Raw genomic sequence first — 46,147 nt, 5'->3', positions numbered from 1 at the left:
ATTCGCGCCGAGACGCTGGAGCGCTTCACGGAGGCCTTTGCCCCCTGGGGCTTCCGGCGCGAGGCCTTCTACCCGTGCTACGGGCTGGCGGAGGCGACGCTCATCGTCTCCGGCGGAGAGAAGGGCGGGCCGCCGCGGCTGCGCCAGGTGGATGCCGGCGCGCTGGAGAAGGGGAGCGCGGAATCGCCGCGCGAGACGGTGCGCACGCTGGTGGGGTGCGGAGGCTCGCTGCCGGGACAGCGCATCGTGGTGGTGGAGCCCGAGTCGCTGCGGGTGTGCGCGCCGGGCGAGGTGGGTGAAATCTGGGTGGGCGGCCCCAGCGTGGCCAGCGGGTACTGGCAGCGGCAGTACGAGTCGCAGAGCGTCTTCGCGGCGCACACGGACCTCGGCGATGGCCCCTTCCTGCGCACGGGGGACCTGGGCTTCCTCGAGGGTGGCGAGCTGTACGTGACGGGGCGGCGCAAGGAGGTGCTCATCCTGCGGGGCCGCAACCTCTACCCGCACGACCTGGAGCTGACGGTGGAGGGCAGCCACCCGGCGCTGCGGCCCGGGTGCGGCGCCGCCTTCAGCGTCGAGGTGGAGCGCGAGGAGCGGCTGGTGGTGGTGCAGGAGGTGGACACGCGCAAGGTGACCACCAGCCTGGAGGAGGTCGCGGGAGCGATTCGCCAGCGGCTGGCGGAAGGGCACGAGGTGATGCCGTACGCGCTCGTGCTCATCCAGCCGGGCAGCCTGCCGAAGACGTCCAGCGGGAAGATCCAGCGCTATGCCTGCCGCGCGTCCTTCCTCATCGGGGAGCTGCGCGAGGTGTACGCCTGGCGCGCCTCGGCTCCGGTCGAGCCCACCGCGAAGACCGGGCTCACCGCCACGACCGCCGAGCCCGAGGCGTCCATCGCCGCGGCGATGGCGGAGTACGCGGAGCGCACGGGCGCGGAGTCGAACGAGGAGCCCCAAGCGGCGCTGACCGGACCGGACGAGAAGCCGCGAGCGGCCCATGCGGAGCATCCGGCGCCGGGCGTCGGTGCTTCCGTTTCCGCGACAGCGCAGGCGGAGCTGGAAGCGCGCGTGCTGGCGCGCGTGGCGGCCCGGCTGGGTGCGCGTGTGGAGACGCTGGATGCGTCGGCACCGCTGACGCGCTTCGGTCTGGACTCGCTCGCGGCGGTGGAGCTGACGCACGCGCTGGAGAAGGAGCTTGGCGTCGCGCTGCCCGCGGAGCTGCTGCTGGGTGGCGCGAGCATCTCGGAGCTGGCTCGGGAGATTGCCTCCCGGCGCACGGCCGCGGGCGTGCTGGCTCCCATTCCCCACGCACCGCGCAGCAGCGCGCTGCCGCTGTCCTTCGCCCAGCAGCGGCTGTGGTTCCTCGACCGCATGGAGCCGGGCAGCGCCTTCTACAACGTGCCCGTCGTCTCGCGGCTCGAAGGCCGGCTGGATGCGGCCGCCCTGGAACGCAGCCTCCAGGCCCTGGTGCGGCGTCACGAGGCGCTGCGCACCACGTTCGCCGAGGAGCGCGGAGAGCCGGTGCAGCGCATCCAGGATGCGCTGTCGCTCACCCTCGCGCAGGTGGAGCTGCAAGGCCTCCCCGAGCAGGCCCGTGAAGTCGAAGCCCTTCGCCTGACGCGCGAGGAAGCGCGCCGACCGTTCGACCTGGCCCGAGGGCCGCTGGTGCGCGCCACGCTGCTGCGGCTGGGCGAGCAGCGGCACGTGCTGCTGCTGACGCTGCACCACATCATCGCCGACGGCTGGTCCATGCGCGTGCTGGTGCGCGAGCTGGCCGAGCTGTACGAGGGCTTCTGCACCGGCCGCGCGCCGGAGCTGGACGCGCTGCCCCTCCAGTACGCCGACTACGCGGCCTGGCAGCGCCAGTGGCTGCGCGGCGAGCGGCTGGAGTCGCTGCTGGGCTGGTGGCGCCAGCACCTGGCCGGAGCGCCTCCGGTGCTGGAGCTGCCCATCGACCGTCCGCGCCCGAAGGTGCAGTCGTACCGGGGCGCGCACGTGCTGCGGCGCGTGGCCCGTACTCCCTGGGAGCGGGTGAAGGCGCTGGCCCAGGCCGAGGGCACCACGCCCTTCGTCGCGTTGCTGGCCGGCTTCCAGGTGCTGCTGCACCGCTACACGGGTCAGGACGACGTGGTGGTGGGCGTGGACACCGCCAGCCGTCACCGTCCGGAGACCGCCGGCCTCATCGGCCTCTTCGTCAACCAGCTGCCCCTGCGTGGAGACCTCTCCGGCGCGCCGTCCTTCCGGCAGTTGCTGGCCCGGCTGCACCCGCTGGCGCTGGAGGCCTGGGCGCACCAGGAACTTCCCTTCGACGAGCTGGTGCGCGGCCTCAACCCCGAGCGCAGCCTCGCCCACGCGCCCGTTTTCCAGGTGAAGCTGGTGCTGCAGGACGCCACGCCCGCGCCGCTGCGGTTGCCGGGCCTCTCCCTGGAGAGCGCCCTGGGCGATACCGGCGCCACCAAGCTCGACCTCACCCTGTCGGCCACCGACACCGGCAGTGGCCTGGAGCTGCTGTGCGAGTACGCCACCGACCTCTTCGATGAGGACACCGTCGGCCGCATGCTGGAGCAGCTCGGCACCCTCCTGGCGGAGGCCGCTTCCGCGCCCGAGCGTCGTATTGGCGAGCTGACCCTGCTCTCGGAGCTGGAGCGCCACCGCGCGCTGAGCGAGTGGAGCCACACCGCGCCCGCCACGCCGGACGCATGCGCGCACCACCTGTTCGAGGAGCAGGTGCACCGCACGCCGGAGGCGCCGGCCGTCTCCTTTGGCGAGCGCACGCTGACGTACCGGGAGCTGGATGCTCGCGCCAACCAGCTGGCGTGGCACCTGCGCTCGTTGGGCGTGGGGCCCGACGTCGTGGTGGGCGTGCACCTGGAGCGCTCGACGGAGTTGGCGGTGGCGCTGCTCGGTGTGCTCAAGGCCGGAGGCGCCTTCCTCCCGCTGGACACCGCATACCCGGCCGCCCGGCTGGAGCTGATGCTGCGCGAGGCCCGCGTGCCCGTGCTCGTCACGCGTGAGGCGCTCGCGGACTCGTTGCCCTCGCACGGCGAGATGCTCGTCCTCGTGGACGCGGACGCCGCCGCGCTGGAGCGCCAGCCTCGGACGGCGCCTGCGGTGGGCGTCACGCCGGCGCACCTCGCCTACGTCATCTTCACCTCGGGCTCCACCGGCACGCCCAAGGGGACACTGCTGCAACACCGCGGTCTGGGGAACACCCTCCTCGTTGCCCGGGAAGCGCTCGGACTGCGTCCGGGCAGCAGGGTGTTGCAGCTCGCGGCCATCGGCTTCGATGCGTCCGTCTGGGAAATCTTTCCCGCGCTCTGCTCCGGTGCGGAGCTCTGCTTCGCGCCTCCGGAGTCGTTGCTGCCCGGCCCTCCGCTGCAGCAGGTGCTCGCGGAGAAGCGCATCACCGTCATCACCGCGACGCCCACCGTGCTGGCGCCGCTCGCTCCCGAGGCGCTGCCCGCGCTGGAGGTCGTGGTCTCCGCGGGCGAGGCCTGCACGCCGGAGCTGGCCGCGCGCTGGAAGCCCGGACGCCGCTTCCTCAACGGCTATGGCCCCACCGAGGCCACGGTCTGCGCCACCCTGGAGACAGACGTGGATCCGCGCCGGCCGTCCATCGGCCGCGCCATCGCCGGGGCCCGCGTGTACGTCCTCGACGAGCGGATGGAGCCGGTGCCGCCGGGCGTGCCGGGCGAGCTGTACGTGGGCAGCCCCGGACTGGCGCGCGGCTATCTGCACCGCCCCGCGCTCACCGCCGAGCGCTTCGTGCCCGACCCGTTCGCCACGACGCCCGGAGAGCGCCTGTATCGCACCGGAGATCGGGTGCGCTCGCTGGCGGATGGGCGGCTGGAGTTCCTCGGCCGTCGCGACGCGCAGGTGAAGGTGCGCGGCGTGCGCGTGGAGCTGGGCGAAGTGGAGGCCGCGCTGGCGCAGTGCCCCGGCGTGCGTCAGGCCGTGGTGGTGCTGCGCGAGGACGCGGGCGAGCCGCGGCTCGTCGCGTATGCGGTCACCCAGGAGGTGATGGAGGCGGCGACGCTCCGGCGCGCCCTCAAGGAGCGGCTCCCCGAGGTGTTGGTGCCCTCCGCCTTCGTGATGCTGGACGCGCTGCCGCTCACCCCGGGCGGCAAGGTGGACCGTCAGGCCCTGCCTGCTCCCGAGTCCGCGCGGCCGGCGCGGGAGAGCGCCTTCGTGGAGGCCCGCTCGGAGCTGGAGCGGCGCATCGCCGACGTGTGGGCGCGGGCGCTCCAGGTTCCTCGCGTGGGGCTGCACGACCACTTCTTCGACGACCTCGGCGGCAGCTCGCTGCTGGTGGTGAAGGTCAGCACCCAGCTGCGTGAGGCGCTGGGCCGGGAAGTCCCCGTCACCCACTTCTTCGAGCACCCCACCGTGCACGCGCTGGCCGCGCGGCTGGAGCGGGAGTCCACCTCCGCCCCCGAGCCCCAGCGGCCGGAGCCTCGCGCGTCCGAGGGAGGGGAGTCGCAGGACATCGCCATCATCGGCATGGCGGGGCGCTTCCCCGGCGCGCCGGACGTGCGGACCTTCTGGCGGAACCTGCGCGAGGGCGTGGAGTCCATCTCCCGCTTCACGCCGGTGGAGCTGGAGCCGTCGCCGCTGTTCCCGGACTCGCTGCGGAGCCACCCGGACTTCGTCCCCGCGGGCGGCGTGCTGGAAGGCGCCGAGAACTTCGACGCGGGCTTCTTCGAGGTCTCCCCGCGCGAGGCGAACTGGATGGACCCGCAGCAGCGGCTGTTCCTCCAGTGCGCGTGGAATGCGCTGGAGGATGCCGGCTACGACCCGGAGCGCTTCCGCGGGCTCATCTCGCTCCACGCGGGCGCGGGCACCTCGGGCGTGCACATGATGTCGCTGCTGGGCCAGGCCCAGCGGGACCCGGCGTCGCTGTTCGAGGCGCTGGGCACCACCACGGGCGAGAACGTCGCGACGAAGACGGCGTACAAGCTGAAGCTCGCCGGTGAGAGCCTCAACGTCTACACGGCGTGCTCCACGGGCCTCGTGGCCGTGCACCTGGCCTGCCAGAGCCTGCGCACGCGCCAGTCCGACCTGGCGCTGGCCGGCGCGGTGAAGGTCTCCCTGCCGCAGCGCAGTGGCTACCTCTTCCAGGAGGGAATGATTCTCTCTCCGGACGGGCACTGCCGCGCCTTCGACGCGCGTGCCCGCGGAACCGTGCCCGGCAGCGGCCTGGGCGTCGTGGCGCTGAAGCGGCTCTCGGACGCCCTGCGCGATGGCGACCACGTCTACGCGGTCATCAAGGGCTCCGCGCTCAACAACGACGCGGCCGCCAAGGTCAGCTACACCGCGCCCAGCGTGCAGGGACAGCGCGAGGTCATCTCCCGCGCGCTGGCCTCGGCCAGCGTGGACGCGGCCAGCATCGGCTACGTCGAAGCGCACGGCACCGGCACGCCGCTCGGCGACCCGATAGAGATTGCCGCGCTGACCCGCGCGTACCGTGCCCACACGGACCGCACGGGCTACTGCGCCATCGGCTCGGTGAAGACGAACATCGGGCACCTGGACACGGCGGCGGGCATCGCCGGCCTCATCAAGGCGGCGCTCGCGCTGCACCACGGGGAGCTGCCGCCGAGCCTCCACTTCGACAAGCCCAACCCCGAAATCGACTTCGCGAAGAGCCCCTTCTTCGTCAACACGGCGCTGCGCCCCTGGGAGCGCGGTGAGGGCCCGAGGCGGGCCGGCGTCAGCTCCTTCGGCATCGGCGGCACCAACGCGCACGTGGTGCTGGAGGAGGCGCCGCCCCAGGCGAAGGGGCAGGGCAGCCGGCGCACCCGGCAGCTCGTCACGCTCTCCGCGCGCAGCGCCTCCGCGCTCGACGCGATGGCGCTGGAGTTGGCCACGTACGTGGAGGCCCACCCGGAGGTGGACCTCGCGGACCTCGCCTTCACCCGCGCGATGGGACGCAAGGCCTTCGAGCTCCGCCGTGCGGTGATTGCCCGGGACGCGGCCGGGCTCGTGCGCGACCTGCGCAAGCTGGCGAAGCCTTCCGAAATCAAGGACCTGGAGGCGGCCCGCGCTGCCCGCGTGGCCTTCCTCTTCCCGGGCCAGGGCGCGCAGTCCGTCCGCATGGCCCAGGGGCTCTACGCCACCGAGCCGCTGTTCCAGCGCGAGCTGGACGCGTGCCTCGCGCTGCTGCCGGGCGCCGGGCTGACGGAGGACCTGCGTCCGGTGCTCTTCCCCGAGCAGGGGATGGAGGCCCAGGCGGAGGCGAAGCTCGCCGAGCCGCGCTTCGCGCTGCCCGCGCTGCTGGCGGTGGAGTACGCCCTGGCGCGGATGTGGATGGGCTTCGGCTTCAAACCCGCGGCCCTGCTGGGGCACAGCTTCGGCGAGTACGCCGCCGCGTGCCTGGCTGGCGTGCTGTCCCTGGAGGACGCGCTGCGGCTGGCCGTCGTCCGCGGCGAGCTGATGTCGCGGCTGCCGCCCGGCGGCATGCTCGCGGTGGGCCTGCCCGCCGAAGAGGTGATGCCCCTGATGACGGAGGAGCTGGACCTCGCCGCGCTCAATGGCCACGAGCGCTGCGTGGTGTCCGGTCCTCGCGAGGCGCTGGAGGCGCTGGAGCGCACCCTGGCCAGCAGCGGCGCGGGCGTGCTGCGGCTGCCGACGGCGCATGCCTTCCATTCGCGCGCGGTGGAGCCGCTGATGCCCGAGCTGGAGCGGGCCGTGGCGGGGATGACGCTGAAGGCCCCCACGCTCCCGTACGTGTCCAGCCTCACGGGCACGTGGATTCGCCCCGAGGAAGCAACGTCGCCGCGCTACTGGGCGCGTCAGATGCGCGAGCCCGTCCGCTTCGCCACGGGCCTGGAGGCGCTCGTGCAGGCGGGCTGCGGCTGGTTCATCGAGGCTGGCCCGGACCACAACCTCACCGGCCTGGTGCGGCCCCGCCTGCGCACGGAGCGTCAGGCGATGGTGGTGCCCTCGCTCCGCCGGAGTGGCACCTCCACCTCGGACGAGCAGACCCTGCTCGAATCCCTGGGCGCGCTGTGGTGCGCGGGCGCCCCGGTGGACTGGGAGGGCTTCTTCGCCCTGGAGCAGCGCCGCCGCATCTCGCTGCCGGGCTATGCCTTCGAGGAGAAGCGCTTCGCCGTGGAGATGCGTGCGCTCTCCACGGAAGCCGTGGCGGCGCCTGCCTCCGCCGCGTCCCCCACGGTGACCCCGAGCCCCGCCGCTCCCGCCCTGCCCGCGGCGGCGACCGTCGCCACGTCCCGGAGCCACATCGAGCAGAAGCTGGTGGAGCTGTGGCGCGAGCGACTGGGCATCACGGAGATTGGCCCGGACGACAACTTCCTCGCGCTGGGTGGCAACTCGCTGATGGCGGCGCAGTTGCTGACGCGGCTGCGTGACACCTTCCAGGTCCAGGTCCCGCTGAGCGACCTGTTCGAGGCGCCCACGGTGTCCAGCCTCGCCGCGCGCATCGAGGCGCGGCTCGGCGTGGAGGCGCCCGCCCGTCAGGCCGCGCCGGGGACGATGGTGCCCATTCCGCGCACCGGCGACCTGCCGATGTCCTACGTGCAGGCGCGCGTCTGGGACCTGGAGCTCCAGGAGCCGGGCAGCTCCATCTTCAACGAGCCGCTGGCGGTCCGCATCTCCGGTCCGCTCCAGGTCGCCGCGCTGGAGCGCGGCTTCAACGAGGTCATCCGCCGGCACGAGTCGCTGCGCATCGTCTTCCAGCAGGTGGAGGGCAGGGCGGTGCAGCGCATCCTGCCCGAGGTGCGCATCTCGCTCCCCGTGGTGGACCTGCGCTCCTTCGCGGGCGACCTCGAGGCGGAGGTGATGCGCCGGGCCCGCCTGGACCCCGCGGAGCCCTTCGTCCTCGACCAGGGGCCGCTGGTGCGCGTGCACCTGCTGCGGCTGGCGGAGACGGAGCACGTGCTGCTCCTCACCATCCACCACATCGTGGCGGACACGCTGTCCCTGGTGAACTTCATCCGGGAGGCGATGGCCCTCTACACGGGCTACGTCCACGGCATCTCCGTGCCTCTGCCGGAGCTGCCCATCCAGTACATCGACTTCGCGGCGTGGCAGCGCAAGGCGCTCGTGGATGGCACGCTGGCGACGCAGCAGGCGTACTGGCGTCAGCGGCTCGCGCGGCGCCCGGGTCCGCTGCCGCTGCCGCTGGACCGGCCCCGTGTTCCGGGCGCCCGCCGCCGGGGTGAGCGCCTGTCGTTCGCGCTCTCGCGCGAGCTGAGCGCCGACCTCAATGCCTTCGGCAAGCGCGAGAACCTCACGGCGTACATGACGCTGCTCGCGGGCCTCAAGGCGCTGTTCGCCCGCTGCTCGGGGCAGGACGACATCGTCATCGGCACGTCCATTGGCAACCGGACGCGGCCGGAGCTGGAGCCGCAGATCGGCTACGTGGCCCACGCGCTCGCCCTGCGCACCAACCTGGAGGGCGACCCCGGCTTCCGCGAGCTGGCGCTGCGCGTGCGTGACACCACGCTGTCGGCGTTCGCGAATCCGGACGTGCCCTACGAGCAGCTCCTCGGCGAGCTGGAGCCCGGGGACGAGGTGAAGTACTCGCGGCTCTTCGACGCGGTGTTCCTGCTGCACGCGCAGGGCGTGTCCGCGCCCATCCTGGACTTCCCGGGGCTGCGGCTGAGCTACATCGACGTCACCGAGCTGCCCGCGCAGTACGGCACCGCGCTGGCGGACATGACGGTGCTGATGCGCGAGGACGAGCACGGCTTCTCCGGCATCCTGGAGTTCGCCGTCGACCTCTTCGACGCCTCGACCATCCGGCGGATGCTCTCGCAGCTGGAGGCGCTGCTGGCGGACGCGATGGTGTCGCCAGAGAAGCCGCTGTCGCGCCTGTCGCTGACGCGCGCCGTGGAACGTGCGCCCGCGCCCAGGGTGGAGACGACCGGGGCGGTTGCCGTCACGGCCTTGCTGACGGCCCAGGCCGAGCGGACCCCGGACGCGGTGGCGCTGCGGACGGGCGAACAGCGGCTGAGCTGGCGGGACGCGCGCGCGCAGGCGCTGACGCTGGCCGCCGCGCTGCGTGCCCGGGGTGTCGGCCCGGGTGTCCCGGTGGCCGTGTGCCTGGAGCCTTCGCCCGAGCGGGCCGTGGCGCTGTGGGGCGTGCTCGCGTCGGGTGGTGCGTATGCGCTCGTCGCGCCCGAGGAGCTGAATGGCCTGACCGCGCTGTCGGAGGATGGAGCGGCGCCGCTGCTCATCACCTCCGCGTCGGTGTCGCTGCCTTCTGGCATGGCCGCGACGCGGGTCATCCGCCTTTCGCTCTCCGGCGAGGCGGGCGTCGTGTCCGCGCCTCCTGCCCACGGAGCGGAGCCGAAGGGCCTCACGCTGTCGTTGTCCGATGGGCTGCACGCCGCGGCCACGCTGGAGCCGCGCGCCGTCCCGTTGCCCGCCGTGGAAGCGGACGCGCTGGCCTGCCTCGTGCCGCACGGTGAGGGCAACCACCGCGCACGGGTGATGCTCAGCCACCGCAACCTCGTCCACCGCTTCGCCGCGCTCGACTCACGCGTGGAGGCGAGGGCAGGGGAGACGTGGCTCAGTGCCCCCGAGGCCTCCGCCGATCCGGCGGACCTGGAGCTGCTGTGGGCGCTCTCGCGTGGACTCACGGTGGCCTTCCCCACGAAGACCGCCACCCACGGCGTGTCGTCGCGCGCGCGGGCGAAGAGCACCCGCAAGCCGCTGGACTTCAGCCTCTTCTACTTCGCCAACGACGCGGAGGCGTCCGGCAGGGAGAAGTACAAGCTCCTCATCGAGGGCGCGAAGTTCGCCGACGCGCACGGCTTCAGCGCGGTGTGGACGCCCGAGCGGCACTTCCACGCCTTCGGCGGGCCGTACCCGAACCCCATCGCCACCAGCTCCGCGCTGGCCATGGTGACCGAGCGCGTGGCCATCCGCGCCGGCAGCGTCGTGCTGCCGCTGCATGACCCCATCCGCGTGGCGGAGGACTGGTCCGTCGTCGACAACCTCTCCAACGGCCGCGCGGGCGTGTCCTTCGCCGCGGGCTGGAACGTCAACGACTTCGTCTTCGCCCGGGACAACTTCCGCCAGCGGCCCGAGGCCATCCGGCGCGGAGTCGAGGAAGTGCGCGCCTTGTGGCGCGGCGGCAGCGTGCGCCGCACCAACGGCCAGGGCAGCGAGGTGGACATCTCCATCCGCCCGAGGCCGGTGCAGGCCGAGCTGCCCATCTGGCTCACGGCCGCCTTCAACCCCGAGACCTTCCGGATGGCCGGAGAGCTGGGCGCGGGCCTGCTCACCAACGTGCTGGGCCTGGGCCAGGACTTCGAGGAGCTGACGCGCAAGATTGCCCTGTACCGCGAGGCCCGCCGCAAGGCCGGGCACGACCGTGGCCACGTGGTGCTGATGCTGCACACCTTCGTGGCCAGCACCCAGGACGAGGTGAAGCGTCAGGCCCGCGAGCCGCTCATCCGCTACTTCCGCAGCTCCGTGGAGCTGTTCCACGGACTGGTGGCCAGCCAGGGCCTGGGCTTCGACCCGAGCAGCCTCACGCCTCGCGACATGGAGGTCCTGCTGGAGCAGGGCGTCACGCGCTACCTGGACGCCGGTGGCCTCTTCGGCACGCCGGAGACGCTCGCCGCTCGCATCGAGCAGCTGCGCCAGGCGGACGTGGACGAGGTGGCCTGCCTCGTGGACTTCGGCCTCCCGCACGAGGTCGCGATGGAGAGCCTGCGGCACCTGGACGTGCTGCGCCGCAACAGCCAGTCCGTGTCCGAGCCGGCCACCTCCACGCCGCTGGAGTTCGAGGTCACCGAGCAGACCCTCGTGGAGCAGCTGCGCGCCGCCGCGCCCCAGCACCTGCGCTGCACCGCCGCGCTCGCGCGGTCGCTCGCGAGGATGCCGGATGCCGCCACGGTGCTCGCGCCGGTCCGCACCCTGGTGCTCGACGAGGCCGACGGGCTGCCGGTGGACCTGACCACGGGCCTGAAGGCCGCCACCTCCGCGCGAGTCGTGGCGCCCGTCCCCGTGCTCCCCGAGGGCCGCGAGGTCGCGCCCCACGCCTCCCGCTTCGTGCTGGATGCGGCGGGAGCCCATGCCCCCGTGGGCGTGGTGGGCGAGCTGTTCCTCGGCGGTGACGCCGTGCCGCTGGGCTTCTGGAAGGCGCCCGAGCTGGCGCGGACCCGGCTCCGGTCCTCGCCCGAGGACGCGGCGGTCCGGCTGTTCGGCACCGGCACTCCCGCCCGCTACCGCGTGGATGGCACCGTGGAGGTGCTCACCCCCACGGCCCGGCCGCGCCCGCCTCGCGCCGAACCCTCGCCGAGCCTCCCGGCTCCCGCGCCCCGTCCTCCGGCGCCCCCCGCGCGTCCGGAGCCCCGGGCCATCACGGGCGACGTGATTCCTCGCGCGCCCCGGAACCGCCCGCTGCCGCTGTCCTTCGCGCAGCAGCGGCTCTGGTTCCTCGCTCGGCTCGAGCCGAACAACGTGGCCTACAACTCGCCCGTCGCGCTGCGCATGAGCGGGCCGCTGGACGTCGCCGCGGTGGAGCACGGGCTGAAGGAGCTGGTGCGCCGCCACGAGGTGCTGCGCACCGTCTACGTCCACGAGGCGGATGAGCCCTCGCAGCGCATCCTCCCGTCGCTCGACATGCCGCTGGACCGCGTGGACCTGCGCGGCATTCCCGCCGCCAGCCTGGAGGAGACGCTCCAGGAGCGCATCCGCGAGCGCGTGCTCCAGCCGTTCGACCTGGCGCGCGGGCCGCTCATGCGGTCCGTGCTGTTCCAGCTCGCCGAGGAGGAGCACGTGCTGCTGCTCATCCTCCACCACATCATCACCGACGGCTGGTCCGGCGCGGTGCTCGCCCGCGAGCTGGCCATCTCGTACACGGCCTTCCGCGCGCGCATCCCCACGCCCCTGCCGGAGATGCCCCTCCAGTACGCGGACTACGCGGCCTGGCAGCGCGAGCGGCTCCAGGGCAAGACGCTGGAGGAGCTGCTCGGCTGGTGGAAGCGCGCACTGCACGGCACGAGCGGCGTGCTGGAGCTGCCCACGGACCACCCGATGCCGGTGCGTCCCACGGGCCGGGGCTCCAGCGTGCCGGTGCGCATGCCGCGAGCCGTCGCCGAGGGGCTGAAGTCGCTCGCCATGCGCGACGGCGCCACCCTGTTCATGGCGCTGGTGGCCGGCCTGCAGGCGCTGCTCGGCCGCTACGCGGGCCAGGACGACGTCACGGTGGGCACGCCCATCGCGGGCCGGAACCGTCCCGAGCTGGAAAACCTCATCGGCATCTTCGTCAACACGCTGGTCATCCGGGGTGACCTCTCCGGAGACCCGTCCTTCCGCACCCTGCTGAACCGGGTGAAGGACATGGCCGTGGGCGCCTACGCCCACCAGGACGTGCCCTTCGAGAAGCTCGTGGAGGCGATGGAGGTGCCGCGCGGCCTGCGCCGCACGCCGCTGTTCCAGGTGATGGTGGCGCTCCAGAACGTGCCGCCCGCGGACGCCGCGCTGCCCGGCATGCGGATTCGCGCGCAGCCGCTGACCAGCCTCGCGGCGAAGTTCGACCTCACCTTCGACATCACCGAGACGCCGGAAGGACTGGTCGGCACGCTGGAGTTCACCACCGACCTGTACGAGGCCGCCTCCATGGCCCGCCTCGTGACCCACCTCCAGCGCCTGCTGGAGGCGGCCGTCGCGCAGCCGGAGCGCCGCCTGTCCGAGCTGTCCCTCCTCACTGAGGAGGAGCGGCGCAAGCTCGTCATCGAGTGGAACGACACGCGGCGCGACTTCTCGCGCGAGGCCACCATCACCGGGCTGTTCGAGGCGCGCGCTGCCCGCACGCCCGATGCGCTGGCCTTCAAGATGGGCGCGGAGTCGCTCACGCACGGTGAGCTGAACCGCCGCGCCAACCAGCTCGCGCACCACCTGCGCTCGCTGGGCGTCGGCCTGGAGACGGTGGTGGGCGTGTGCCTGTCCCGTTCGCTGGACCAGATGGTGGCCGTGCTGGCCGTGCTCAAGGCGGGCGGCGCGTTCCTCCCGCTGGAGCCGTCGCATCCTCCCGAGCGGCTCTCGTTCCTGATGAGCGACGCCCGCGCCCGCGTGGTGCTCACGGCGACGCGACACCTGGACCGGCTGCCGAAGAGCGAGGCGCACATCGTCGCGCTCGACACCGAGGCGGGACGGATTTCCAGCCAGCCCGCGAGCAATCCGGTGTCCCTCACGCACCCGGAGAGCCTCGCGTACGTGCTCTACACGTCCGGCTCCACCGGCGTGCCCAAGGGCGTGCAGGGCCATCACCGCGGCATCGTGAACCGCATGGAGTGGAGCTGGCGCGACTACCCCTTCCAGCCGGGAGAGGTGTGCTGCATCAAGGCGCCGCTCGGGTTCATCGACTCGCTCTGGGAGATGTTTGGCCCGCTGCTGGCGGGCGTGCCCTCCGTGCTCATCCCCGAGGACACGGTGCGCAACGCGCCGGAGCTCGTCCGGCTGCTGGCGGACGAGGGCGTCACCCGGCTGGTGCTGGTGCCTTCGCTGCTCCAGGCCATGCTGGAGGTGGAGGGCGGGCTCCAGGGCCGGCTCTCGCGCCTGTGGTGGTGGATGAACAGCGGCGAGAAGCTGCCGGAGGACCTGCTGCGGCGCTTCCACGCGGCGCTGCCCGACGCCACGATGCTCAACATCTACGGCTCGTCGGAGGTCGCCGCGGACGCGACCTGGGACGAGGTGCGGGCGGGCGACATCACCATCGGCCGGCCGCTGGCCAACGTGCGCTCGTACGTGCTGGACCCGTCGCTGCGGCTGGTGCCGCCGGGCCTGGGCGGAGAGGTGTACGTGGCGGGCGAGGGTCTTGCGCGCGGCTACATGGGCCGGCCGGACCTCACCGCCGACCGCTTCCTGCCGGACCCGTTCTCCACCGAGCCGGGCGCGCGGATGTACCGCACCGGCGACCGCGGCCGGTACCGCGACGACGGGCGGCTGGAGTACCTCGGCCGCGCCGACTTCCAGGTGAAGGTGCGCGGCGTGCGCATCGAGCTGGGTGAAGTGGAGGCCGCGCTGGCGCAGCACCCGTCGGTGAACAAGTCCGCCGCCACCGTGCGCGTGGACGGCCCCAACGGCGCGCGGCTGGTGGCCTACGCCGTGCCGCACCCCGGCCACCGGCTGGATGCGAAGGAGCTGCGGACCTTCCTGCAACGGAAGCTGCCCGAGACGATGATGCCCTCCGCGGTCATCCCGCTGGAGAAGATGCCGCTGACGGCCAGCGGCAAGGTGGACCGGCGCGCCCTGCCGGCGCTCGAGGAGCGCCACGCCGAGCCGCACACCCACGTGGAGCCGCGCACCGACACCGAGCGCGCGGTGGCCCGCATCTGGAGCGAGGTGCTCCGCGTCCCGAAGGTGGGCGCCACCGACAGCTTCTTCGCCCTGGGTGGCCACTCGCTGCTGGCCACGCAGGTCGTCGCCCGCGTCCGCAACGCGATGAAGGTGGAGCTGCCGCTCCAGGAACTGTTCGACCTGACCACCGTGGAGGCCATCGCCCAGCGCATCGACGCGCTGGCGCCCGCCGCTTCCTCGGCCCAGGGCGCCTCCGTCACGCTCGTCCGCAACGAGACGAGCGGGCCGCGACTGGTAGCGCGAAGCCGCAGCGCGGAGCTGTCCTTCGCGCAGCAGCGGCTCTGGTTCCTCGACCAGTACCAGCCGGGTAGCGCGCTCTACAACGTCCCCACCGCGGTGCGGATGGAAGGCGTCATCGACGTCCGCGCGCTGGAGCAGGCGTTCGCGGAGCTGGTGCGCCGCCATCAGGCCCTGCGCACCACCTTCCAGGCCCGCGAGGCCGGGCCGGTGCAGGTCATCGCCCCGGAGTGGAACTCCCGCCTGGAAGTCGTATCGCTCGGCCACCTGCCCGAGGCGGCGCGCGAGGCCGAGGCGCTGCGGCTGGCGCGCGAGGAGGCCCGCAAGCCCTTCGACCTCGTGAAGGGACCGCTGCTGCGCGCGACGCTGCTGTCGCTCTCGGAGCGCTCGCACCTGCTGCTGATGACGATGCACCACATCGTGTCGGACGGCTGGTCCACCGGCGTGCTCACCCGCGAGGTGGCCACGCTGTACGTGGCCTTCGCCACGGGGCGGCCGTCGCCGCTGCCGGAGCTGCCCATCCAGTACGCGGACTACGCGGAGTGGCAGCGCGAGTGGCTCCAGGGTGAGGTGCTGGAGCGGCAGCTCTCGTGGTGGAAGCAGCGGCTGGAGGGCATTCCTCCCGCGCTGGAGCTGCCCACCGACATGCCGCGCTCGGCGGACTCGGACAGCCCGGGTGCCACACTGAAGGTGGAGCTGTCCTCCGGCCTGACCCGGCGGCTGCGCGACTTCTGCCGCGCCGAGGGCGTGACGCCGTTCATGGCGCTGCTGGCCGCCTTCCAGACCGTGCTGTCCCGGTACACCGGGCAGGACGACATCTGCGTGGGCGCCCCCATCGCCGGACGCCGGCAGGCGGAGACGGAGGGCCTCATCGGCTTCTTCGTCAACACGCTGGTGATGCGCACGCGCCTGGACGGCGACCCCACCTTCCGCGAGCTGCTCGGGCGCGTGAAGGAGATGGCGCTCGGGGCCTACGCCCATCAGGACGTGCCCTTCGAGAAGCTGGTGGAGGTGCTCCAGCCCCCGAGGCAGGCGGACCGCACGCCGTTCTTCCAGGTGGCGCTGGTGCTGCTGAACACGCCCCCCATCGACGTGGAGCTGCCCGGCCTGCGCTTCCGGCCGCTGGACGTGGACAGCGGCACGGCCAAGTTCGACTTCACCCTGACGATGTCCGAGACGCCCGAGGGCCTCACCGGGAAGCTGGAGTACCGCAGCGACCTGTACGCGCCCGCCACGGCGGAGCGGATGATGGCGCACCTGACGCGGCTGCTCGACAGCGCGCTGGAGCACCCCGAGCACCACCTGTCCGAGCTGTCCCTCCTGTCCGAGGAGGAGCGGCGCCGCGTGCTGGTGGACTTCAACACCCCCGCCGGGGAATCGCGTCCCGCGGCGTGCGTGCATGAGCTCTTCGACGCCCAGGCCGCGCGCACGCCACGTGCCGTCGCCGTGGAGTTCGAGGGCTTCCGGCTCACCTACGCGGAGCTGGAGCGCCGGGCCAACCAGCTCGCCACGCACCTGCGCTCGCGCGGCGTGCGCACGGGCGACCGGGTCGGCGTGTGCATGGAGCGCTCGCTGGAGCTGGCCGTGGCCGTGCTGGCCATCCTCAAGGCCGGCGCCGCCTACGTGCCGCTCGACCCGCAGTACCCCGCCGAGCGGCTGGCCTTCATGGTGGAGGACTCCGGCGCCACCCTGGTGCTCACGCAGTCGCAGGTGGCGCGGGTGCTGCCGCCGGCCGTGTCCGAGCGCCTGCTGCGCGTGGACGCCGAGGCCGGGGCCATCTCCCGCCAGCCGGCGCAGGCGCCGGTGCGGGACGTTCCGCCCGCGTCCACGTGCTACGTCATCTACACCTCCGGCAGCACGGGCCGGCCCAAGGGCGTGGCGCTGCCGCACGGCGCGCTGTCCAACCTGCTGGCGTGGCAGCTGCGGCAGTCCGTCAAGCCGGACGCAGTCACCCTGCAGTTCGCCTCGCTCAGCTTCGACGTGTCCTTCCAGGAGCTGTTCTCCACGTGGTGCGCGGGCGGCACGCTGGTGATGCCCACGGCCTCCGTGCGACAGGACATGCCCGCGCTCCTGGAGTTGATGGCGCGCACCGGCGTGGAGCGCACGTTCCTCCCGTTCGTCGCGCTGCAGGCGCTGGCGGACGCGGTGGCGGACGGGGCTCCGGTGCCCGAGAAGCTGCGCGAGGTCGTCACGGCGGGCGAGCAGCTCCAGGTGACTCCGTCCGTGGTGGCCTTCTTCGAGAAGCTGCCCGGGTGCGTGCTGGAGAACCAGTACGGCCCGTCGGAGACGCACGTGGTGAGCGCGTACCGGCTCCAGGGCGCCCCCGCGTCCTGGCCGCGCCTGCCGTCCATCGGCTCGCCGCTGCCGGACACGCGGCTGTACGTGCTGGATGAGAGGGGCCAGCCCTGCGCCATCGGCGTGCCGGGCGAGCTGTTCATCGGCGGCGTGCAGGTGGCCCACGGCTACGCCGGGCGTCCGGAGCTGACGGCCGAGAAGTTCGTGCCCGACCCGTTCTCCCGCGAGCCGGGCGCGCGCCTGTACCGCACCGGAGACCGCGCCAGCTGGACGGCGGAGGGCACCCTTGGCTTCCTCGGCCGGCTGGATGGTCAGGTGAAGGTGCGGGGCTTCCGCATCGAGCTGGGTGAAGTCGAAGCCGCGCTGCGCGGGGCGCCGGGCGTGCGCGATGCCGCCGCCACGGTGCGTGAGGACTCGCCGGGCGACAAGCGCCTCGTCGGTTACGTGGTGTCGCAGCCCGGTGCGACCTGGGACCCGGACGCCGTGAGGGAGTCGCTCTCGCGGCGGCTGCCCGAGTACCTGGTGCCCTCCGCGCTGGTGAAGCTGGAGGCACTGCCCCTCACGCCCAGCGGCAAGCTGGCGCGTCGCATGTTGCCGGCCCCGGACGCGGACAGCGTGCGGGGTGGGGCGCCGCACGTGGATCCGAGGACACCGCTGGAGACGACGCTCGCGAACATCGTCGCGGCCGTCCTGAAGCTGCCGCGCGTCAGCGTGACGGACAGCTTCTTCAACCTGGGGGGCCACTCGCTGCTGGCCACGCAGGTCGTTTCGCGCATTCGCGGCGAGCTGGGCGTGGAGCTGCCGCTGAGGGCGCTCTTCGAAGCACCGACCGTGGCCGCGCTGGCCCGCCGTATCGAGGGAGGAAGTGCCGTGGAGTCCGCGAAGAAGATGCCGCCGCCGGTGGCGGAGAAGCCCCCCGCGCCAGTCATCGCCGTGCGCACGCAGGAGGCAGAGCTGTCCTTCGCCCAGCTCCGGCTGTGGCTGGTGGACCAGTACGCGCCGGGCAGCGCGCTCTACAACGTCCCCGCCGCGCTGCGCATGAAGGGCGCGCTCGACGTGGGCGCGCTGGAGCGGGCCTTCGCGGAGCTGGTGCGCCGTCACCAGTCCCTGCGCACCACCATCCGCGCGCGGGAGGGCCGGCCAGTCCAGGTCATCCACTCCGACATGCCCTGCGCGATGGAGGTCGTGGACCTGCGGCACCTGCCCGAGCAGGGGCGGGAAGCGGAGGCCGTGCGCCTCGCGCGTGAGGAGGCCCAGCGCCCGTTCGACCTCGCGAAGGGGCCGCTGCTGCGCACGGGGCTCCTCCGGCTCGCGGATGACGAACACGTGCTGCTGGTGACGATGCACCACATCGTCTCGGACGGCTGGTCTCTCTCCGTGCTCGTTCGCGAGGTGGGCCTGCTGTACGAGGCCTTCCTCTCGGGGCAGCCGTCGCCGCTGCCGGAGCTGCCCATCCAGTACGCCGACTACGCCGTGCGGCAGCGCGAGTGGCTCCAGGGCGAGGTGCTGGAGTCGCAGCTCGCCTGGTGGAAGCAGCGGCTGGAGGGCGCGCCGCCCATGCTGGAGCTGCCCACCGACAGGCCGCGCACCTCCGACGCCGTCCCCCCGGGCGCGGTCATCAACGTGGAGCTGCCGCGCGAGCTGACACGCGCGCTCAACAACCTCTGCAAGCGCGAGGGCGCCACGCTGTTCATGGGCCTGCTGGCCGGACTCCAGGCCCTGCTGTCCCGGTACACCGGGCAGGACGACATCAGCGTGGGCGCGCCCATCGCCGGACGCGGACAGGCGGACACGGAGGGCCTCATCGGCTTCTTCGTCAACACGCTCGTCCTGCGCACGCGCCTGGACGGCAACCCCACCTTCCGCGAGCTGCTCGCCCGGGTGAAGGACGTCACGCTGGGCGCCTACGCCCACCAGGACGTGCCCTTCGAGAAGCTGGTGGAGGTGCTCCAGCCCACGCGTCAGGCGGGGCAGACGCCGTTCTTCCAGGTGGCGCTGGGCCTGCTCAACACGCCGCCCATGGAGCTGGCCCTGCGCGGCCTCTCGCTCAAGCCGCTGGCGAACGTCGACAGCGGCACGGCGAAGTTCGACCTCACCCTCACGATGATCGAGGGGCCCCAGGGCCTCACCGGCGCCCTGGAGTACCGGTCGGACCTCTTCGAGGCCTCCACGGCGAAGCGGATGATGGAGCACTGGCGCGTGCTGCTGGAGAACGCCGCCGCCTACCCGCAGCGCCGCCTGTCGGAGCTGGCCGTCCAGTCCACCGTGGAGCGGCGCCGCGTGCTGGTGGACTGGAACGCCACCGCCGTGGAGTACCCGCGCGACGCGAGCCTGCACGCCCTGTTCGAGGCCCAGGTCGCGCGCTCGCCGGACGCCGTGGCCCTCCAGTCCGGGGATCAGTCCCTCACCTACGCGCAACTGGAGCGCCGCGCCAACCAGGTGGCGCACCACCTGCGCGGCGAGGGCGTGCGCGCGGGGGATTGCGTGGCCCTGTGCATGGAGCGCTCGCTGGAGGCCATCATCGCGGTGCTGGGCATCCTCAAGGCCGGCGCCGCGTACGTGCCGCTGGACCCGACGGCGCCCACCGAGCGGCTGGGCTTCATGCTGGAGGACACCGCCGCCGCGCGGGTCCTCACGCTGAAGGGCTCCGAGCAGCACCTGCCCTGGCGCGACGCGCGCGTGGTGTTCATCGACGCGGACCGCGAGCGCATCGCCGCCATGCCGGACACCGCGCCGGGAGTGGCCGTCACCAGCGCGGACCTGGCGTACGTCATGTACACCTCCGGCTCCACCGGCCAGCCCAAGGGCGTCTGCGTGCCCCACCGTGGCGTGGTGCGGCTGGTGATGGGCACGAACTACGCCCGCTTCGGACCGGAGGAGGTCTTCCTCCAGCTCGCGCCGCTGGCCTTCGACGCCTCCACCTTCGAGCTGTGGGGCAGTCTGCTGCACGGCTCGCGACTGGTGGTCGCACCGGCCCACTCGCCGACGCTGGAGGAGCTGGGCCGCCTCCTGGACCAGCACCGCGTCACCACGCTGTGGCTCACCGCCGCCCTCTACGAGCAGATGATGACCCACCAGCCCGAGGCGGTGGCGCGGGTGAAGCAGGTGCTCGCGGGCGGTGACGTGCTGCCGCCCGTGCGCGTGCGCGAGCACCTGTCGCGCGGCGGGCGGCTGGTGAACGGCTATGGCCCCACCGAGGGCACGACGTTCACCTGCTGCCACGTGATGACGGACGCGGCCGAGGTGGGCCACTCGGTCTCCATCGGCAAGCCCATCGCCAACACGCGCGTGTACCTGCTGGACGCGGCGCTGCGGCCGGTGCCGGTGGGCGTGCCCGGCGAGCTGTACATCGCGGGAGACGGCCTCGCCTGGGGCTACCTGCGGCGGCCGGAGCTCACCGCGGAGCGCTTCATCCCCGACCCGTTCAGCCCGGTGGCCGGCGCGCGGCTGTACCGCTCCGGCGACCTGGCCCGCTGGCTGCCCGACGGCCGGCTCCAGTTCCTCGGCCGGCGCGACGCGCAGGTGAAGCTGCGCGGCTTCCGCGTGGAGCCGGGCGAGGTGGAGACGGTTCTCTCGCACCACCCGGCCCTGCGTGAGGCGGCCGTGGTGATTCGCGACGACATGCCCGGGGGCAGGGCGCTGGTGGCCTACGTCACCGCGCGCCCCGGCCAGACGCCGGAGCCCCGTGACTTGCGCGCGTTCCTCCGCGACCGGCTGCCCGAGTACATGGTGCCGTCGGCCTTCGTGGTGCTGGACGCGCTGCCCGTCACCCGCAACGGCAAGCTGGACCGCCGCGCCCTGCCGCATCCGGACGTGGTGGACTCCGGCGCCCGGGGCCGCGAGCACGTGGCTCCGCGCACGCCCGTCGAGGAGCAGGTGGCCGCGCTGATGGCCGAGGTGCTGCGCGCGCCGCGCGTGGGCATCCACGACGACTTCTTCGAGCGGGGCGGCCACTCGCTGCTCGGCACGCAGCTGCTGTCCCGCCTCCAGCACGCGCTGGGCGTGGAGCTGCCGCTGCGCGCGCTCTTCGAGGGGCCCACCGTGGCCGACCTCGCGCGGCGCATCGAAGGAGCCCGGGGCGGCCAGGGCGCACCCACGTCCGCGGTGCCCGCGCTGACGCGGGTGTCCCGTGACGTGCCGCCGCTGATGTCCTTCTCGCAGGAGCGGCTGTGGAAGCTCTTCAAGCTGAACCCGACCTCCACCGCCTACAACCAGCCGGGAGCCATCCGCTTCGCGGGCGCGCTGAACCTGGACGCGCTCCGGGCCACGCTCCAGGCGCTGATGGACCGCCACGAGTCGCTGCGCACCACCTTCACCGAGGTGGACGGGCGCCCCGTGCAGGTGGTGGCTCCGCCGGCCCCGTTCGAGGTACCCCTGGTGGACCTGCGAGGCCATGAGGACCCCGAGGCGGAGGTGTTCCGCCTCGTCGGCGAGGAGGCGCGCAGGCCGTTCGACCTCGTCCGGGGACCGCTGGTCCGCAGCGTGCTCTTCCAGCTCGCGGACGACCAGTACCTGCTGCTCTTCAGCAAGCACCACATCCTTTCGGACGGCTGGTCCGAGGGCGTCCTCGCCCGTGAGGTGGCGCACTTCTACGGAGCCTTCGCCTCCGGGAAGGCGCCGACGCTGGCGCCGCTGAAGGTGCAGTACCCGGACTTCGCGGCCTGGCAGCGCGGCTGGCTCCAGGGCCGTGAGCTGGAGGCCCGGCTGGGCTACTGGCGGGCGGCGCTGGCCGGCGCGCCCACGCTGCTGAACCTCCCCACGGACAAGCCGCGCCCGGCGACGCGCACCTTCAACGGCACCTCGCTCCACATGGCGCTGGGCCGGGCCCGCACCGACGCGCTCAACACGCTCTGCCAGCAGGAGCGGGTGACGCCCTTCATGGCGCTGCTGTCCGTCTTCGGCACCGCGCTGTGCCACCGCGCGAACCAGGAGGAGGTCGTCGTCGGCTCGCCCATCGCCAACCGCACGATGCCCGAGCTGGAGGCCCTCATCGGCCTGTTCGTCAACGGGCTGGCGCTCCGCGTGGACCTGCGCGGCGGCCCCACGTTCCGCCAGCTCCTCGGCCGCGTGCGGGACGTCACGCTGGGCGCGTACGCCCACCAGGAAGTGCCCTTCGAGCAGGTGGTGGATGCCATCGGCGTCCAGCGCCTGCCCAACCGGACGCCGCTCTTCCAGGTGATGTTCGCCCTGCAGAACGCGCCCTCGGACCCGGTGCAGTTCCCCGGGCTGACGCTCCTGCCCATTCCCGCCGCGGACCGCGGGGCGTCCATCTACGAGATGTCCCTGTCGATGTCCGAGGCCGAGGACGGCTTCTCCGGCGAGCTGGAGTTCAACCTCGACCTGTTCGAGCCCGCCACCATGGAGCGCCTGCGCGACGCGATGCTCGCGCTCCTGGACCGGGTGCTGGCTTCCCCTGAAACCCCCGTGGGACTCGGCTCACCGATGCCCGGAGCCGCCCATGAGACGAAGTGACCTGTTCCCCCCGAAGACCGTGACGAGCGCAGCCATGAACGAGAAGAACCTCTACCGCAACTCCGAGTCGATGATTGCTCACGGCAACCCGTCCTTCCAGGCGGCCAAGGAGGCGGGCCTGCTGGACCTGGCGGTGCGGAACACCGGGCGGGGCACCGTGGAGCTGCCGGACGGACGCGAGTTCATCAACTGCTGCTCGTGCTCGTACCTGGGCCTGGACACGCACCCGGACATCCTCGAGGGGGCCATTCAAATCCTCCAGCGCGAGAAGACGTTCAACATGTCCATCTCGCGCCTGCGCATCCGCCTGAAGGCGCTGGATGACCTGGAGTCCGAGCTGTCCAAGCTGTGGCGCGCGAAGGTGGTGGTCACCACGACGGCCAGCGCGGCCAGCGCGGGCATCCTGCCGCTCATCGCCTCCGGGCACCTGCTGCCCGAGGGCAAGCCGCCCGTCATGGTCTTCGACAAGGCCGCGCACTTCTCGATGAACCTCATCAAGCCCATCTGCGCGGACGAGACGGAGGTCCTCACCTCGCCGCACAACGACCTGAACTACCTGGAGGACATCTGCCGCAAGCACGCGCGCGTGGCCTACGTGGCGGACGGCTTCTACTCCATGGGCGGCGCCGCGGTGGTGAAGGACCTGTTCGCGCTGCAGGAGCGCTACGGCCTGTTCCTCTACTTCGACGACTCGCACTCCATCTCGCTCTACGGCGAGAAGGGTGAGGGCTTCGTCCGCTCGCTCGTCCTGGGGGACCTCAACCCGCGCACCATCATCATCGGCTCGATGGCCAAGGGGTACGGCACGTCGGGCGGCGCGGTGATGCTGGGGCCCGACTACCACACGGACCTGGTGGCGCGCTTCGCGGGGCCACTGGGCTGGTCCCAGAGCACCAACATCCCGGCCATTGGCGCCAGCCTCGCCTCCGCGCGCGTGCACGCCGGTCCGGAGCTGGCCGAGCGGCAGCGAGCCCTGCGCGCGAACATCCGCGCCTTCGACGAGCGCATCACCACCCGCACCAAGGGCGAGGAGTTCCCCATCAAGGTCATCGAGGTGGGGCCGGAGTCCGCGGCGGTGGAGGCCTCGCGGAGGATGATGGAGCGCGGCTTCTACACCTCGGCGGTGTTCTTCCCCATCGTCCCGAAGGGGAGGGCGGGGCTGCGCATCATGATGCGCGCCAACGTATCCGCGTCGGACGTCCAGCGGCTGTGCGACGCCGTTCAGCAGGTGCTGCCCAACGCGGCCTGAGAAAGTGGAGGCGTCATGGTGACGTTCACACCCGGCAGGACCGTCCTGGTGACTCCCGCGCTGGACCCCTGCCGCTTCGACAAGGCGGAGGTGGTTGGCGCGGACATGGGTCAGCTGGACCTGGAGGATGGCGTGCCCCCGGCCCTCAAGGGCGAGGCACGCCGGCTCGCCATCGACTACCTGAGGCATGCGCCCAGGCGCTGCCCCATGTCCGTGCGCATCAACAGCCTGCGGACCGCGGATGGCCTGCGAGACGTGCTCGCCATGCTGGATTCCGGAGCAGGGCCCGACGTCATCGTGATTCCCAAGGTGGAGTCGCCCATCGAGGTGCGGCAGCTCGACGAGCTGCTGGGCGGCCGCTTTCCGGAGCTCGCGCTGATGGCCATCATCGAGACGCCCAAGGGGGTCTCCGCGGTGGATGACATCGCCGCCGCCACGCCGCGGCTGCGCGGGCTCATCTTCGGCGCGGCCGACCTGTCCTCCCAGCTCGGCGTCCCGCTCACCTGGGAGCCCATGCTGTACGCGCGCTCGCGCATCGCCATGGCCGCCATCGGCGCGGGGCTGCACGCCATCGACTCGCCGTTCTTCGATTTGCAGAACCCGGCGGGACTGGAGGAGGAGACACGGCGGGCCCGGGCGCTGGGCTTCACCGGGAAGATCGTCATCCACCCGGAGCAGGTGCGAGTCGTCCACGACGCGCTGCGACCCTCGGCCCAGATGGTGGATCAGGCGCGGCGGGTGCTGGCCCAGGCGGATGACGGGAAGGGTGGCATCCACGTCGTGAGCGGAAACATGATTGGTCCCCCGCTGGTGGCCGCGGCCCGGCGGGTGTTGGCGAGCATTGAAATCGAGCAGGCGCTGATTCCCATCCCGCTGCGGACGGGGTCTGGGAGTGGAGACACATGAAGAAGATGGTCACCGCCCACAAGAAGGTGGGCAAGCAGCGGTACCGCGAGACGTACGGGCTCTACTACGAGGACTTCGAGGTGGGCGACGTGTTCGAGCACCGCCCCGGCCGAACCCTCACCATGGTGGACAACATCTGGCAGTCCCTGCTGTGTCTCAACACGCACCCGCTCCACATCGACGCCGTCTATGCCTCCAAGACGGAGTGGAAGCAGCCGCTGATGTCCAGCCTGGTGACGCTGGCCATCGTCGGGGGCATGGCCCTCAACAGCACCAGCGCCAAGGGCGTGGCGAACCTGGGCTGGGACAAGATCCGCCTCACCGCCCCGGTCTTCGTCGGAGACACCATCTACGCGGAGAGCCGCGTGCTCAACAAGCGCATGTCCAAGTCCCGCAAGACGCAGGGCATCGTCTCCGTGGAGACCAAGGGCCTGAAGGCGGACGGTACCGTCTTCATGACCTTCGAGCGCTCCTTCCTCGTTCCCCTGCGCAAGCACGCCGTGGATATCGATGCCAACTACTGAAGCTCCCATGAGGACGGTGTTGCTGGACGGCTTCGGCGGTCCGGAAGTGCTGCGCGTGGCCGAAGCGCCTCGCCCGAAGCCGGGACCCGGTCAGATTCGCGTGCGCGTGCGGGCCTCGGCCCTCAACCGCGGGGACACGGTGCAGCGCAGCGGCGGCTATCCACTGCCGCCCGGCGTCACCAATCCGGGCCTCGGCATCGAGGTGGCGGGAGAAGTGGAGGCCTGTGGCTCCGGCGTGACGACGCTGAAGCCGGGCCAGCGCGTCTTCGGGCTCGTGGCGGGTGGAGGCTACGCGGAGGCGTGCCTCATGGAGGAGGGCATGGCCGTCCTGATGCCGGACGGCTGGTCCTTCGTGGAGGCCGCGGCCACGCCGGAGGCCTTCATCACCGCGCACGAGTCGCTCGTGGAGCTGGGCGGCCTGCGCGCCGGCCAGTCCGTGCTCATCCACGCGGGAGGCAGCGGCATCGGCACCGCGTGCATCCAGGTGGCGCGCGCGGTGGGCGCGCGGCCGTTCGCCATCGTGGGCAGCGAGGAGAAGCGCCGGCGGTGCCTGGAGCTGGGCGCCGAGGGAGCCGTGCTGCGCTCGGAGGGGAACTTCGCCCGGGAGGTGCTGACGCTGACGGGCGGGGCCGGGGTGGACGTGGTGGAGGACTTCGTGGGCGGCGCGGCGTTGGACCGCAACCTGTCCGTCCTCAAGTTCGGCGGCTGTCTCCTCCTCGTGGGCCTGCTGGACGGGATGAGCGCGGACCTGGACCTGCGGCAGGTGGTGATGCGGCGGCTCCAGCTCAAGGGCATGGCGCTCCGCCCGCTGTCTCCGGAGCAGCGGGTGGCCGTCACCCGGCGCTTCAGCGAGCGGTGGCTGCCGGAGCTGGCGGCGGGGCGCGTGCGCCCCATCATCGACTCCACCTTCCCGCTGGAGCGCGTGGCGGACGCGCACCGGCGGATGGAGTCCAACGCCAGCTTCGGGAAGATCGTCCTCGAGCTGTAGCTACCAGGTGACGGGGAGCTCGTGCGCGCCGAGGATGTTCTCATCCTGTTTGAAGGGGATGTCCTCGACGGGCACGGCCAGCCGCAGGGTGGGGATGCGCCGAAACAGCGTGCGGAACACCACCTCGAGCTGGATGAGGGCCAGCGCCCGGCCCGTGCACAGGTGCATGCCATGCCCCATCGCGAGGTTGGGGCGTGGCTCGCGCTGGAGGTCCAGGCGGTCCGGCTCCGGGAAGACCGTCTCGTCCCGGTTGGCCGCGGAGAGCTGGACGAGGACCCCTTCACCGGCCCGGATGTGCTGGCCCCCGAGGGTGACGTCCTCCAGGGCGACGCGCTGCCGGGCGCTATGCGACACGGTGACGAAGCGCAGCAGCTCCTGAATCGCGGCTGAGATTTCCCGGGGGTCCTCCATCGCGCGGAACCTGTCGAGCTGGTCGGGGTGGAGCAGCAGCGCCACCACGCCCATGCCGAACATGTACGCGGAGGGCCCGTGGCCCGCGTGGAACAGCAGCTGGAACATGGCGGCCGCGTCGGGCTCGCTGAGCTTCCCGGGCAGCACCTGCTCGGCCACGACGCGGCCGACGAGCGTGTCGCCCGGGGCGCGCACGTTCGTGGCCACAAGACGGTGGAAGAAGCCGTCCAGCGCATCCAGCGCGCGTTCCACCGCCTCCTTCGGCGCGGTGCGGGAGCCCACCGTGCGACTGAGGACGTGCAGGTGCTCGGCGTCCTCGCGGGGCATGCCCAGCACGTCGCAGATGACGCGGATGGCGACGGGGAGCGCGAAGGCCGCCATCAGGTCGATGGGTCGAGGCCCGGCCAGCATCGCGTTGATGGCTTCGTCGACGGTGCGCTGGATGGCGGGGCGCCAGGCCTCCATCTTCCGTGACGTGAACTCGTGCAGGAGCATGGCCCGCTGGGGCCGGTACTCGGCCTCGGGGCGGAACGCGAAGGGCAGGAGCCGGGCCCGCCGGGCCTTCGAGGCGGGGGACGTGTGCGGAAAGCCCGGGTGCGTGAAGTCCCCGCACAGCCGTGGATCCGCGAGCGCTTCACACGCGTCCGCATGGCGAGTGATGAGCCACGGCGTGCTGCCATCCCAGATCTTCACGGGACATACCGGGGCTTCCCGTTGGAGCCGTTTGTAGTCGGCGGGAGGATCCAGCGGACGCCGCAAGTCCCTGGGCTTCGGATAGGAATCGCTCATCGTGACGCTCCTCGATTCGTGAACCGGGCGGCGGCACCCGCCGCCGTCGGGACTTCGTACAAGTCACGCAGCCCGAGTCCGGGGCCGAGTTCGGCACGGATCCGGGCCGCCACTTCGACGAGCTGCAGGGACTGTCCGCCCAGACGGAAGAAGTCGTCGTGCGGACCGACTGTCTCGACTCCCAGCACGTCCGAGAAGATCCGCATGAGGACGCGCTCCGTCGCGGTGGGCGGAGGCAGCAGGCGCGCCACGGGAACTCCGGGCGTCGCGGCGCGCAGGACCTCCTCGTAGGCCGACAGCAAGCGGGTGATGAAGCCCGCGTCGAACAGGCTCTCGTCGTATTCGGCCCAGACGACGCTCGCGCCGTCGGAGGTCTCCTCGACGCGCAGGGTGAGCTCGAACTTCGCGGTGGCGAAGTCCAGCAGGCAGTCGCTCACCTCGCAGCCTTGCAGTGCCAGCACGCCCGTCGTGCCCGCCGGGTGGTAGGCGAAGTTCACCTGGACGATGGGCGACCGGCTGGAGTCTCTCGGTGGGCCGAGCGCGGCGACGAGCTGCTCGAAGGGCAGGTCCTTGTGGGCATTCACGGCGGCCGTGGCCTCCGCCACCCGAGTGAGCAGCTCGCGGAAGTCGGGGTGGCCGCTCAGGTCCACGGGCAGCGCGACGGTGTTGACGAAGAACCCGAGCACGCGCTCGACCTCGGGGAGCTCGCGGTTGGCTACGGCCAGCCCGAGCAGCACCTGCTCCCGTCCCGCCTGGTGCCCGAGCACCACCCCGCAGGCGGCGGCCAGCACCGTGAACACGCTTCGCTGCTCGCTTCTCGCGAGCGCTCTCACCGACGCGGCGACCTCGGAGGGAAGGACGCGATGCATGCGCCGCCCCCGACCCATGGGCCGGCGGGGAGGGACGAGGTCCAGCACCAGCGGGAGCCCGGACAGCCGCTGGCACCACCACCGTGTCAGCGCCTCGCGCCGCGCGCCGGTGAGCTGCTCCCGCTGCCACGCCGCCCAGTCCACGTACTGCACGGGAAGCTCGGGAAGCCTCACGGGCTCACCGCGGACCACCGCCCGATAGGCGAGCGATAGCTCCTCGAAGAAGACCTGGAGCGACCATCCATCGGCCGCGAGCAGATGCGCCGAGAAGACGAGGAGGTGCGCCTTCGGAGACCACCGAAGCACGGTGAGCCGCAGCAACGGCCCGTGCTCGATGTCGAACGGCCGCGCCACGGTGACCTCGGCGTGCTGGAGCGCCTCGGCTTCGTTCGCCACGTCCAGCACCTGCACATCGACACGTCCATCCAAAGGCACCTGCTGGTGCGCGCCGAGCGGGTAGCGTGTTCGCAGCGGCTCATGCCGGGCCACCAGCACGTCCAGGGCCACGCACAGGGCGGAGAGGTCCAACGGGCCCTTCACCCGGAGGCAGCGCGCCGAGCTGTGCGCGAACCCCGTGGGGTCGAGCCAGTGGAGGAAGCACAGCCGCTGCTGGGCGAAGGACAGCGGGAAGACGCTCGTCATGTGCGAGGCAACCTGCCGATGGTGGGCCGCGCGGGCGCTGGCGCGGCGAGCAGCTCCGCCAGCTGCGCGACCGTCGGTCCCGAGAGGAGGATGGCGAGGTCCACCTCGCGGCCCGTCATCCTGCTCAGCCGCGAGGCGAGCCGGACGGCCTGCAACGAGTGCATGCCCAGCGCGAACAGGCGCGCATGGATGTCGACCCGGTCCACACCCAGCAGCTCGGCGACGACCGAGGCGATGCGGGCCTCGGCGTCGTTCCTCGGCGCGGTGAACGGGGCGTCCGCCGGTTCCCCCTGCCACGCCGGCAGACGGGCCCGGTCGAGCTTGCCGTTGGTATTCAAGGGCAACGCGTCCAGGACCCGGACGTTCGTGGGCACGAGGTGTCCGGGCAACCCGCGCGCCAGCGCCTCGCGCACGGCCTGACCGGAGACCGAGGCCCCTGGCGCGGCCACGACGTAGCCGATGATTCGCGGCTCGCCCTCGGTCCGCTCGATGACGGCGACGGCGTCCGTCACCCCGGGGTACGCGACGAGCCCGGCCCGCACCTCGGCCAGCTCCACGCGCATGCCGCGGATCTTCACCTGCTCATCACGGCGGCCCAGGAAGTCGAGCACTCCACCGGGGAGCCACCGGCCCAGGTCCCCGGTTCGGTACAGCCGTGCCCCCGGAAGCCGAGAGAACGGGTCCGCCACGAACCGCTCGGACGTCAGCTCCGGCCTGCCGAGAGAGCCTCGGGCGACGCCAGGACCGCCGATGCAGATCTCCCCGACGACGCCCGGAGGCACCACCTGCAAGTGCTCGTCGAGCACGACGAGGTGGGCGTTGGGAAGCGCTCCGCCAATGGGGACTCGGGTGGCCGTCTCGTCGTTCCAGTCGCCGAGCCACTGGCCACTGACGATGATGGTCGCCTCGGTGGGACCGTAGGCGTTCATCACCCGCGTGACGCCCCTTTGCCGAAGCTCGCGGAACGCCTCCGGGGCAACGACGTCTCCGGCGACCAGGACCTGCTCCAGGCCGTCGAACACCTCCGGCGCCTCCGCCACCAGTTGATGGAACACCACGGGCGTGAACACGGCATGGGAGATGGCATCGTGGGTGAGACACCGCGCCAGTCCCCGCACGTCCCAGCCGGACTGGAGGAAATGGACGGCGGCGCCGTTCAACAGCGCGCCCCAGATCTCCAGCACCGAGACGTCGAAGGCGGCGGACGCCATGCCCAGCATCGTCCTGCCCGGTCTCAGCTCGGGCGCGTCCAGCGCGTGCAGGCGGGCGACGACCGAGTGGTGCTCGATCTGGATTCCCTTGGGCGTTCCGGTCGACCCGGAGGTGTAGATGACGTACGCGACGTCCGAGGGCTCGCCCGGTGGCAGTGGCGGGGCGGACGTGTCGGGGACTTCGTCCAGCACCACCTCTCGCGGTCCCGGCACCCGTCCTGCCAGCTCCGCCGTCGTCACCACGACACGTGCGCCCGCGTCCCGGACGAGCTTCTCCAGGTAGGGCGGGGGATGGCTCGACTCCAGGGGAAGGAAGGCCGCACCCGCCTCCAGGATGCCGAGCTCCGCCACGACGAGCCCGGCCGAGCGTGGGAGGCACACCGCCACCAGGTCTCCGCGATTCACCCCCAGGTCGCGGAGGTGACATGCCAGCCGCGCGGACCGGAGCGTGAGCTCGCGGTAGGTCATCGGCGCGGCGCCCGAGTTGACGGCGGGTGCATCCGGCGTGCGCTCCGCCCACTGCCTGACGAGCGTGGGCAGCCAGGGTGCCGGCGCGTCGCGCGTGGGGCCCCGGATGACGAGCGCTCGGGAGGCCGCGTCGTCCAGCAGGGACAGCCGCGACACCGGGGTGTCCGGCGCGGCGGTGATGTCGCGCAGGAGCCGTTGGTACGCGGACAGCATTCCGTCGATGAAGAACTCCTCGAAGAGGTCGGAGTCGAACTCCCAGGCGAGCGTGATGCCTCTCAGGGACGCGCGCGGACCCGGACGCACGGGGCCATCGGAGCGGGGGATGTGCACGACATCCCCCTCCAGGCGGCTGATGTGTCCCGGCTCGGCGTAGCGGGGGACGGCGACGACGGACAGCTCGAACTTGGCCGAGCCATTGCCGAGCCCCTCGATGATGGAGACGTCGAGCGGCGACGCGCACACCGGGCCCAGGGGCGCGTCGTGAAAGCTGAACAGGGCCTGGATCAACGGGTTGGGCCCGCCGTCGCGTCGGGCGGGGGACTCCGCGAAGAGCATCTCGTAAGGCAGCTCCTGGTGGTCGAAGACCTCCAGGCACGTCTTCCGCATCCGCGCGAGGAACTCGGTGAAGGTGGGGTCGCCATGCAGCCGGCCTCGCAGCACGACCGTGTTGACGAACATGCCCAGCAGGTTCTCCGTCGCGTCCCAACGCCGGTTGGCGACTCCGGAGCCAACGAGGAGGTCACGCGAACCGGTGTATCGGTGAAGCAGGACGAAGAAGGCCGCGAGGAGCGTGGTGAACAGCGAGGTGCCGTTGCGCTCGGCCAACGCCTGGAGTCGGCGCGCCAGCTCGCCGTCGAGTTCCATCCGGGGTGCGGCGCCACGGAACCGCCTCGCCCCGGATGGGACGCGACGGGGAAGCTGGAGCACCGTCTCGGCGCCTTCCAGCTCCTGGCGCCAGAAGCGGCGCTGCTCCGCCGCGGCTTCGGTGCCGCACCACTCCCGCTGCCAGCGCGCGTAGTCCTCGTACTGCACGGGCAGCTCCGGGCGTAGCACCCTGCCGTGACGCACGTAATCGGCGTAGCCATCGAGCAGGTCGCGGACGAAGACGTTGAACGACCAGCCGTCGTGCACGACATGGTGCTCGACGTGGACGAGGAGGTGTTCATCCGCGCCCAGCCTGATGAGCAGCCAGCGGAAGGGCCGGCCCTCGGCGAGCGCGAAGGGGGCTTCGACCATCTCGCGAACGACCTCGCCGACCCGGAACGCCAGCACGTCTTCGTCCACGCCGCTGAGGTCCCGGAGCGGTACTTCCACCTCCCAGGGCTCCTCCAGCTCGCAGCGCAGCTCCCCGTCCACCTCGGGGAATCGGGAGCGCAGCACGTCGTGGCGCCGGACGAGGTCGGTGAGGCTGGCATTCAGCGCCGCGCGGTCCAGGGGACCTTCCAGCCGGAGCACCGCCTGTGTGTGGTAGGCCCGCGCATCCGGGTTGAGCTTGTGCATCAGCCACACGCGCTGCTGTCCGAAGGACGGAGTGAGCGGAGCCCCTGGCGGCGCTCGGCGTGGGCCCGGGTCCACGTTGTCGCGCCGCACCTCCAGCCGTGCCGCGATTTCCGCGACGGTGGGCGCTCGCAGCACGGCGCTCAGCTCGACGTGGGCGCCCAGCACCGCGCGAATCCGGGCGACGAGCTGGGTGGCGAACAGCGAATGACCGCCCATCTCGAACAGGTTGTCATGCACGCCGACCCGCTCCACTCCGAGCAGGTCCGCGGAGATCGCGGCCAGGGCCTCTTCCACTGGCGCCTGCGGTGCCTGATAGCCGGTGCGGTCCGGGCGCCTCGGCCGGGGCAGTCGGGCGCGGTCCACCTTGCCGCTCGGGGTCAGCGGCCACGCATCGACCGGCACGATGGCATCCGGAACGAGATAGGCGGGCAGGCGGTGGCGGAGCTCGGCGCGGAGCGCGTCGGCCGACAGCACCGCGCCGGCGAGCGGCCGCACATAGCCCAGGAGCCGCTCGCCCGTGCCGTCGATGAGGGCCACCGCGTCATTCACGCCCGGCAGCGCGGCCAGGGTCACCTCCACCTGACCCAGCTCGATGCGCGCGCCGCGGACCTTGACCTGGTCGTCGCGCCGGCCGAGGAACTCGAGTCTCCCGTCGGGCAGCACCCTGCCCAGGTCGCCGCTGCGGTACAGGCGGCTCCCGGGGAGCGGACTGAACGGATCGGGAATGAATCGCTCGGCGGTGAGGGCGGGCCGTCCCAGGTACCCGCGTCCGACTCCGTCGCCGCCGATGCACAGCTCGCCCGGGACTCCGTCGGGGACGGGACGCAGGTGCTCGTCGAGGATGACGACATGGCAGTTGGAGAGGGCACGGCCGATGGGGATCCGGTCCCCGTCCCGCGCATCCACGGTGTGCAGCGTGCTGGCCACGGTCGCTTCCGTCGGCCCGTAGCCGTTGATGAAGCGGAGGAACGGGGCCCACTGCCTGGCGGTCTCCGGAAGGCAGACGTCCCCCGTGCTCATCAGCATCTGGAGGTCGGGGAACCGGCCCGGCGGGAGCGTGCGGAGGACGGTCGCGGGAAGCACGGCATGGGTGATGCGGCGCTTGCGCAGCAGCTCGGCCAGCGGCTCACCAGAGAGCCGTGAGTCGTCGATGATGTCCAGCCGGCCGCCGTTGGGCAGCGCCATCAGGACGTCGAACAGGGACGCATCGAAGGACGGGTGGAAGAACTGGAGGACCCGCGTGCCGGGCCCCAGCCCTCCGAGCGCGTCCCGCTGGGCGTGGAGCAGGTTGGCGACGCCCCGGTGCTCGACCATCACGAGCTTGGGCTCACCCGTCGAGCCAGACGTGGAGATGACGTACGCGAGGTCCTCCGGGGCGAGCGCTACCTCGCCATCGGTGTCCTCGGGAGGAGTGAGCCCGGCACCGAGGTCGAGGTGGGGCACGCCCGGCACGGCGCTGTCCGGGGACGGGCCGACCACCAGCGCCGCGCGGGCCCTCCGGATGACGTCCTCGCGCCAGGCCTCTGGGTGCGCCGGGGCGAGAGGGAGATAGGCCGCACCCACACGCCAGACGGCGAGCGCGGTCTCGATGAAGGCGGGCCCCCGGTCCATCACGACCGCGACCACGTCTCCGCGCCGGAGCCCCCGGGCTCGCAGCACACGGGCCAGGGCGCGGGTGCGCTCACGCAGCTGGGAGTAGCTCCACTCGACCTCGCCATGCGCGACCGCGACGCGCTCACCGTGCAGGCGTGCCTGTTCATCGATGAGGTCCAGCGCCGACCGCCAGGGCCCGCGGTCGAGCCTGCCGTCCCGGATGCGAGCCGCCACCCGCGCGTCGTCCACTCCATCCGGGAGCGCGGTGCCACCGTGCGCTCCGAGCGCCCACGGGCGCTTCAGCCGGAGGGCGGGCAGCAGTCGTTCGTACTCGGTTCCGGTGACGAGCCTGGGCGGGGAAGGGGGGCGCACCCGTCCGCCATAGAGCGCGGCTCCCAGGCGCATAACACCCGAGAGAGGGAGAGGCCCCTCACCCGAACGAGGGAGGGAAGAGGCCAGACGCGCGACCGCCTCGCGGGTGACGGAGGCCACCGGCGCGAGGCGGGATCAGCGACGCGGTGTCGTTGGCTCAGGCGCGCGCGGCGCGGCGGAGCTCCAGCGGCTGCGCCTGGGCCGGCGACGACGTGGGCCCGCGCAGGAGCGAGTAGGGGTCCAGCGCGTCTCCGCCAATGGTCTCCAGGGCCACCGGCGTGCCCAGTCCGAGCTGCTCCGCGTGCTCCAGCAGCAGCTCGGTGACGACCTGGTCCTCCAGCGCGTAGCCGGTGGAGTCGAACACGGTGCTGCGCTGGCGCCACGCCTCGTAGCGCTCCGGGTTCTTCATCAGGGTGACGAGATCGGGACCAATCTTGTTCGGGGACAGCTGCTGGCACTCGCCCTCGACGCGCGCCTGCTCCAGGTAGTCCGGCACCACGAGGCTGCGCTCCAGGAAGGCGCGGGGCAGCTCCGTCTTGCCGGGCAGGTCCGAGCCCACGGCGTTGATGTGGACGTGGGGCTTCAGCTCATGCCCGGAGATGACGGGCCCGGCGCCCACGGCCACGGAGGTGGCGGTGCAGATGATGTCCGACTGCGCCTCCAGCTGCGCCAGCGAGACGGGCCGCACGTCCAGGCCCAGGAAGCCCACGCGGCCCGCGAAGGACTGCAGCGCCTCCGGGTGGGTGTCGTAGGCCAGCACCTGCTTCAGCGGGAACAGGCGGCTGATGGCGTGCAGCTGCGTGACGGCCTGCGCGCCCGTGCCGACGAGGCCCAGCACGGTGCTGCCAGGCGCGGCGAGGCAGCGCGTGGCCACGGCCGAGGCCGCGCCGGTGCGCAACGCCGTGGCGAACACGCCGTCCATGATCGCCAGCAGGTGGCCCGTCCGGACGTCATAGAGGCTGTTGGTGGCGATGATGGTGGGGAGCGTGTGCTCCTGGGGGTTGAGGGGGCTGTAGCCCACCATCTTCACCGTCACGGTGTGGCCCCGGTGCATGACGGGCATCCACTCCAGCACGCCGGGCTGGCGGGGGTGGTCCAGCATGAAGCCTTCGCGCTTGCGCACCTCCGTCACGGAGCCGTCGAAGCCCCTCAGGGCGTCCGACAGGGCGTGAATGAGCTGGTCCATCAGTGCATCCAGGCCCACGGCTTCCACGATGGAACGCAGGTCCGCCTGCGTGACCAGCAGCGTCCGGGTCGCGTCGGTCTTCACTTGAGAAGGTCCCCTGTTGATTTCGCCCTTTTTGAGACTAACACGTCATCAACGGGCTGCGTGAAAGTCCCTCAGATACCGTGATACTGAAACACCCGGAGGCTTGACAGGGCTTGAAGACACAGGGGGTGGCTCGGCACCCGGGCTGCCATCCGAAGGAGGGTGGACTGCCCGTGCGTGCGCACCATCCTTAGCTTCAAGGCGAATGCTGACGCCGCCCTCCCATCCAGGTCTGCCGATGCGCGAGAAACATCCCTCCCAGCAGGGGGATGGACGGGGCCGGCTCCCGCCCCAGCGTGAGCAACTCCTGAGGGCGCGCATCAAGGATTTGTCGCTGCGGCTGGCGGGCACGCAACTGGAGCGAGACATCGCGACGCTCCACGCGGAGCTGGAGGCCAAGGGCATCACCTTCAAGCCCCAGTGCTACCTGTCCGACGAGTGGGGCTGCCCCTCCGGCGTCCCCGTCATCGGCGTGCCCTTCTACCTGGCGGACGCGGCCCTGCACTCCATCGAGGAGGAGCTGGGCGGCGGCGTGGAGACGGAGGAGGAGATCCTCATGTACCTCCGCCACGAGGCCGGCCACGCCTTCAACTACGCCTACCGCCTCTACGACACGGACGCGTGGCGCGGGCTCTTCGGCGACTACTCGCGGCCGTACCGTGACGACTACAAGGCCCGGCCCTTCTCGCGCCGCTACGTCCACCACATCTCCGGCTGGTACGCGCAGAAGCACCCGGACGAGGACTTCGCGGAGACGTTCGCCGTCTGGCTCACGCCCGGCCTCGACTGGCGCAAGCGCTACCAGGGCTGGGGCGCGCTGAAGAAGCTCCAGTACGTGGAGGACACGGTGGCGCGGCTCGGCCGCACGCCGCCGTTGGTCCAGCTCGCCGAGCCGGACCTCACCACGGAGGAGATGGAGGGCACCGTCCTCGACCACTACCGCCAGCGAGAGCTGGACGAGAAGGTGGACCTGGAGCTGCGCGACGCCTTCGACCAGGCGCTGGAGGACATCTTCTACGGCCCCGGCGAGGCCCCCGCCCGCGCGGAGTCGCTCGTCCGCGCCGAGCGCCAGCGCCTCTTGTCCGCGGTCAGCAGCTACACGGGCGTGAGCCGGGGCGTGGCGCGGGCCCTCCTGGACCACCTCGCCGAGCGCGCCGCCGCGCTGGGCCTCACGCTCCACCCCGATGACAGCCGAGAGGCCGTCATCCGCATCGCCTCGCTCGTCACCGCCCTGGCGATGAACCACCTCTACACCGACCGCTTCTACGAGGAGTGAGCATGACGGGTGGCCCCTTGCGAATCGCGGTCCTCCACTACCAACCCCGGGGCGAGCCACCGGACGCCGTCGTCGGTCAGGTGCGCGCCGCGCTGGAGTCCGCGGGCCACACCACCCTGGACATCGGCGTGGACGAGAGCGTCACCGACCTGGTGCGCCAGGTGGCCAGGAGCCACGCGGACCTCGTCTTCAACATCTGCGAGACTTTCGCCGAGGACTACCGGCTCGAGGTGAACGTGGCCGCGGTGCTGGAGCTGGCGCGCGTGCCCTTCACGGGCTCGGGCACGGCGGGGCTCCTGCTGGCGCAGGATAAAATCCTCACCAAGCAGCTCCTCCAGTTCCACGGGGTGCTCACCCCGCGCTTCGCCACCTTCGACGGCGAGTCCTTCCAGACGAACGGGGACTTGAAGTTCCCCCTCGTCGTGAAGCCGGCGCGCTCCGACGCCTCCATGGGCCTGGGCGTGGAGAAGGACCTGGAGGGGCTGGCGCGCCGCGTGCGGAAGATTCGCGAGGAGTACGACGACGACGCCCTGGCGGAGGAGTTCATCGAGGGGCGGGAAATCTACGTCGGCGTGCTCGGCGACCACGCGCGGCCGGAGGTGCTGCCCGTGGTGGAGCTGGACTTCGGCAAGCGGTGGAGCCGCAAGCGGATGAAGATTGCCAACCGCGAGGTGAAGTTCGCTCCGGAGACGGAGGGCAGCCCCCGGCTGGTGCTCCCGAAGGACCTGTCCGACGAGCTGCGGGGCCGCGTCGAGCGGGCCGCGGTGACGGCCTTCCGCGCGCTCAAGCTGCGCGACTACGCGCGCATCGACTTCCGCGTGTCCAGCCAGACGAACGAGCCGTACCTCCTGGAGGTGAATCCCAACCCCTACCTGGAGGCGCAGTGCGAGGTGGCGCTCGGCGCCCGGGAGCGGGGCATGTCCTATGAGGCGCTGGTGCGGCAAATCGTGGAGGTGGCCGCGCGGCGCAACGGCCTGGCGTCACGGGGCAGGGCACCTTCCACGTCCGGCCCCGGGCACGTCACCGCGCACTGAGACATCGGCTCCCCGCCCGGCCGCTCGCGCGACGGTTGAAGAGGGCAGGGCGGAAGGTTATAGCCGGGCACGTCCGGCGCGCTCATGAGGAGCACGCCGGGCCCGGACGAGGTGCGCCGTACCCGGTCAGGACAAGACGACGCGAACATCAGGAGTCGTGCGTCATGGCTTGGGTCTACCTGTTCATCGCCGGGTTGCTGGAGGTCTGCTGGTCCATCGGGCTCAAGTACACCGAGGGGTTCACCCGGCCCATTCCCAGCATCCTCACGGCCGTCGCCATCATCGCCAGCATGGTGCTGCTGGGCATCGCCGCGAAGACGCTGCCCATCGGCACCGCGTACGCCGTCTGGGTCGGCATCGGCGCCCTGGGCGCGGCCGTGCTGGGCATGGTGCTCTTCCATGAGCCCGCCACGCCCCTGCGCATCTTCTTCTTGTCACTCTTGCTGGTGGCCATTGTGGGACTGAAAGCCACGAGCGGTGTCGAAGACGCCCCCTGAGCTTTTTTCAGTCCCCCGCCTCCGGCCGGTATTCTTTTCTACAGGGCTCCGGATCGGCGGAACTCCAAGCGTCTGATTTCCTTCAGAGACTCTCTGGCACGCGGTCTGCTCTGGGCACCCACCGCGTATGAGGTCTCCGAGGAACATCCACCGCCCGTTCACGGTCGAAATCGTGACCGACGCCTGGGGCCAGGTCTCACACCTGCCCCGGGATACCTACCGTGAAATCCAGGCACGGCTGGAGTCGCTGGCCGCGCAGACATCGGCTTACCCCACGCCGCCTCCTGACGTGGAGAAGGAGGCGGCCCCCAGCTTCCGCATGGGGGACTTGCTCATCCACTACACGGTGGACCCGCGGCGCCGCCTCATCCGGCTCATGCGAATCTCCCGCGAGCGCGCCACCCCCACGGTGTCCAAGCGCCAGGGGGAGGAGACCTCGGGCTGAGCGCGGCGCGCGCGCTCACGCCGCGGGTCTCGGCGCGACCTGACCCACCACCGACATCAACCGGCCCAGGTCCAGCGGCTTGGGCAGCACCGCGCGCAGGGGCATGCCGCCATCCGGCAGGCCGGGCCTCGCGGTGATGGCCACCACCGACAGGCCTTCCAGCGCCTGCTGGAGCTGGAGCTGGTGGAGCAGCTCCTCACCGCCCATCACCGGCATCATCCAGTCCAGCAGCACCACGCAGGGCCGGGGAAGCTGGCTGAGCGCCAGCAGCGCCTCCCGCCCATTGGCGACCGAAGTCACCTGGTGACCTTTCTCCATGAGGTACTCGGTGATGCCTTCCCGCGTGTCCTCGTTGTCCTCGACGACCAGGATGTGAACGCACCTGAAGCCCATGATTGGCCGGAGCACGGCACGGCCCGCGCTCCCTCTCCTCTCCCCCGCCCCGACGCCCCGATTCGGGCCGAATTTAGGGAGGGCTTTTCAAGAGGCGAGCCATGGCGGAACGGGCGCGCTCCTTCCGCCGAAGGGCGGGCGGGCAAGCGGAGGAATGCAGTGGCCCCGTGCGACTCGCGCCGGGGATGCAGGGTGCCCGGTGGACGAAGCTTCCGGTGACTACCTTTCGCATATGTCCAACCTGGGGGCGGAGACGACGAGCGCGAGCCTTCGCCTGGGCGACTTCATCCAGGAGCGACGGGCGGAGCTGTTGGAGGCCTGGGAGCGACGCGTCCGCGTCTACACCGTGGCCCGGCACCTCAGCGGCCCTGTGTTGAGGGACCACGTCCCGCAGCTGCTGGACCGACTCGCGCGCGTCATCCAGGGCGTCCATACCGGAGCCGTGGAGACGCTGGGCGAGCTGCCGGACCTGCACGCGCTGGAGCGGCTGGTGGCCGGGTATGACCTGCACACCGCCGCGCGGGAGCTGGGGGACCTGCGCGACACCATCCTGGAGTTCTGGGAGCGCGAGGCCGCCGGGGCCATCACCATCCGCGAGGTGCGGCGGCTGGACCAGGCCATCGACGAAATCCTCGCCATCTCCGTGGATCGGTTCGCCCGGGCGCGGGAGCGCACCCTGCGCGCGCTGGACCGCGTGTCCTCGGTGTCGTGGCAGGCCGGCGACCTCGCGGCCTTCCTCCACCAGCTCATGGCGGTGGTGCTGGAGACGGTGGCCGCGGTGGACGCGGTGTCGCTGCAGCTCAAGGACGAAGCGGACGTGCTGCACGTGCGCGCCGCCATCGGCCTGGGCGAGGAGCGCGCCCTGGGGTTCTCCCAGCGGGTGGGCGAGGGCTTCGCGGGCAGGGTGGCGCGGCTCCGCGAGCCCATGCTGGTGCGGGACGCCACGAATGACCCGCTCGTCATCAACCCCCACATCCGCGAGCAGGGCATCCGCGCGCTGTACGGCGTGCCGCTCGTCCACCAGGACGAGGTCATCGGCGTGGCGCAGATGGGCTCGCGCTCCGCCTTCGAGTTCTCCGACGACGACCAGCAGCTCTTCCGCACCATGGCGCAGCGGGCCACGGCCCTCATCGTCCAGGCCCAGCTCACCGAGCGCCTGCGGAGCAGCGAGGCGCGGCTCCAGGCCATCATCGACCATGCCCCCGCCGCCATCTTCGTGAAGGACCCGGAGGGCCGCATCCGGCTCGCCAACCAGGAGATGCTGGCCATCTTCGGCCGCTCGCGCGAGGAGCTCCTCGGGAAGACCAACCACGAGCTGGTGTCCCCGGACATCGCGGATGTGCTGCGGGCCAACGACCTGGAGGTCCTCCGCAGCGGGCAGTCCCTCACCGTGGAGGAGGTGTTTCCCCGGGAGGATGGACCGCACACGTACCTCTCCGTGAAGTTCCCGCTGCCCGACGAGAACGGTGAGCCCCATGCCCTGTGCGGCATCTCCACGGACATCACCGAGCGCCGGCGCACCGAGGAGGCGCTGCGCGCCACGAGCCAGCGGCTGAAGGCCATCCTCGACGCGGCGGTGGACAGCATCATCACCATCGACGACCAGGGCACCATCCTCGACGTCAACCCGGCCACCACGCGGCTCTTCGGCTACGCGCCGGAGGAGCTGACGGGGCGCAACATCAGCATGCTGATGCCGGAGCCGGACCGGAGCAGCCATGACACGTACATGCGCAACTACCTGCGCACGGGCGTGAGGAAGGTCATCGGCATCGGGCGCGAGGTGCTGGGGCAGCGCAAGGATGGAACCGTCTTTCCCATCGAGCTGAGCATCGGTGAGATGGTCCTCCCGGGGGGCCGCTTCTTCACCGGCATGATGAAGGACATCTCCCGGCGCAAGACGGCGCAGCATGCGCAGGCCATGCTCGTGGAGGCGGGCACGCTGCTGGCGCAGTCGCTGGACCTGGCCTCCACGCTGCGCAGCCTGGCCCACCTCACGGTGACGCACCTGTCGGACTACTGCACGGTGGACCTCTTGGGCGATGACGGGCAACTGCACCGGCAGGTGGTGCTGGCGAGGGATCCGGCCCTGCAGCCGGTGGCGGACCGACTCATGGCCTTCCCGCCCCGGGTGGGCTCCTCCAGTCCCATGGCGCGCGTCCTCGAGACGGGCAGGCCCCAGGCGACGGAGGTCGGCGCCGAGTGGCTGGAGGCCGTCGCTCTCAACGCGGAGCACCGGGCCGTGCTGGAGCAGCTCGGCGCGCGGACCGCGGTCATCGTCCCGCTGGTGGCGCGGGGACGGAAGCTGGGCGTGCTCAACATGACCACCTGCGAGGCCGGCCGCATGCCCCTGTCCGCCATGCTGGAGATGGCCAGGGGCATGGCGGACCGGGCGGCCATCGCCATCGACAACGCGCGCCTTTTGCGCGAGGCCCAGGAGGCGGTGCGGGTGCGCGAGGACGTGGTGGCCATCGTCAGCCACGACTTGCGCAATCCCCTCAACGCCATCTCCCTGGCGTCCCTGGCGATGCTGCGGCACGAGCCGCTCACCGAGGCGCAGAACCGGAGCCTGCGCCGCATCATCTCCGCGGCGGACCGGGCCCACCGCATGATTCGCGACCTGCTCGACTTCACCCAGGCGCGCGCGGGCGGGGCCATTCCCATCCACCCGCGTCCGGTGGACCTGCACGAGCTGACGCGGCAGGTGGTGGACGAGGTGCACCTGGCCAACCCCGGGCGGGACATCTCCGTGGAGGCGCGGGGCGACGGCCACGGCGAGTTCGACGAGGACCGGCTGGCGCAGGTCATCACCAACCTCGTGGGCAACGCGCTCCAGCACAGCCCGGCGGGGACGCCGGTGCGCGTGTCCTCGCGGGCCGAGGGGGACGGCGTCACGCTGGTGGTCCACAACCAGGGGCCGCCCATTCCCGCCGAGCTGCGGCCCGTCATCTTCGAGCCCTACCGGCGGGGCCCGGCCGCGGCGCTGGGGCGGGGGAGCATCGGCCTGGGGCTCTACATCACCCGGCAGATCGTCCTCGGCCACGGAGGCCACATCGACGTGCGCTCCACGGAGAAGGACGGCACCCACTTCACGGTGTGGCTCCCCCGGACGCCGGCGCGGGTGGTGCAGTGACGCCCTCGGCGAGGAAGCGGCGCGCGTCCGCGGCCGTGCGCGCGGGGTCCTCCTCCATGGGCACGTGGCCCAGGTCCGGGTAGACGACGAGGCGCGAGTCCGGGATGTCCCGGTCGAAGCGCTCCCCGTAGCGCGGAAGAATCCACGTGTCCTTCGCGCCCCAGAGGATGAGCGTGGGCGCGCGCACCTCGCCCAGCCGCTTCCACAGTCCGTCATCCGTGGTGATGCGCAGCCGCTCGCGCGTGGCCTTCCGGTTGCCCTCGCGCAAGAGCAGCGCGTAGTACCGGTCGACGTTCTCCTCCGTCACCTTCGAGGGGTCTCCGTACACGGCGCGCACGTTCCGGTCGATGACCCAGCGGGGCGACACCCGGGAGAGCAGCTCGCCCAACCCCGGCGCGCGCATCAGCCGGAAGACGAGCGGAGACGGCTCCTCGCGAGGGTAGCCCGCGGCGTCCACCAGGATGAGGCGCTCCACGCGCTCCGGATGGAGCAGCGCATAGTGCCAGGCCACCGAGCCGCCCATGGAGTTGCCGGCCAGGTGGAAGCGCTCCAGCCCCAGGCGCGCGCGGAAGTCCTCCAGCACCCGCGCCATGTCCGTCCAGGAGTAGCGCCCCTTCGCGTCCGGGCCGGTGAGGCCGTGGCCGGGCAGGTCCAGGGTGATGACCCGGTGGTGCGCGGACAACTCGCGCACCCAGCCCTCCCACGTGAAGAGGGAGGCATTGGAGCCGTGCAGCAGCACCAGCGCGGGCCCCTGGCCCTGGTCCCGGTAGTGGATGCGCAGCCCGTCCACCTCCAGGAAGCGCGAGGGCGGCGTCGCATGGCGCGCCTCCAGCTCCGACGCCGGCACGTCCGCCCGCATTCCCGCGGCGAGCGCGCCTCCCACCACCAACAACCCCCCGATGCCGACGAGGGCCCTGCGCCTGCGTGCCATGTCTTCTCCCTGGAGACCGCGAAGCCGTCGTGGAGGATAGCCCGGCTGGAGTTTTACGCGTGGAGAGCAGGCGGCCGCACTCGCGGGACACCCCCCGCATAGGGGGTTCCCCTGTGAAGGCCCGTGTGGGGTTGCACACCCGCATTGCGGGGGCCCACGATGAGCGGGCCCTGATGCCTTCCCCCTGTGCCCGGATGCGACTCTCCCTGACCCAGAAGATCTCCCTGGCGCCCGTGCTGGTGGCGCTGTTCTTCACGCTGCTGTCGCTTGCCTACACCGTGCCGCGGATGCGCGAGGCCTTCGAGGCCCAGGGCCGGGAGATGAGCGCGGGCGTGCCCACCGCCCTGGCCGCCGCGCTGGCGGACCAGCTGCACGCGGGAAACGCCGCCGAGGTCCAGCGGATGCTGGAGGCGGTGGCCCGCGAGGGGAAGCTGGCCTACGTGGCGGTGCTGGACGCGCAGGGCGGGCTGGTGGCGGTGGCCGGCCAGGACGCGCGGACGGCGCGAGACCATCGGGAGCGGCTGTTCGAGGCGACGGATGGCCTCGTCGTGCGGGCGGGTGACGCGGAGCTGCTGGACATGAAGGCGCCCATCTCTGGCGGGCGGGGCTTCGTCCACGTGGGCTTCAACCGCACGGAGGCGCGCGGCCGCGTGGAGGCCGCCTTCACCACGCTGCGCGGGGTGGTGCTGGGCGCGCTGCTGCTGATGACGGTGGGGGCGTGGGTGCTGAGCCGCCGCATCGTGGCGCCGATGCACCAGCTCACCCGGGCGGTGCGGCGCATCGTCGAGCACGGGGACTTGCGCGAGCCGGTGCGCGTCGACTCCTCGGACGAAGTGGGGCAGCTCGCGCACGCCGTGGGCATGCTGGTGTCCAAGCTGAAGGAGCTGCTGCATCAGCTCCAGTCGTCCACGGAGCTGCTGAGCGACTCGGTGATGGGGCTCAACGAGTCGTCCGAGCAGCAGAACCAGATGGTGTCCCGCAGCGCGGCGGCGCTGCAGGAGACGCAGGTGACGGCGCAGGAGATCCGCCAGACAGCGCTGATGGCCTCGGAGTCGGCCCAGTCCGTCATCCAGGTGGCCGAGCGCGCCGAGGCGCTGGGGCGCACCGGCGAGGCGGCCGTCGCTCAGAGCATCGAGGGGATGGTCGACCTGCGCTCCCAGGTGGAGCAGATCGCCGAGCGCATCATGCAGCTGGGTGAGCGCACGCAGCAGATCAGCGGTATCACCGAGACGGTGAAGGACCTGGCGGACCAGTCCCACCTGCTGGCCGTCAACGCGGCCATCGAAGCGGCGCGCTCGGGCGAGCACGGCCAGGGATTCGCCGTCGTGGCGCGGGAGATTCGCGCGCTGGCGGACCAGTCCATCCGCGCCACCAAGCAGGTGCGGAAGATTCTCTCGGACATCAGCGAGGCCATCGCCAGCACGGTGGACATCACCACCGCGGGCACCCAGCGCATGGAGGCGGGCCTGCAACAGGCGCGCACCTCCGGGGACACGCTGAAGCAGCTCACCGCCATCGTCCAGGACACCACCCACTCGGCGCGGCAGATTGCCCAGACGGTGAGCCAGCAGGCCACCGGCATCGAGCAGATCTTCACCGCCGTCAGCGAGCTGAACTCGCTGATGGAGGACACGGTGAAGGGCATCGGCACCACCAACGACTCGGCGGTGTCCCTGAAGATGCTCTCCGAGCGCGTGTCCCAGGTGGTGCGGGCCTACCGCGTCTGAGCCTCAGCCCTCGCCGTCGCCGGTGCGAGCCTCCGCCAGCGCGGGCGCCGGGCTCGGGCGGGGCAGCAGCCGCGACACCAGCTCGCCCACGGAGCGCGCCGGGTGGGCACCGGGCTCGGAGATGCGCGCCGCCAGCAGGCCCGCGCCCAGCCGGGCCACGGAGGACAGCACGAACAGCACGTGCAGGTTCACCCAGGCGTGGCCGCCCAGCATGAACTGCTGCGGCAGCGCGGCGGCGATGGCGCCTCCCAGGGCGGCGGCCGCCGAGTACGCGAGCCCGCCTGCGGTGGCGAAGGCGGCGAGATAGAAGGGGCGGCCCTTGCGCGGGGCCACGGTGAGCGGCAGCGCGAAGATGGCGAGGCCGTGGCCGCTCCAGAGCGAGCCGGCCAGCAGCACGTCGAACAGCAGCGGCCACAGCGTGCCCGCGGAGGGCAGCAGCCACAGCACGGGGATGGCGCTGATGCCCAGCGAGCACGCCATCAGCACCGGCTGCGCGCCCGCCTTGTCGATGACCTTCCCCCACAGGGGCGCGGTGAGGATGCGCACGCCCGCCACGGCCGCGGCGTGCAGCGCCATGATGACGAAGGTCATCTTGAGGTTCTGCAGGCTGTGCAGCGCGAAGAAGGGCGCGGACACACCCACCGCCGCGTTCCACGCCACCTGGTAGCCCAGCACGCGCCGAGCCACGGGGTCCTTCATCGGCACCAGCGCGCCCTTCAGCTCCAGCCGCGGCGTGGTGCCAGGCGGGGCCGGGTCATGCTGCGTGGCCATGATGAGCGTCGTCACCACGCCCATGACACACGCGCCCAGCGCGAGCAGGGGCAGGCCCAGGCCCACGCCCTCGGGCGGGCGCAGCCGGTCCATCAGCAGGCCCGCCGTCAGCGAGGCGCACGTGCCGGCGAGAGTCGTCAGCGCGGTGCGCCGGCCGAAGAAGCGGCCCCGCACGGCGCGCGGCACCAATTCGCCCATCCACGCCACCCAGGCGTTGTTGCCCACCACGCCCAGCACCGCGGAGGCGCCGGCCACCGTCAGCAGCAGGTGCTGCTGCGCGGGGAAGGACAGCCCCAGCCACGGCAGCACGGCCAGGGGGAACATCACGAGTCGCGACAGGCACACCGCCGTGAGCGCCACCCGCCGGTGCCCGAAGGCGGACGTCAGCCACGCCGCGGGGAACTGCACGAACTGGGCGAAGAAGGGCAGGGCCGTCATCACCCCCACCAGGAACGGCCCCAGCTTCAGGGCGATGGCCCAGGCCGTCAGCACCGTCGAGCCCGCGCACGCGGTGAACACCTCCGCGAACATGCCCTCCGCCACGGAGGCGCCCATGCTCCTACGGAGCCGGCCGGTGGCCCGGGTGGAGCCGGGGCCCGGCCCGTCCGCGGGCGGCGCGCCCAAGAGCGGCGCGGAGGAGCCCGGCAGGGACGTGCCAGGGCGGAACAGCGGGACGGCGGAGGCGAGCGACGCGAAGCTGCTCAGGACGTGACGGCGGAAGGCGGCGGGGCTCAACGCATTCCTTCTTCGGGAGCGACGGGGCCCCTCGTCTGTCGCACGAGCCCCCGCACGCCCTCAATCCGCCCCCGGGTGAAC

At 71.9% G+C, this 46,147-nt stretch carries 18 protein-coding genes and 1 riboswitch; of the genes, 11 read left to right on the top strand and 7 right to left on the bottom strand.

All coding sequences use genetic code 11. The features are described 5' to 3' along the window. The 5 genes from HG543_RS15355 to HG543_RS15335 are packed head-to-tail and all read left to right on the top strand — an operon-like array spanning position 1 to position 25,999. Positions 1 to 22,332 (top strand): type I polyketide synthase, encoded by a 22,332-nt coding sequence (locus HG543_RS15355; protein WP_343073363.1) that lies wholly within the window; start codon positions 1 to 3, stop codon positions 22,330 to 22,332. Positions 22,333 to 22,366: 34 nt separating this feature from the next. Next, positions 22,367 to 23,581, top strand: coding sequence for an aminotransferase class I/II-fold pyridoxal phosphate-dependent enzyme (locus tag HG543_RS15350; protein ID WP_169345509.1), 1,215 nt, complete (start codon positions 22,367 to 22,369; stop codon positions 23,579 to 23,581). 15 nt (positions 23,582 to 23,596) lie between these two features. Then, positions 23,597 to 24,487: an HpcH/HpaI aldolase/citrate lyase family protein gene (locus HG543_RS15345; protein ID WP_169345508.1), complete on the top strand. Its 891-nt coding sequence runs from the start codon at positions 23,597 to 23,599 to the stop codon at positions 24,485 to 24,487. Then, a complete protein-coding gene (locus HG543_RS15340) occupies positions 24,484 to 25,011 on the top strand; it encodes a MaoC/PaaZ C-terminal domain-containing protein (protein ID WP_169345507.1) in 528 nt (175 codons plus the stop codon). Before HG543_RS15345 ends, HG543_RS15340 begins: the two co-directional genes overlap by 4 nt. Positions 25,012 to 25,018: 7 nt before the next feature. Next, positions 25,019 to 25,999, top strand: a complete 981-nt coding sequence (locus HG543_RS15335; protein WP_169345506.1) for an NAD(P)H-quinone oxidoreductase — start codon at positions 25,019 to 25,021, stop codon at positions 25,997 to 25,999. Here HG543_RS15335 and HG543_RS15330 read toward each other — a convergent pair whose 3' ends face one another. From HG543_RS15330 to HG543_RS15315, 4 genes are all read right to left on the bottom strand, one after another. Then, positions 26,000 to 27,199, bottom strand: a complete 1,200-nt coding sequence (locus HG543_RS15330) for a cytochrome P450 (protein WP_169345505.1) — start codon at positions 27,197 to 27,199, stop codon at positions 26,000 to 26,002. Then, positions 27,196 to 28,710, bottom strand: a complete 1,515-nt coding sequence (locus HG543_RS15325; protein ID WP_169345504.1) for a condensation domain-containing protein — start codon at positions 28,708 to 28,710, stop codon at positions 27,196 to 27,198. The genes HG543_RS15330 and HG543_RS15325 overlap by 4 nt, the downstream gene beginning before the upstream one ends. Continuing rightward, positions 28,707 to 33,854: a non-ribosomal peptide synthetase gene (locus tag HG543_RS15320; protein WP_343073362.1), complete on the bottom strand. Its 5,148-nt coding sequence runs from the start codon at positions 33,852 to 33,854 to the stop codon at positions 28,707 to 28,709. Before HG543_RS15320 ends, HG543_RS15325 begins: the two co-directional genes overlap by 4 nt. 157 nt (positions 33,855 to 34,011) lie before the next feature. Continuing rightward, on the bottom strand, positions 34,012 to 35,124 hold the full coding sequence (locus HG543_RS15315) for an ornithine cyclodeaminase family protein (RefSeq protein WP_169345502.1): 1,113 nt from the start codon (positions 35,122 to 35,124) through the stop codon (positions 34,012 to 34,014). A 238-nt stretch (positions 35,125 to 35,362) separates the two neighbouring features. Between HG543_RS15315 and HG543_RS15310 the strand changes: the two genes are divergently transcribed. The 4 genes from HG543_RS15310 to HG543_RS15295 all read left to right on the top strand — a co-directional run bounded on the left by HG543_RS15310 (position 35,363) and on the right by HG543_RS15295 (position 38,376). Next, positions 35,363 to 36,400, top strand: a complete 1,038-nt coding sequence (locus HG543_RS15310; RefSeq protein ID WP_246357042.1) for a putative zinc-binding metallopeptidase — start codon at positions 35,363 to 35,365, stop codon at positions 36,398 to 36,400. A 2-nt stretch (positions 36,401 to 36,402) separates the two neighbouring features. Next, positions 36,403 to 37,434: a D-alanine--D-alanine ligase family protein gene (locus HG543_RS15305; protein WP_169345500.1), complete on the top strand. Its 1,032-nt coding sequence runs from the start codon at positions 36,403 to 36,405 to the stop codon at positions 37,432 to 37,434. Between the two features lie 86 nt (positions 37,435 to 37,520). Beyond that, positions 37,521 to 37,580, top strand: a riboswitch (guanidine-III (ykkC-III) riboswitch). A gap of 18 nt (positions 37,581 to 37,598) precedes the next feature. Next, positions 37,599 to 37,931: a quaternary ammonium compound efflux SMR transporter SugE gene (gene sugE, locus HG543_RS15300; protein WP_169345499.1), complete on the top strand. Its 333-nt coding sequence runs from the start codon at positions 37,599 to 37,601 to the stop codon at positions 37,929 to 37,931. Positions 37,932 to 38,103: 172 nt separating this feature from the next. Then, the gene (locus tag HG543_RS15295) at positions 38,104 to 38,376 is read left to right on the top strand and encodes a hypothetical protein (RefSeq protein ID WP_169345498.1); all 273 of its coding nucleotides are present in this window, start codon (positions 38,104 to 38,106) and stop codon (positions 38,374 to 38,376) included. 15 nt (positions 38,377 to 38,391) lie between these two features. On the opposite strand, the gene HG543_RS15290 is transcribed toward HG543_RS15295, so the two are convergent. Beyond that, complete coding sequence (locus tag HG543_RS15290) at positions 38,392 to 38,784, bottom strand: response regulator (RefSeq protein ID WP_169345497.1); 393 nt, start codon at positions 38,782 to 38,784, stop codon at positions 38,392 to 38,394. A gap of 184 nt (positions 38,785 to 38,968) precedes the next feature. Between HG543_RS15290 and HG543_RS15285 the strand changes: the two genes are divergently transcribed. Continuing rightward, complete coding sequence (locus HG543_RS15285; protein ID WP_169345496.1) at positions 38,969 to 41,902, top strand: PAS domain S-box protein; 2,934 nt, start codon at positions 38,969 to 38,971, stop codon at positions 41,900 to 41,902. On the opposite strand, the gene HG543_RS15280 is transcribed toward HG543_RS15285, so the two are convergent. Continuing rightward, positions 41,859 to 42,833: an alpha/beta fold hydrolase gene (locus tag HG543_RS15280; RefSeq protein WP_169345495.1), complete on the bottom strand. Its 975-nt coding sequence runs from the start codon at positions 42,831 to 42,833 to the stop codon at positions 41,859 to 41,861. The two genes, HG543_RS15285 and HG543_RS15280, sit on opposite strands and share 44 nt — an antisense overlap. A gap of 194 nt (positions 42,834 to 43,027) precedes the next feature. Here HG543_RS15280 and HG543_RS15275 point away from each other — a divergent pair, with 194 nt between their 5' ends. Further along, the gene (locus tag HG543_RS15275) at positions 43,028 to 44,560 is read left to right on the top strand and encodes a methyl-accepting chemotaxis protein (RefSeq protein ID WP_169345494.1); all 1,533 of its coding nucleotides are present in this window, start codon (positions 43,028 to 43,030) and stop codon (positions 44,558 to 44,560) included. A gap of 3 nt (positions 44,561 to 44,563) precedes the next feature. On the opposite strand, the gene HG543_RS15270 is transcribed toward HG543_RS15275, so the two are convergent. Next, on the bottom strand, positions 44,564 to 46,066 hold the full coding sequence (locus HG543_RS15270) for an MFS transporter (protein WP_169345493.1): 1,503 nt from the start codon (positions 46,064 to 46,066) through the stop codon (positions 44,564 to 44,566). Positions 46,067 to 46,147: the final 81 nt, after the last annotated feature.

This window comes from Pyxidicoccus fallax (assembly GCF_012933655.1).
Taxonomy (GTDB): Bacteria; Myxococcota; Myxococcia; order Myxococcales; family Myxococcaceae; genus Myxococcus; species Myxococcus fallax.
Note: the sequence above shows the minus strand (reverse complement) of the source record. Positions and strands in the feature narration are given on the sequence as shown.

Bases quoted from the DNA above. Each gene is read 5' to 3' on its own strand.
- HG543_RS15275 (WP_169345494.1), top strand. From the start codon at position 43,028: ATGCGACTCTCCCTGACCCAGAAGATCTCCCTGGCGCCCGTGCTGGTG.
- sugE (WP_169345499.1), top strand. From the start codon at position 37,599: ATGGCTTGGGTCTACCTGTTCATCGCCGGGTTGCTGGAGGTCTGCTGG.
- HG543_RS15280 (WP_169345495.1), bottom strand. From the start codon at position 42,833: ATGGCACGCAGGCGCAGGGCCCTCGTCGGCATCGGGGGGTTGTTGGTG.
- HG543_RS15305 (WP_169345500.1), top strand. From the start codon at position 36,403: ATGACGGGTGGCCCCTTGCGAATCGCGGTCCTCCACTACCAACCCCGG.
- HG543_RS15350 (WP_169345509.1), top strand. From the start codon at position 22,367: ATGAACGAGAAGAACCTCTACCGCAACTCCGAGTCGATGATTGCTCAC.
- HG543_RS15335 (WP_169345506.1), top strand. From the start codon at position 25,019: ATGAGGACGGTGTTGCTGGACGGCTTCGGCGGTCCGGAAGTGCTGCGC.
- HG543_RS15345 (WP_169345508.1), top strand. From the start codon at position 23,597: ATGGTGACGTTCACACCCGGCAGGACCGTCCTGGTGACTCCCGCGCTG.
- HG543_RS15330 (WP_169345505.1), bottom strand. From the start codon at position 27,199: ATGAGCGATTCCTATCCGAAGCCCAGGGACTTGCGGCGTCCGCTGGAT.
- HG543_RS15325 (WP_169345504.1), bottom strand. From the start codon at position 28,710: ATGACGAGCGTCTTCCCGCTGTCCTTCGCCCAGCAGCGGCTGTGCTTC.
- HG543_RS15310 (WP_246357042.1), top strand. From the start codon at position 35,363: ATGCGCGAGAAACATCCCTCCCAGCAGGGGGATGGACGGGGCCGGCTC.
- HG543_RS15340 (WP_169345507.1), top strand. From the start codon at position 24,484: ATGAAGAAGATGGTCACCGCCCACAAGAAGGTGGGCAAGCAGCGGTAC.